This window comes from Rhizobium sp. PP-CC-3G-465, from assembly GCF_004343445.1.
Taxonomy (GTDB): Bacteria; Pseudomonadota; Alphaproteobacteria; order Rhizobiales; family Rhizobiaceae; genus Ferranicluibacter; species Ferranicluibacter rubi.
Genome location: NZ_SLYH01000014.1, coordinates 1 through 51,199, shown reverse-complemented (window position 1 = coordinate 51,199; position 51,199 = coordinate 1). Strand labels below are relative to the sequence as shown.

Here is a 51,199-nt window from a genome sequence, read left to right as displayed (position 1 = left end):
AAGCGAATGCGTTCCTGCAGCTTGCCTTCCCGTTCTGAACGGGCAAGCGAACCGATCAGATCGGCGAGCGTCGTGAAATACACGCTCTTTCCGGCATTGACGGCTTCGACGCCGAGCGCCGTGGCAAGATGACTCTTTCCCGTTCCCGGTGGGCCGAGGAAATGAACCGCTTCGTGACGGTCCACGAACCCGAGCTGGGCCAGGGTGAAAATGCGATCCCGGTCCAGCGAGGGCTGGAAGGTGAAGTCGAAGCCTGCGAGCGTCTTGATCGTTGCAAGTCTGCCCATGCGCAGGGCGGTCTTGATGCGGCTGTTCTCGCGCAGGGTTAGTTCCTCCGACAGGAGGATATCGATGGCCTCAAGGGCCGATAGCTCAGCATGCTCGAGGCGGCGCACGACATGGTCGAGAGCTTCCAATGCGCGCGGCATCTTCAGGCCAACGAGATCATGACGGATACGGTCGATCATCGACGGAATCGGGTCGAGGGTGGCGCTCATCGTCGGTTCTCCTGTGCCAGGACCTTGCCGACGGCATCGGAGAAGGCAAGCGATCGCTGCAGCACGGTGTCGCCGGCGGGTTTGAAGATATGAGTATCCTGCCGTCTCCCCGGCGCATGTTGAGGCTGAATGGGTCGCCGATGATCCGGATGAACCCGGCGCTGTTTACGGCCCTCCAGGACCGGGTGAGTTGCGATCAGCGTGCCGTTCTCGAAGATGCGGACCTCGTCGGCGGGGGAATGGACCTCAACCATTCGGCTTCGCGTGGCATCCGGAACGCTGTAGGTATTGCCACCGACGCTGACCATGCCCTCCCGCGACACGTGGCGCTCCAGCTTCAGAACGGATTTGAACGGTGCCAGCGGTAACGGTCGCAGGTGCGGTCGCTCCTCGGCAAAGGCTTCATTGACGAAGGGCATGGTTGTCGCATGCTTCCTCGGATTGGCGACGGTGTCCAGCCAGTGCCGGAGCTGGGCGTTCAGGTCGTCGAGATTGCGAAACGAGCGGGCCACGAAGAAGTCCTCGCGGATGTACCGGAACGGTCGCTCGACTTTGCCCTTGGTCTTTGCACGATAAGGTTTGCACGCCTTCGGGTGGAAGCCGTAGTGGCGTGCCAGGTCGATGAGTGCGCGATTGTAGATGACACCTTCCGTCGCTCGGATACCGGACCCTAGCCGACTATGCCGAGCCCATCTCCGCAACCGGCTCCAATGCTACGCAATATGGAGCTTTGTGTTTAAATATGACTATCGAAAACATTACGTCACTGACGCCCCACTATTTCCAACGCCTGCCCCTATTTAAGATTTAACCAGAAGTTTTCGAATGGCTTTTAGACAAAACTGCGCGGAAATATAGTTTCCGTACTCATGAAGATCATCAGATTTAGCTTCATCAGCCTTATCAACCACTACTTTAGCGCTAAACGCCCTCGTCCGTTGACCTGAAAGCTCGACCGCCCGATGGAAACCGAAGATTTCCATATCAATTCCCTTAACTTTGCGATGCTGTTCTTTAACAGCCGCTAGACGCTTGGCGCTTGCAATAACTGCCGAGCCACTTGAGAAAATGGCCATTTTTGGATTTGATTTCCTACTAGGACGTATAGAGCCATCGTACTCACTCTCCAGCTTTCGCAAGATATCGGTCTCATCCACGAGCTTCGCCAGTATTACCCTCGTATTTTCATCAACCACAACCTGATAAGGTTCATTCTCCAAACTCTCACCTATCCACTTTCCTGACTGATACTCCCAGCATATTTCTGTAACCAATAGCTGACCTAATGCAGCCTCCCCAATACCAGCACAAATTCCACTCAAAGCTACCACCTGAGGAGCATAGAGCTCTAATACTCGGGCAGTCATAGCAGCAGCATTTACCAGCCCCATACGCGGTAGAACAATAATGGCACCTTGATGCCCTTCTAACTCACAGTCCCAAATATCTAAGCCGTGGCGCTCTACACTCTCAATCTTAAATGTGGAGTCACCAATAAAGCCAGCTCTCTCCTCCTTGAGCGCAGTTAGAATGATGAAATCATATCTCCCTCTATCTCTAGCCTGTGCCAAAAAAATATCTAATGCCTGCGACCAAACCGTGATATTATCAAAATCATAGATTATGCATCCCCTAGCCGCAAAGAGATCACGGAATTCACGTGCATCTTCAGGAAATGCTGTAATTGCAAGTAGTGGAATTCTTTGGCGCCCAGAATAGTCGAGCATCTGTAGAATCTCAGCTCCAGAACTCCTGCGATCACCTCCTTCTACTCCCGGCATCCTGATATCTATAATACAGAGATCAAAGTCTCGTTCGCCGAGCGCCGCAAACTGCGATACGTTCGAAACCCGAAGAACACTACTGCCTTTAACACCACGGCTAATTAGAGCATTATGGATCACTCGGTACTTCTCATCAGTATCTTCAAAGACCACCACGCGCATTGACTACTCCCACTAAAGCGTCAAAAGACGCCTCCCATTTCGGCATATTGAATGAATACAATATACCACCAAGTATTTCTTGTTCGTATCGAGCTGATAAAACCTTTGCAACGTTTTGCAGCTTAACTTTCTGACCATTAACGATAACATCAGGATACTGTGTTACGATAATAATAGCAGATCTCCTACCAAGCGCCTGTAAGGTTCTTAATACTTCAACACCTCCAACAGCTTGCGCTACACTACCACTAGCCTTTGAATGTGTCGGGAGCGCCATATCCAAGACAATTAAATCGAAATTCTGCAACTCCGCTTCAATTACAGCTTCTCTCACTCCTTGTGCAACTGTCAATTGATCTTGCCGAACACCATTCTTATAAAGTCTATTTATAAGATCATTTTGTTTATGCTCTTCATCCTCTACAAGAAGAACTCTCATTCGGTATCCGCCTCCGTAGACTGGGATATTTCAACTGTTAAAACATATGAAATACGGCATTCACTTCCATCTATGTGATAGTCAACAGTTGAACGGCTCTCGCTAGTCTGTGTGATGTACCGAACTTTCTTTATTCCGGTATACCCTTCGCGCACCATGGAAGCGCCGAGATCATCGTCTTTGAAACTTTTTTCAAGCCGCAGTACATGAGCGTTTCTTTCGTCCGTATCTGCCAATGTCGATTTTACCGACACATTGAAACGAGCAAGATTTGATCCTTGCCTCACAATTCCTTCCACAGCTACTCTAACCGGAACATTCTCAGCTCCATATTTAAGAGCGTTCCTTATAAGTACAGAAAGGCAGTCGTACATTCGATGTACCGATAGGCCTTCCATCATAGTTTTTGAATATTCTCCCTCATAGACAATCAGCGGATCCTCAGTAAGCGGTTTGTCGGAAGCTTCAAACAATATGAGGTTACACAACTGTTCTGTATTAGCGCTAACAAACCCACTCTCAGGCTGACGAAACCAGCTAGCTAACCGCGTAAAGCGCTCATATACGGCATTTCTTAATTCGTGCCGCAATTCTCGCTGAGTAAGATTATCATATTGACCCAACCAATGATCCATCGAAGCAATAGCTTTATTTAAAAGTTCAACGCCAATATATTTTGCGGCCGATTTCAGCTGCGGATCAATTTCCACCCAACAGAAACGCATGAGCAGATCGTCGAAAAGATCAATACTTTTAGTGTTTTGTATCATTTTTCTTAATGCTACTAAATTATTTCGTGTCTGGTCATCGTCGAAGTTAAGATCAGATTTAAATATTCCTTTTGGCTTATTCTGCACACGAAATTGCAATATATCTCTTCGCATATCTTCTATCAGGTCTCGATACGAAGATTGCCACTGACGATACGATGCCATAAATTCTTTGTCGTAAGCCAGAAGCTGAAACTGCGATTTGCTTATTATCGACTCTACGCCGCCTCGCATCATACCTGTAAGTGTATTATGGCGGATACGTCTTCCTAAGTACGACTCAATTCCGAAATTCGTATTAGTACAAAATTGATGGAACGCGCTTTTTACAATCTCAAACAAAACATAGTCAAAAGATGCCAGGACTAAGATTTCCGCGACGTGTCCGCTGTTAGGGTTGGTTACTCTCACAGCGGTCAGTGCATCACCGCCGGATTCAATTATTCTTAGGTATTGTTGCGTATAAGCCGTAGGATTCTCCGTTAGCCATCGCTTCATAGCAAATCCATCTACGTACATGCGACTATCATCAAAATATTGCTGCAATTTTGATACCTGTCGCCTGGCCTCTATAGAATCCGCCTCTATAAAATACTCAATTCTTCCGCGGTTCTTTCCGACTTTCCTCAATATGTCCTGTCTTATTATGTCTGCTTGGTCGGGACTGGATACTAACCAGTACATTTTTTGAAGAGTCGATCTATCAAGGATTGCGAGCAAGAAGTTAGCTACTTCAGGCGAGTTTGGGAGAAGCCATTCGAAAAACGACTGAATACTTTTATTGTACTTTTCGTTTATAGTCCTTGATAAGTTTAGTCTAAACTTAAAATCGACATCGTCGCTGTTTGAACGCGATTTGTGCAGCGCGAGTGCTAGAACCGTTATAAGAGGGCGTGACCCTTCGTCGGCAGTCGCATAAAGACGCTCAAGTTCCATCTCGCTCATTAGAACGTCTAATCCGGTGGTGTGCTCAAATATAAAACGAATATCGTGCTGATCTAATGCTCTCATTTCTCGTGATTTTTTTAGAGCAACAAGAAAATATACCGTTCTAAGGAATTTACCACCTGTTTGTATATTATTATAATCTGTAGGTTTCTTGAATCCCAATAGGGCTTTACTGAGATCTTTTCGAGTTGGTATATTTATATCGGCGGTGTATGGCTCTATTGCTTCGGTACGCATTAGAAATCTCGGGCCAAGAACGCGATCTATGAAGCTACGATAGCTCGCGGGGCCAGGAAATTCTAAGAAAGCTATAGAACGCCTATAGAATACGAGGTCGGCCTCGTCTGGTTTAGCGTCGACGTATAAAGTGGTACTGTTGAATTCCGTTTCTTCAAACCTTTTAAATATCTCTATTATTTCCTTTGATGCGGTTTGCTGAATAGATCCGATGACGCTCGGCCATTGTTCGGAGAGATTCATAATTATCATTATTGAGACCACTTCGTCTACCATCGACATCGAATATGACTTTCTTAAGAAGCTACCGACGTCATTGGTGGATATTGGTACCGCTACTATATTGCTTAATGGTAGCAACTGACGAAAATCGTCTCTGATATGTTTTTTTATAAGCTGTACTCTTCCGGCCATTCCGTTAAATAGCGGAAAGTCAAGGTCAATCGCTTCAAGAGCTGAAAAGAAGGGAATTGAGTATTTTTGCTGATTAAGTTTATCTGCAATTCTATTTAGATGGGGAGAGATATTAGCGTCGTCTGCATCACGCGCCGCAATATATGCGATTTTTTTCGCGAGAAAATTAGATGCGCCCCATCGCTCAGCTATTACCTCGAGCGCCGTAAGAGCGTCGTCGCCAGCAGCATCAGTAATGGCAGATAGAAGACGAATTGCGCCGACGATTTCTTTAACTTCACTTGCCCACCCATTGAGGTGACCAATTACGAAGGCTACCTCATTTTCAACTGGGATTTCTTCTAGCGAATGGATTTGGAGCAGGGAGCGGTAAGTCTCACTCTTCCCCTTAAATGGGAAAGCGCCTTGATGGCCTATTAGCATCTCGGTCGCAACTGAAAGATCCTTTCCCGTCGCGGCGCGGCGCAGCAGGTTCATGTTGGTGCTTGAGAGCTCCGTATTTTTCTCAGCAGAGAGAATGCCACGTATCAGGTTTCTTACATCTTTATTTTTTATTTTTTTAAGATATAGAAATGTAAATCTCTGGTCGGCCCGTTTTACTGCATTCCTCTGGAATGGTGCGCGTTTTCGGGTTGTTGGCATTGCTGATACCTTTTGTGTGGGCGCGTATTCGCGTTTTGCATTGGCAGTGTGATTTCACACCTAATGACTATTTAGCTTTCGCAAATTTTGTACCTCATTTTCCTTTAGGTTGCACATGGTACTTTAAGCTAATTCCTGGTGTAGTAGGGAAGAATATCAGGCCCTTCTCTAGACGCTTTGGTGCCTGTATTTCTCACCGTTGACGAAGTTTGGCTGATGAGGCCTATCTCGATGTGACCGAGAACCTCAAGGCTATGCCGATCGCAACCGAGATCGCTCTGGAGATCCGTGCGAAGATCAAGGCGGTGACCGGCCTAAACGCATCCGCCGGTATTTCCTACAACAAGTTCCTTGCGAAGATGGCTTCCGACCTCAACAAGCCCAATGGCCAGGCGGTGATCACGCCAAAGAACGGGGAGGCATTCGTCGAGGGGCTCGCCGTCAAAAAATTCCATGGGATCGGGCCGGCGACCGCCGAGAAGATGCACAAACTGGCGATCGAGACCGGCGCAGACTTGAAAGCACAATCGCTGCAGTTTCTGTCACAGCACTTTGGGAAATCTGGTCCCTATTTCTGTGGCATTGCGCGCGGGATAGATGACCGTCAGGTGCGGCCCGATAGGGTCAGAAAATCCGTCGGCGCCGAGGACACGTTTGTGCAGGACATCGAAGATCTCGATCTTGCCACCTACGAGTTGAAGCCGCTCGCGGAAAAGGTTTGGAGTTACTGCGAGGCCAAAGGTTTCAGCGGCAAGACGATTACCGTCAAAATTAAGTATTCCGATTTTACCCAGGCGACCCGGTCCAGGAGCAACGGCCTTCCTTTTGCCAACTGCAACGACGTTCTTGTAACCGCTGCGGGGCTGCTGGCGACCATCTATCATTTCAACCGCTCCGTACGTTTGCTCGGCGTGACCCTGTCCTCGCTGCCCAGTAAGGATGTTGTCCACGAGGAACAACCGCAGCTTGGACTTGATTAATGATCAGGGATCGTCAGAGAGAACCATAAACCGTGCCAACAGCTCGCATCCTCGTTATTGATCTCGAAACAGCTGGTAATGGCGCAAACGACGTTTGTGAGATCGGCTGGCACAAGGTGGTTCGCGGTGATGACGAACGATGGGCCGTGATCAAGGAGCGCGGCGCGTACTTGGTAAAATTCAGAGCTCATCTGCGAAGAAGCGTGGGACCTGGCCCTCGCCACCACAAGTCCAGCAAAAGTTTTCGCGTCCTTTACAAATGGGGCATCTGACGAATTTGTAATCGTTCGGATCAACCTGATCCGCTTGCCCCCTCTCCATCGAACCCTCCCCTCCGCATGCCCGACAAGGTCGATCATTCCAGTTCCCGGATCCCTTGCAGATGACGCATTTTACGCGTTGATAGGCACGCAGATCGACCGTATCCGCATCTTGGCGTGTCATATGACGATCTCCGCCGCAGGCTCGGCAATCCTCGCCCTGGAATTTCCCGCTGCCTTCACAAAGCGGGCAATCAATAAGCTCATAGTCGCGGACGTCAATGCGATCGGCATCTTGCCGATCCATTCGACCGTCGCCACCACAGGGGTGGCAAGTGTATCCATGCAAACTACCGGTGCCCTCGCATACCGGGCAATCGACCTCCTCCCAGTCCCGTGTGTCGAGCTGGTCAGCGTAACGTTGCTCCATTTCGCCGTCGCCACCGCAGGCAGGACAATCGTCTCCCCGGAAATGCCGTGATCCGTCACATAACGGGCAATCGACTAGAGCATATCGACTGAGATCGATAGATGCGGCCTGCGCCTTCGTGAGCTCAGCTTCGCCCCCACACTCAGGACAATCCATTTGCCGATAGTGGCCGCGCCCTTCGCAAAGCGGGCAATCCACATAGCCGGCTCTCTGCGCATACTCTTCTTTGACCTCTACTGCGAAGGTGAGCGTGGTTTGCAGGTCTTTTGTTTCTGTAGAGCTTCCGGCCAGCGCTTTGAATTTAGGCTTCATGGCCTCGAATGCTGCGTAGCCGGGGTCCTGCTTGGATGTAGGGGCCATCGTCGGTACAGCGACCAAGACTTTCGTCGCCAGTTTCTTGATAGAGGCGCGCTCCTCCGCGCTTGATGCTGCTCCAATCTGCAGGTTGAGGCTTTCACAGGCTTTGAGAATGGTGAAAAGGCTACCTGTCACCTCTGCCTGAAGTTCCCATACGGCGCGGCGGTAATAGGTCAGAACGTGCTTGAACGATTTGACAAAGGCAGCGTTCTCGGCCTTAGGCCCATAACCATGCTTGTCGAATTTGGTATGATGATTAGCGCAAAGCCAAATCAGATTATCAGGATGGTTGTTCTTCGAACTCGCTACAGGATCAATATGGGCGGCTTCGCACGAATTGGCGTTCCCATGGCATATTGCGCACTCACCGTGCGCTTCTTCTTGAATTTCCGATTTGATACCTGAAGGTACGGGCGGGCGATCACCGTTCTTCGAAGGCCATGGCAAGCTCAGCCAATCGTTGAAGCCTTCAAGCTCGGCCCGATCGAAGAAATATCGCTTCTTGTACTTCCTCGCTTTTAGCTTGCGGTTGGAGGCGTGCTTAGGCGCATAGCTTACAAACCACTTCAGCAGCGTTGGCGACATACCCACCAGCGATGCTGCTTGAAACTCGTTCAGTTCATCTATCGCCACTTTGGCGGGAGCGGGAAGCTTCTTCTTCATGACCGGTCGCACTGATTGATAGGCTCTCGAAGAAATTAACCTCGCTGGCCGCGAAGCTTTAGAGAGAGAGTGAGAGAGAGAACGGCGTCTGGACTGTCAAACGGTTGGTGACTACTCGGCAGAAGGCGGGCTTTCCACAGGCAGCTGCGTGCCGACGTCGGCTTCCAGCGGGTGGTGCTTGTCGAGATAGACAGACGCACCGCGCAAGAGCGCATCGTAGAAAAAAGCCCCCTTATTATCGAGGCTGTGCTTGATCCGATACTCTTTCGCCTCTGCATACTTTTTCTCTGAAAGGGTTAGTGTGCAGTTGAACTGATCGGGACCTGCGAAATTTCGCACGACGTGTGTCGAGCTGCTGAGCGCCAGATCGACGAAGTGCTCAAGAACCCTCCCCTTATTATCGTCCCGTCTGATCTTCGCGATCCTTACGGCATCATTGACGCCAGCAGGCACCTTGCAGTTCAACTTCGCCATCTTCTTTTCCTTGGCCATTTGGCGGTGCCGCTTTTCCCATTTTATGAGAAATGCACGCTATCTGAATTTTGGGAAAAATCAAACTCTGCGAATGCTCAGAATTTTTGGGAGAAATTGTAGTCCTCTGACGCAAGTGAAAGCCGGAAAGAGAGGGAAAATTTGCAGGCCCGAGGCTTCAGTGATACCTTGGAGGTAGAGCAGATTGAGAGGTCCCATGAAGACGGAAAAATCAGCGAAGATTGAAACTGAAGAAAGATATCTGACTGATTTTAAACGAGAATTAGGATTGCAACTCACTTCAGCTGACGCTATTATCCGTGACAGCAGCGATCGAAAAGAGCGGTTGCAAGCTGAGCGCGCGAGGATAGATGATGCTGTCCGGAGAAGCAGGAAATTGGTTAGGTGAATACGGGGCCGCATTGGCCGACGGAAGCTGGCGCGCTTGGTTCGCGATTGTATTCGTACCGTTGGCATTCTGGGTGTTGATCACCGCCGTTCGCGCAATTGCTGGCGAGTACATAAAGCGGTTCTGGTTTCAGCAAGTGCACCCGTTCGAAATCGAGCGCCTGCAAGCTAAGCTTAATGAGAGCATACGCGTGAACGCGGCAGAAACCACCGAGCTTTCGAAATTCAGAGACGCAGTCGGAGCTTTGCTCTCCGAGAATAGCCGGCTTCAAGGAGAAGTCATCAGACTTAGGCTTGAGCTCTCAGCTATACAAAAAAACGCCAATGCTCTGGATATAGTTGCGTAAGCAGATTATAACGTGATTATATATTACGGTTTTTGGGGCCTGACTATTACTGCTGGAGTGTATGGCCGGCAATCCCTTCACACCCCTGGGTGGCAAGACTCACACGGAGAGCCGCTTTGGCGGGCTTACGCAAAACTGGTAGGTTCACCTCGTTACCATCCGTAATGCAGCGGGCAGACTATGGCATTTGGTGATGCGCTCGCCGAGAACCTCAACGACCCACCCATGGTGCCGCTCAGGAATGAACATTCTGGCGCCAACCAAACCATTGAAAATCAGATTTCCGACGGCAGCAGTTCCCAGGTCGGAGACAACACGCTCGGAGCAAAGAATGTCAGCCGTCGTGATGATCTGCATGGACGTGAACCGCTCGCCGGCGATCCGCTGCGCTTTGCGCTCGTCGATGACAACGGTATAGCCTAAGACGGCTCCGGATGCGAGCGTAGCCGCTTCACCGTCATCCAAGGTCTTTGCTGCACTTCCGCTAACAAGGCCAGCGAAAAGATGCTCAGCCGATACCCCCGAGCTGAATATGCGAGAGGCAGAAAACGAAGTCGTTCAACTCCTAAAAAAGCACAAACTAGGCACTGCTGAGGGTCATTTGGCTCGGGCAATGTCTGCCTTCTAGAGAGGCGAGTGGTCAGGCGCAAACGGTGAGCTTCGCAACTTTCTTAAAAGCTATTTCAATGAGATTGCCCTCCTAACGAGCTGCGATCCAACGTTTGACGGCCGACAGATGCGAGACTTTCTAGGCGGAGGCGTCACGCGCCGTTTCTCTTGGCAGACTACAACGAGTGGACTCCTGATGGCAAAAAGTCTCCATTCGTCCAAGCACTCCTGAGCCGAATGCATCCGCACGGCGGCCATCCTGGGCTGTCTGAAGAAGAGGACGCGACCTTCAGACTTCAGATAAATTTAGTGACCGCAAGACCGTTTCTTCGTCGCCTGTCTGATCTCCTTGCCGAAGGTTTTTGAAAGTTCGCCGCGTGTTACCGGCTGCAGCGTGGCGATCGCCATCAGGACGGCTGCCTCCTGGCGAGATAGCGTCGCCGCCAGTGACCGCGTCTCAACCGTCGATGCACGATTGGCATCGGCATAGACGCTACGGGTGCGATGCTGCCAGCCGCCAGCTACGGAAACGAGTTCATAGGGCCGCCCGACCAGATCCTCCCGCAGATCGTCGATCAGCAGATCGATGGCGCAGTCCTTGCCAATGACACGGGCCAGCGTCTCGCGCGTGACGGGATCGGCGGACGCAAAGATCACAGCCTTGACCCGCATCATCCATTCCCGCCAACGCAACGCCGGCGGCAGATCCTCAAGTTCCCGGTCAAAGGCAAGACCGTCATCCCGTTTTCGCGCGCGTGGGCGAGACGCTGCTCCTGTGTTCGAGCCTGCCATCGTCAAAGCCCATGGATCCGAAACGTGCTGCGGCCGGAAAGCTCCCGCACAGTACCGGAGGCCTCCAGCCGCTCGAACATGCGCCGGCTAGCCCAGCGCGAAAGGTCAGCGCCCGGAGCGGGACGCCGACACCGCATCCTCCTCCAGCAATCGGTGGATCACACCCTCCCCGCCTTTCGTGCGGAGTTTTGGTGCCGCCGTCACGAGCTGCCGGGTGCGCCGATCGATCTCGCTCACCGACTGCAATGCGGCCCCCGCGCCCTCGACCAGCGCCAGACACACCGCACGCGCAAAACCCGGTTCGCCCGGTCGCACCCGCCCGCGGCCGCAAAACGTGCGGAAGGCGGGTCCGCTGCGCTGCGCCATCAGGAGAAACAAAGACCGCTGCCAGCCGAGCCGTTGCGCCATCAACCAGGTCGACCACGCCGGCCAGGCGATCGTCCCAGCGCAGCGAGAGCAGCGTGGCGAGCTCCTGGAGGAACGCGGTGTTCATAGGACCTTCGCGGGCGCCGAGCTTCCTGTAGGCGGAATAGCCGTTTCCGGCCGGCCCGAGATCACCGGCGTCCGAGGACAACAGCATGGCGTCGCGCAGCTCGGCTTCCCCCTCGGTGCGCCCCGTCAGGCGCACGGCGGCAGCGGCGGATCGAAGGGTCAGACGCGCGCGCCAGCAGCCCGCCCACACCGGCTCGCCGCGAACCAGATCATCCAGCGTTTTCAGGACGATGCCGGCTGAGAAGGCTGCTTCGCTTTCCGTCTCGACAGGCCGCAGTGATACGGACCATGACGGCAGAATGAGGCCGGGGGCAGTGGCAGAAGCGACCGGTATGTTGCGCGAATCCATGAGAGAAGCGTAGCTGATATGTGCGGATGATGCCATCGAAAACCAATCAATCCGCACACACTGTCGCTCTGTAATAACGTCCGATAACGTTGACTTATCGGACGTAATTGCCGTTATAAAGAAATGGCCAAAATCATCGAGCAGAACACCGAAATTCACGTCGAGAAGACCTCAGCGCCGTCTCTCAGCACGGCTGGGCATGATGTTTCAGCGCCGCAGGTATCGGGCGGAAGCCCCCTCCCCTTGTCAGCTGACCGGAATTCGTGAGACTCGGCCGTCATCAAAGCGGTCCTGTGCAACGCCATCCTCCGCAGACGCCCGCCCAGCGTTGCTATGGCTCTGATCTTATTCATTTCTTCGACCTACTGGTGCAGAGAAGCCTGTTGTCGCTCAGTCTCACAATTAACGACTCGGGCGCGTCTCACCAATTCCGTGCAAGGCAAACCAAAGGCGTCCAAATGGAGCATCCCGTTAAATTTTGGCGCCCCTCCCCTGCGCTTCGTGGGCCGGAAAGATGCGGCCCCCTTAATTTCGACCATAGATGACTCAGGGCGAGGCTTGGCATTTTTCCATCCATTGGGTCATCCTTGCCTGCGAAAGCCGCTGTACGGCCATTTGTGGGGGTCGGAAAATCTCGCTTTCTCATCTTTTGGGGTGGTCAGGCCGTCTCTTCCGCTGGTTGATGACCGGCGGTCGATAGTGTTGCGGATTGCCGCCGGCCATTGGTCAACCAACGTCGCTATCTTCGTTCGGGAATGCTCATCGGAAGCTTTCAGCATGCGAGCGATCATTTCAACCGGATCCTTCAAGAAGCGGGCGACGCCGATGGCAAGCGCGTACCGTTCCGCCAATGGCGCAGCCGAAAGCTGGGTGATGTCCGAAGGCAGTTGCTGATCATAGATCGGCACTGCGACCCTGAATTCCGGCACCACGATCGTCAACGCGGGGCGTCGGAAGTGCTTTGATCGGACCAGATGTTCGTGCTGACGCGGCGACGGCAATCTTGCCAACTCCCACGGCGCCGCTGGTGAAGCTTTGCGGACCGGCGACAGCAGCAGTGACAAGGCCAACTCGACGGGCGCCGCGACGATATCCTTCTCCATTGCCCATCGCGTAAGTATCTCCCCTCCCCTGCGCGCTGCCCAAAGATCGGCCAGAGCGCTGACACCGCGGGTGTCGCGGCTGAATAGAGGCTGACGATGTCGCTCGCACCAGAAGGAAAAGGCGAACGACCACGTTCTGAGCCGTGGCGGTCTTTGCATGCCCTGCGAGCAAACAGGGCAAATCTCCCCTCCTTTCCACCGAAGCAGATTGCGATAGCGCGATGGAAAACCATCAAAAGTCATAGCGAACAGGCGCACCACTGAACTGTTTGTTGCGACGGCGATGCGCTCTATGTCTTGCAGCACGGGCTCTCTCTCAAGCTCCAGCGCGGGTCGAGCCCACCCGACATGCGCTTGCAGCTCACCCAAGGACACAAGATAGACATCGGCGATCCGCTCCAACCAGGAGCTTAGCCGCTCATCGGGGAAAGGCGGCGGCACGATAGGCAGTTGCACTCTCCCCTCCCCTCAGGCCTCAGCAAAGGGCGGTGGCGCGGCAACCCGGTGATCGAGGATCGCGGCTGGCGTGATCCGTTCGGTTGAGGTGAGAATGGCCTCCAAGGCCAGGGCGATCACCATCCGGAATATAGAGGCTGTGATGCCGCCATTGACCTCGACCAAGCGTTTTAGCGCGCTGTCGGTCAGCTCGGACGGCAAGCGCAGTGGCAACGACCGTAGAAGGCCGCCGATCAGACCGTGGAAGTCGGTGTCGTGCCGCCAAGGCGGCAGGCCATAGGGCTCGAAACGGCTGTTGAGATGGGCGTCACCCCGGATCGCATCCCGTGCCTCGTGAGAGCCGAGGCAGATCAGCGGAATGCGCAACTCGTTACCGAGGAAGCGCAGCAGATTGAGCATGCGGCGCTGCTCGCGATAAGTGCCGGCAATCAGGTTCTGGACCTCGTCGATGACCAGTATGCGCGGCGCGGTTTCCTGCAGCAGTCGGAGCGCTTGGGTTTCGAGTTGTCCGATCGTCGCGCGCGTAGGCGGCGGAGCGCCGATTACCGAAAGCAGGCGATGATAGAAGCGGCCCTCGTTCGGCGAGGCAACCATCTGCACGGCGATGACAGGTCGGTGGTAGATGCCGCTCGTTTCATCGAAGCTCGGCGGATGGGCGCGGACGAACTTCTCGATGATCATTGTCTTGCCCATGCCCGAGGCGCCGAAAATCAACAAATTGGGCATGCGGGCACGCTTGGGAAACAGAAGAAGGTCCTCAAGTTTGTCGAGTGCCTGCCGGGCACGGGGATAATCGATCCACCGGTCTACTCTCATATGCTCGATGCGCTCGCGATCGGGCAGACCGGCATGGGCCTCAACAGCGGGATCAAGGTGCGGATAGGCCATCATTCCCACACCTCGACTGGAAAGTGCGGCAAGGCGAGCACAGGCTCGTCCAATGGTCCGCTTGGCGGGAGTGCGGGCTTCTCCTGCAGATGAGCACGCCGCGCACGCAGTCTGCGCATTTGCGTGGTTTCCCGGGTCGCTTGGTCGACAAGCGCCCGTTGCGCAGCAATGGTCTGGAAGATCGTCTCCTCGCCGATCTCGCGGCGGCCGAGGGCTCGCTGCACGCGCATCGCCGCCTTCTGCTCCCACAGCGTGATGGCCGGGCGTCCAGGATTACGTGTCGGCGCCATCAGATAATTGCCGCCCAGCTTGACGAAGACCCGATGCAGATCCCGTGGATCATATTTGATCACTACCTTGTCGTCACACCGCCCGATCCAAGGCGCAAAGCCGTCAGACCAATAACAGATATTGTGGATGTGGATCCCGGTTCGCCGCAGAACACGCGGCTCGAACGGCAGGAAATCGATGAGAAAGGCGAGCGGATCATGCACCTGCCGCGCAGGACATACAGATATAGCTTCATTCCAGGCCGCGTCCGGCGGCCGACCGATACCGCGATGAAGGTCGGAATGGTAGGCGATGATCTCCAGCGCCAGCCAGGCCTCGAGCTCACGCATCGTCATCACCGCGCGCGCCTCGGAATCATAGTCACCGCGCTCCAGCACATTGGAGAAGTGCGTACCGGGCAATAGATGCACCGCGCCCATCATCGTGCCGATCAGCCGTTCGATATGCCCACCAAATCGAGGCGTTCCTGGCGGCCGGTAAGAGACGACGATGTTGTGGTCGTCACAGCCCCGCTTGAACGCGCGCGCGTGGAATTCGGCGCCGTTGTCGACATGAATGCATTCTGGCAAGCCGCTTGCGGGCCACTCCAGGGCTATTCCGCGATCCTCCAGCCACCGCGTCTTATCGATGATCGAATGTGTCAGGCAAAGCGCCACCGACGTCACCGAAGGCGCCTCCAGGGACAGGTAGAACCCCAGAACCATTCGGGTGCAGACATCGATGGCAATGGTGAGGATTGGCCGGCCGATCGGCTGCCGTTCGATCGGATCGACCACGGTTACGTCGACCTTCGTGTGATCTATCTGAACCACCTGCAGCGGACGCGCAGCTGAAAACTCGCCAGGTAGCGCCAGGAATTGCGCATCGGCCCGCGCTTTCCCCTCACGGCGGCGTGTCATGGCTTCTACATCCAAAGTCGCGAGATAGCCCTTCAGGCGCCTGATTGACGGTGGCGGCAAATGCTCCGCTCGGCAGTCGGCAGCGATGTGCTTGCGCAGTCGAGTTACCGTCGGGCTTTCCGGAGTGGCATAGAATGTCGTAATGTTGCGATCGACGATCGTCTTCAGAGCGGGATCAAAGGCGTCGATGCCCGCGCGCCGCCCCGGCTTCCGGTGAATAAGCGCCGCGGCACGCTCCTCAGCCCTGAACCGCTTCAGCCAGCGGAATAGCGTTGCGCGGCTGACTGCAAGCTCCGCCATTGCGTCGGCGACGTCGCCGGCCGTGGGACGCAGCGGTACCCGCCGCAGAACATCTGCATGCCGGAGGAAGTCCTGCCATTCGTCTTCAGTGAGCTGTTCACGCCGCATAGCCTTCACGGGCCTGGTATATCGAGGTAATCTCACCATATCTGAATCGCGTGACAGTTCAGTCTCAACGAAACCGAAACGGTCTCACGAAATCTGAATCGGCTAACCCATTGGTAACAAATGAATTCCAGTCTCGCGAAAAGCGGTCAGCTGACAGGCGGAAGCCCCCTCCTCTCTCCCGCCGGCGACGATCAGACGCCAACCCATCTCGCCAACCTTGCCGATCGTGCCCGGGGCTACGTCGCAGCGGCCAGCTCCGCGAATACACGAAAAGCCTACGCAGCCGACTGGAAGCATTTTTCCGCGTGGTGCCGTCGGTCCAATCTGGCTCCCCTCCCCCCGCATCCACAAACCGTCGGTCTCTACATCACGGCCTGCGCGTCGGGCGTGGCGACGCGCGGCGTGAAGTCGAACGCGGTATCGACGATCGAGCGACGTCTGGCGTCCTTGTCCTGGAACTATGCCCAGCGCGGCCTCTCGCTCGATCGCAAGGATCGTCATATCGCAACCGTCATGTCCGGCATCCGCAAGAGCCATGCCAAACCTCCGGTTCAGAAAGAAGCGGTGCTGGCGGAAGACATCATCGCCATGATCGAGACGCTTGATCGCGGCACGCTGCGCGGCCTGCGTGATCGCGCCATGCTGCTGATCGGCTATGCTGGCGGCCTGCGCCGCTCCGAGATCGTCGGTCTCGATCTGAAAGCCGAGCAGACGGAAGACGGGCGCGGGTGGATCGAGATCCTTGATCAGGGTATGCTCGTTACGCTACGGGGCAAGACCGGATGGCGCGAGGTCGAGGTGGGGCGTGGATCATCGGACACCACCTGCCCCGTTGTGGCGGTGGAGACCTGGATCCGATTTGCAAAGCTGATCCACGGGCCCCTGTTCCGCAGGGTAACCGGAGAAGGCAAGGCCGTCGGGCCGGATCGTCTCAACGACCGGGAGGTGGCGCGACTGGTGAAGCGCGCGGCGATGGCCGCCGGTGTCCGTGGAGATCTCAGCGAGATCGAGCGGACGCTGAAATTCTCCGGCCACTCGCTGCGCGCGGGTCTTGCGTCCTCGGCCGAAGTCGATGAGCGCTATGTTCAGAAACAGCTTGGGCATGCCTCCGCTGAGATGACGCGTCGCTATCAGCGCAGGCGGGATCGGTTCCGGGTGAACCTGACGAAGGCTGCAGGTCTATAGCACTCGATTATGGGGTAGTGTGACCGCTACCAGCCCCTAATCGGTCTCTGCGATAGCCAACCTCATGCCGACACGGTGCAAGGAAATCAACACCCGCAGCTTCTTGCCCCGGGCTCCGACCCTCTTGGTAGGATTATCGTGCGCTATCGACGATTGATCCGCCGTCAGTTGCCGCGATTCCTCCGAACGAAGGGGAGCCACTCAACGAGCGCGATCTTAGTCTGTTCGGTGACATTCTCGTAGTAGGTTGACGGGGCAATAGGTAATAGTCTGCAGATCGGCTCGACCCAGAATACGCCACGGTGTTCCTATGAACGAGATAATCGTTTGAAGGGGCGGTCGAGCTCCGCCTGGTCGAAATATGCAGACGCCTTGCGCAATATCCCATTGGCTTGACGAAACTCGCGGTTCTCACGCTCCAGAGCCTTTATCTTCTCGGCAACATCGCACGACAGGCCTGCTCGCTTGCCGCTGTAGACCTAACAACGTCGCATCAGGTGTTTAAGCCGCGGACAATGCTGCCTCATCCTGAACATCGAACATTCGTTCGAGGTTGAGAAAGCAGATCATGCCTTCGGGTTGAGCAATGATCCCGTCCGCATAGTCTGTACCGCTCGTAACGCTGATTTCGGGGACTGGCTGCAACTGGTTCGTGGCGACTGTGAGTATGTCCGAAACGCGATCGACCAGAAGTCCCATCACCATGCCATGGACTTCAGCGACCACGATGGCGCTGCGCTCGTTTGGCACTGTGCTCGGCATGCCCAGCTTGTTAGCAAGATCGATGACCGGGATGACCGTGCCGCGAAGGTTCATCACGCCGAGCACGTCGGACGGCGCATGGGGGATCGGCGTCGCCGGGCCCCATCCGCGAATTTCGCGGATGGAGATAGTGCGCACGCAGAACTCTTGATCGTGCAGGCGGAACGCGATGATCTCGAACGTGTCGCCTAAGATCGCGTGGGCGTTCGGGCTCATCAGAATTCCTCCCAGCTTTCCTTGACGGCAGCGTTGCCGGAGAAAGATCTTGTCACTTTTCCCGCGATCTTCCGCGCAGGCGACGCCACATGCCGATGTGCGGAGCCAGCCGCCATGACGGCCGCTGTCTGTCGCAAGGTATGTCCGACCTGAAACTGCCCGATGAGATCGCGAAGGCGCTCGGCCTCGGAAACCAGTGCGGCACTGGCGGCATTGCTTTCTTCCACCATGGCCGCATTCTGCTGCGTCACTTGGTCCATCTGGTTGACAGCCGTGTTGACCTCGGCGAGACCGACGGACTGCTCGCGTGCCGACGTTGCGATCGCATCCATATGCTGGTTGATCGTTATGACGTAGCCTTCGATCGTGCGAAGGGAGTCACCCGTTTCGCTCACCAGTTGGACGCCGCTCTTCACCTCGACGGAGGAGTTGCGGATCAGCTCCTTGATCTCCTTGGCGGCTTTAGCGGAGCGCTGGGCCAGTTCGCGCACCTCTTGGGCTACGACGGCAAAACCCTTGCCGGCCTCTCCGGCACGAGCGGCTTCCACGCCTGCGTTCAGCGCGAGCAGGTTGGTCTGAAAGGCGATCTCGTCGATGACGCCGATGATGTTGGCAACCTGATCGGAAGACTGTTCGATCTTCTGCATGGCATCGACCGCGTTGGCGACAACCTTGCCGGACTGGACGGCACTGGCATTCGCCTGCACGGCTACCGAACGCGCCTCGTCGGCGCGCTTTGAGGAGTTAGAGACGTTCGCCGTGATCTGGTCGAGAGCGGCTGCGGTCTCCTCCAGTGAGGCGGCCTGCTGCTCCGTCCGTTTAGACAGGTCGTCGCTGCTCTGGCTGATCTCACGGGAGCCGTTGTCGATCTGCACAGTTGCCTGAGCAACCGAACGCAGGGTTTCCGCCAGCTGCGAGACGGCGCCATTCAGATCGTGACGAAGAGCATCAAAATCGGGAGAAAAGGGATCGTTGAGCTGGAAGCTCAGATCGCCGGACGCCAGACGGCGAAGACCTGTGGCAAGACCCGAGGTTGCTTCCTGAAGGCGAGCCTGAGCTGCAGCTTCGGCTTCGGCTGTCAGGCGAACGCGATCTGCCTCCCCCTGAAGACGGGCTTTTTCGGCTTCTTCTTCCAGACGCTTGTTGGCGATCGCCGCCTGACGGAAGACTTCGACAGCACCTGCCATCTCGCCGATTTCATCAGCGCGGCCACCATAGGGGACCAAGGTTGCGGTGTCGCCGCCGGCCAGTTTCGTCATGGCGCTGGTGATGGTGCGGATGGGTTTTGCAATGCCGGTCACGGCAAACACGATGGCGCCAAGGATGAAGGCTGCAAGGAAACTGATGGCCACGATCGTCATGGTCAGCGTGGTGCTGAACACCGCCTGGCTAGCTTCATAGCTTTCTTTGGCGCCTTTTTCATTAATCTGCACGAGCTTGGTGAGGTTTTCGCGGATGCGCGTACCAAACGGGCCCATTGCTTCCTGGAGTACGGCCCGCGCTTCCATATCCTTACCTGCCGTTGACAACACCATAAGCTTGTCGCCTTCGGCCACGTAACCAGCGAAATCTTGCCGAACCACTTTCATGAGCTCGAGCTCAATCGGGAAAGTGTAAATCGCTTCATATTTAGAGGCTATTTCAGGAAATGCAGCTGCCAACGTCTTGACCTTCACTTCCATAGCTCGGGTCGCCGCGTCGTCTGGCGCTAGAATATGGTCACGATAGGCGATGCGAAGCTCAGCCTGCTGCTGGAACATGTCTTTGGCAATGGCCAAACCAGGCATCCAAGTTGTCGAAAGGCTGGTAACGAACTGATTGGTCGTCTGAAGCCTATTGATGGAGTAGGCGGCGAAACCGCCCACGATCATGCCAATGGCAACGAACATGCCGATGAGTGCCATCTTAATACTGGGTCTGGACATTTTGGTCCCTGAAGCCGGTCCATCAGCAGCCTCATATCGCCTTGGGATCATTTAGCATAGACTTCATGTCCCGCAATGATGCAAACATACAACCAAATTATTAAGGCTTTTGGAGCGCGGAAACTTTTTTAGAACGCCCTGTACGCGAATTGAATTCCTTCCCGTTCGCTCTGCGGGCCATGCACTTGGAGCAACGCCAATCGTTCATGTATAAGAACGGGGGGGCGATTCCTCGCATTCCGCGCATGCCAAGACTGCTGATTCAGGCCCACTGCTTTTGTTGAAAAACTGTCCGGTATCAAATCGGTATGGCGCCCGGTTTTCGGTCCGAACGCCGTGTTTTAAATCACCGGAATTTACAGGTAGATGGCTTCCGTCCATCCAGCGGGATCAATAGAATAGGGCGCACTCCCTCTTGCGAATAAAACCATAAACTCATAATCAGAGCCAACAATTTCCGTTTAGCGCTTCAATTGAAAATGAGATCTGAAAAGCGACACCCACATTGCTGAATCGTTCCGCAAATCACCGCTAGCAAAGGCTCGTCCTGTGGAAGATCGCGTCCGTTTCGCCTTGAAAAGTTGCTGAACATCGCCCATCAGGATACGGGCCAGGGAAAGTGAGTGGCCAACTTCCTGCTGGCCTGGTGGAACGCCGAGGTGCATGGCGGCTTCGATCTCACTGACCTCGCCAATGTCGATCGTGACGTTGCGGACGACATGGCCACGATCTTCACTTGGCTCGCCCGTGAAGACGACCTTGCCTATCCCACCGATTATCGCAGGGAGGTCGAGCAGATCATCGCACATTGGCGCCCGAAAACTGGGACGGCCTGATGCCAAGCACCCGCAAACAACCGACCCTGCATGGTTGTGAACGACGGTCCAGCAAGATCGATACGCTCGCCTCGGTGCTGCCGTTCGGACGCCAGGACGAGCTGGCAAAGCTCTTCACCGACAACGAAGGACCGGCGCGAGTGGGGGACTAGCGGCCATTCGTGACTCGTCTCTTGGCATCCCTGACGTGAATTGAGTGCGGCAGCTTGGCCATTCTCTCAAAAAATTATCTGCATTTGAGAGTGTACACGCATCCTTTCCTGCAGCCTATAAGCACAACCGCGACGGAAACAGCTTCAAAACCTTGATCCATTCGAGCTTGCGGCTCTGGTCGCGCGCTCTCTCTAGCCGTCCTGAAACTGATTAATCTGCGACGATGGAGCGGCGACAGAGCATTTCGGTTGATGATGGTCACCCCTTTCCAGTTCACCGGCCGGCGAACGTGGCCGTCATGTTGCCGCCCAGCCGCGTATCTTGCAACGGGCGCAGTTGCACGCGTTTTGCGGCTGCTATGCCGGTGCACCGCACTGTCCAGCAATATGGCTCGAGCCAGGCAAGTTTGGATTTCTTCTCCTCAGGGTCAACCGGCACTTGCCTGGTGCCAGTCTTCGCCGCGAAAGGGCGAGGGTCGTCGTAGGCGGTAACGGCGCGTTCCACCGCGCGGTGCAGGGCGTCGTGGCCCTCCCCCGCTAGATCCACATTGTTGGCCTTGCCGAACGCGGCCATCATTGCCGCCGGCGTCACGGCATAGACCTGGTAGTCTGCCGCGCGCGTCTGTCGCTTCAGTTCGTTGGGCAAGAAGCCGTCGGCATCCACTTGCTCGGCAAAGATTGCATACATGTCCTTTGCCCAGTCAAATTGATCGCGGCGATTGGTGACGATGCTCGTGGCCATCACGCTCCAGGCTGCCCAGTAATAGTGATTGTTGATCTTCTCGCGCGCGTCATCCTTGTCCCATTCACGGGTGACGTGATCGGCGATCGTCCCGAGCCAGTCATCGATCTCAGCAGCTTTCGAGGCGTAAACGAGAAGCGGCTGCGAGCGCGAAAACTTGAGGCGTAGCCATGCACCACTCAGGCTCGCGAGGGCCCATTTGCGTTCCGACTTTCCGGTGTGATTGACCGCCGGGCCGAGAAGCGCCTTTGCGTTGGCCCATGCACCGTACCATGCAACGACACATTGCAGCGTCCGCGTCGAACCGCTGTCTAAATATTGATCGACAAGTTTGACGGCCCCCTTCTCCATGTCACGGATGGGTTTGGTAAGCGCCTTGTACCTCTCGCTGGACTCTTGATTGAGAATGTTGCGCGATTTGCCCGAACCTTGGTACTTGCTCGGGAAGTCCAGTGCTTCCGTGAACGGCACAGGTGACGGCGTACACGGTCCCACCAAACGGCTGCTGTGACGCACCTCACCGTAATAGCCGGGCGGTGGCACCAAATCATTCGCCAATGCAGGCCTTGCCATACCGCTCGATGTGAGGACCAAGGCAATCACAGCGGCGACAGGCGTATGTAGATGTCTGCACATCTTGCGATTCTAGCTAAATAGACGAAGGGTGGAAAGCGTCGTCACCCCTCAATGTCGATGACAGATCCACCGAGGCGCGAGAGCACGAAAAGTTTGATCCCGGATATCAAGCGGCTCCAGACGAGGTGCGCCTTGAGAATGAAGAACGCGAACCCTGTTCCCGTCCCAGAAGGATGATAGCGCCGGGGACATACAGATATCTGGGGAGGAGATAGACCAAGACAGCTTCGCAGATTTTTGCCGGACCCAGGAATATCACGACCGTCGGGACTCTCAGCTTAATGCGGCAGATCGTTCAACCTAGATCCAAGGTCGGAGGAGGCGGCCATCCCGCATTAGCTGAACGATCGAGAATTTGAGCCTCTGTGCAAGCGAGTGTGGTAGCCGCAGACATTCGCGGATTCTACAGCGAGACCGATCAGGCGGAGTACCTCTCCGTACACTCGCCAACAGGACTTTGCTTTGCCAACGGAACTGGATAGGCGTTCCATGCGGAAGCAGTTTGACAATGCATAGACCGTCGTGCCCGTTCGCTTTGAGCAATGGCGCGGCCCTATTTTTCTTCCTCGGGAGAAGGTTCAAGAAATATAACCTATGGCAAAAACAGCATCAGGAAACTTGGAAAAATCCTGATTGAAAAATATCCTTTCTTTTCATGTAGTTAAACGTGTAGGCAGCTGCCAACTACTAACCTGCCTTCAAACCTTCCTGACCGTTGGCATTCAGCAAAGCCATAATCATGGGCCCGAGTGAAAACTCACCTCGCTCAGTTCGGCGCGTCAGATCGCGGAGATAAGCGCCGGGTGAGTTTATGAAATTCGCTCGTTCGAGAATGCAAGCCATGGTCGCCGCGGCATTCTCCGCTCCCATAACGTCGCAGGCGTCCTGATACGCTGACGGGCTAACACCAAGCATTGATCGAACCACGACAGCCGCGGACATCAGATCCCGCCAACTGTCGACGCGACCACCTCGCCCGTAATCCGTGATTGAGGGGCAAGCCTTCAGGACAACGGAAAGCGGAAATGCCTTCACTGGGTGCTTGTCGCGCAGTCGAAGATCGCTCGCTTTCGCCTCTGGCTGTTTTCTTAAGCCAGGTTCAAGTTCATTTAGGGAGTCTGTATTTGAATTCTGTATGTGCTGCTCATTATGGGCAGCATTGGCGCTCGTAAAATCACAAAAATGACGTGCTTCCAAGCGATTGACGACTTCTTCCTGCAGCATCTGCATTTCCTCCAGAATGGCTTCGATTTCAGCAAGGCTTGGAGCACGAGGGATTCTTCCCACCAACGCAACATACATGCCCTCCGCATCCGCCCAGTCACCCTCAGCACCTTCTTCCACAGCCGCTGAAATTAACTTGCGAACATCTCGCCGGCAAATCGTCAAACTCTCCTTTGCTCGTCTCAAGTTTGCTCGGTCTGCTATGACCTGTTGTGCTAAGCCTGCCAGTTCCTCACAGCGGGCGAGCAGAGGAGAAAGGTCAAAGCCGAACGCGCTTTGGACAGCTCCTGCACTGTCTTTTCGGGCATAACGTTTGCCGTTGGCACTATCTTTGCGAACGATCAATCCCGCGTCGACCAGCACTCCAAGATGTCTGCGCAGCGTGGCTCCTGCCATGCCATGTGCACGAAGGGCCAGTTGCGCATTGGATGGAAATACGATCATCTGCGCGCCTTGGCGCAGCTCGTTTTCCGGATAGAAGCTCAAGAGGGCATCAAGGACGGCAAGGCTGTTCGACTGGATACCTAGCGGCACCATTGCCGCAGATGCATCCCGGAATATCTTCCACTTGTCGGCTGCTTTGCCCGCCGCGATCTCGGTCGTCTGCCGTCGCACAAGTGCGAGCGTCATCGGCCGCCGCCCGAAGGGCGTCGTTACACTTCCCGTTTGCATCATCTTCTACCTTTCAGAAGGCAAAATGAAACGGCTCACCAAAACGGTGCCAAAAGCTCTTGACGAGGATTCGAGGAAATGCGATTCTGTAGCTGCTAGACTTACAGATCGGGTTCCACGACGGCGACGTTGTGGGGCCTTTTCTTTTGCTGCTTAAGCTCCCTGTTTTTGTTTTGCTGCCCTGTGCGCTTCATAAAGCGCCGGAAGGTGTTCCACGATGAAGGCCGCAAAGTCCGGCGTTGCCTTCTTATCGATCGTGATTTCCATCTTGATCTTGTTCTGTTTCATCTGAGCCAACCGTTCTCCACCGGATGTTACCAGAACGTCCGGTGCGCCGCGCTGCGGGCGCGCTGGCTTGAGGTGAGCAACGACAAGCTTGAACCTTTCATCGGAAGGCGTTGCCTGCACGGCATCCGACTGAGCGTAGGAGGTCGCATCTTTGGATGATGACACCTTCTCCATAAGCTCCGCCAACTGTTGCCAGCTCGGCCGACCGATGCTTGGCGCGGGACCGATCGCCTCTATCAAGTCAAGAGGTAGGGCATCCACGAGCATCAACATTTTCGAGAGTGTGCTTTTGTCGACCGATAGCGACGACACGATCACGTCGCGCGGAAAACGATGTCTCAACGTCGCGGCAAACCTTGCCTTCTCAATGAAGCTCAGGTCCTGCCGCTCATTGTTCTCCTGGCCTTGAGCTATCACAAGTTGCTCATCCGTCAAATCACGAACGATCGCTTTGACCGCAAGACCCAATTCCTTCAACGCGCGGTGTCTGCGGTGTCCGAAGGCAACCTGATAGCGGCCCGGCATCTCGGGATGGGGGCGCACGAGGATAGGTACTTGCTGGCCTTGCTCGACTATCGATGCTTTCAAACCGTCAATACCGCCCGGCATGCGATCCTGCGCAAACGACGCATCGATTTCCGATGCGTCGAGGTCGACCACCACCTGCCCTTCGGCGAGCCGCTTCTCGATCTCGTCGGCTCTGCGCGTTCGATCATTCAAGTTACCGATCGATTCGCTCACGGCTGCCATTGATTTCGGCTTCATGAGCGGCTTTGTCGGCAGAGACAGCCCATCATCCGCATCACTAAGATGGTCGAATATTCCTTTCCGGCTCATGATCTTCCCCAAACCTGCTTGATCAAACCTTCGATTTCGGCGTTGACGTTATTCATGGACTCCAAAGCTCGGTCATAGGTCGTCCGGGTGAACTGGTTCCGTTCAACCTCGAACAGAGTCTGGTTGGTGAGGCCGGCGTCTGAAATTGCCGTGCTCTTCAACATTGAGTTGACCATCACATCATCGTTGAACATGCTCCGGAGCAACGCTACCATCTGATTTTGCGGACCATCGGTGGGTTCGAAACGTGTGATGAGAAACCTCATCCAGTTGTTTCGATCGTCCGCGCCGACGCTGGCAATTTCGTCGAGCAGATCGCTTGTCATCGCGAGAAACTGGTTCATGGACATCACATCCAACATTTGTGGATGGACGGTGATCAGGACCGAGGTCGCTGCAGTCAGGGCAGACATCGTGAGGAAGCCGAGTTGAGGAGGGCAATCGATAACGACAACGTCGTAGTCGTCTCCGACCTCTTCGATGACGGTCTGGATCCGCGCGAAGAAAATTGGCTCATTCGGTCGTTTCTGCATCAGCGCCTTGGGCGTGGTATGTTCGAACTCCATCAACTCGATATTTCCTGGAATGAGGTCCAGCCCAGGTATGTACGTCTTCCGAATTACGTCCCGCATCGACCGACGCTCGTCATCGTAGCGAATTGCGCCGTATATTGTTTCGTTCTCACCAACATCGACCTCTGGCTGGGTGCCAAACAGCGCTGACAGACTGGCCTGCGGATCAAGGTCGATCGCCAACACGCGATATCCCCGTAGGCCAAGATACTGCGCGAGATGAGCGGCAGTTGTCGTTTTTCCCGATCCGCCCTTGAAATTCATCACCGCAATGACTTGCAGGTCCTCGCCCTCGGTTCGGTTCTGGACATAGCGTCGGGGGACCCGTGCTCCACGGGTCGTTTCATCGAGCAGCTTTCGCAACTTCGCGACATCATCCACGCTGTAGACACGGCGGTTGCCTGGTCCGGTCACCGGCTTAAAGTCGTTGTCATCACGAGCTTCAAGATCAGCAACGACTGTCCGCAGATACCCTTCAGCGAGCCCAAAAAACTTGGCCACTTCTGCAGGCGTGAAGTTTCTAATGGTCTTCCTTGCAAGCGGCGGGAAGATCTTCGTTTGATGGGCCTGTAGCTGTTTCGATAATGTATTCGAATGACGTCGAACGACTTCCCGCAATGGGGAGGCCTTTAGTGCTGGTGCTTGCTTGCTCTTCGCCATTTTCTGCGCCTGTTGAGATGACCTGCGGTATAATGCGGGCTCACCCCAAAAACTCCGCAGGTCCAATAAGACGCGAACAGCTACGAGTCTGCAAGAGCTTTATCGTTAACAAGTCGTTAATGTCGCTACACTCTACAAAGCTCGGAATGATCGTATGATGAGATTAAGTTCATTAGATTCAATGATATGGACCGATGCCGTCGGTTTGATGGTTCCTGGATTGTTCTAGGGTAAATCCTACAAGCCGAGCTCCTCGAAATTGGGGAGAACCTACTGCAAGCACTAACGCGGCGTGTTCGCAAGCTGCGACTCACCGCTTTGGTCTATGTAGGATTCTACAACTGCACCTCAATTCCGATCTGTGCTCATTTCCTGTCGAACACAACGATGGAGAAATCGATGCAGGTTCTGGCTTTCTCAACACCACAAGATGTTCACGAGGCACGCGTTCTTCACAGCCATCACGAACTCCGAGCGCGCGTCTTCTCCAACCGCTTGGGCTGGGAGGTCGATGTCATTGACGGGTGCGAATCGGATGGTTTCGACAGGCTGAAACCGACCTATCTTTTTGCTCTCTCGAGCGCTGATACGGTCGCGGGCTGCGCTCGTCTTCTTCCCGCGCTCGGCCCGACGATGGTCGTAGACGTCTTCCCATCTCTTCTTCCCTCCGGACAGCTTGATGCGCACGAGGCCATGATCGAGAGCTCGCGTTTCTGCGTGGATACGACGCTCAGCGAGGGCAGGGGAGAGGGCTCGGTACACGAGGCGACACTAACCATGTTCGCCGGGATCATCGAATGGTCGATGGTAAACGGCTTCACGGATATCGTGACCGTCACCGATCTCGGGTTCGAGCGCATTTTGTCTCGCGTTGGCTGGCCGCTGAGGCGCTTGGGCGAACCGAAAAAGATCGGCGTCACGATGGCGGTGGCCGGAACCTTGCCGGCCAATGCAGAGATGTTTCAGAAACTCCGGCCAGCGGACTATCGCTCCAAATTCAACGATTCACTCGACCGAGCTGCGTGAGGGAGAACCCGTGACACAGCTCCTTTCCCATCCTCGGCTCGTCCGCAAACTCCAGGAGGCACTCGGCGATCAGCTCTGTGCCGCACTGGACGACGTAAGCGTCGTAGAGATCATGTTGAACCCAGATGGAAAGCTTTTCATCGAACGGCTCGGCCACGGTGTTTCCCCCGCCGGAGCCATGTCGTCCGCCGCCGCGGAAATGGTGATCGGTACGGTCGCCCATGCTCTTCAGACAGAGGTCGATGCGGATCAGCCCATCATTTCTGGTGAATTGCCGATCGGTGGGCATCGATTTGAGGGGTTGTTACCTCCGATCGTCGCCAAGCCAGCCTTCACGATCCGGCGCCGTGCATCGCGGCTGATACCGCTCGATGACTACGTCCGCATCGGCGTCATGACGAACTGCCAAGCCACAACGATCCGGAGCGCGATCGCGTCGCGTTTGAACATCATCATTTCCGGCGGTACAGGTTCAGGCAAGACCACACTCGCAAACGCCGTCATCGCCGAAATCGTGACGTCCGCGCCCGCCGACCGGATCGTCATCCTGGAGGATACCGCCGAGATCCAATGCGCCGCCGAGAATGCCGTCCTTCTGCACACCAGCGACATGGCGGATATGCACCGTCTGCTTAAAAGCACCATGCGCCTGCGGCCTGACCGCATTATTGTCGGCGAGGTCCGTGATGGGGCCGCCCTCACACTTTTGAAGGCCTGGAACACCGGTCATCCCGGCGGCGTGGCGACCATTCATTCCAACACCGCCATGTCGGCGCTTCGCCGATTGGAACAGTTGACTGACGAAGCCAGCCACCAGCCAATGCACGAGGTCATCGGCGAGGCCGTCGATCTGATCATTTCCATCGAAAGAACGCCTCGTGGACGGCGGGTGCGTGATGTCATCCATGTCGAGCGCTTCGTCAACGGCCGATACGAGATCCAGTCCGACCAGCCTACCGAAGAACAGGAGGCACGCCATGTCGCTTAGAGGCACCGCGATCGCGATTGCACGTTGTGCAGTCCCCATCTTTTTCCTATCGGTGATACCGGCTCTCGCCAGCTCGGGTGGCAGCCTTCCATGGGAGGGTCCGCTCGAACAAATCCAGGAATCGATCACCGGTCCGGTCGCCGGATACATTGCGCTTGCCGCGGTGGCGATCGCCGGCGGCATGCTGATTTTCGGCGGGGAGCTCAACGATTTCGCGCGGCGTCTGGTCTATGTGATGCTGGTTGCCGGCATCCTTTTGGGCGCCACGACAATCGTCGGCCTGTTCGGTGCGACCGGCGCCTCCATCGGCGCGACCGACACTTCGGCCACGACCTCTGGATCGGTGAGAGAAGGGGAGGGGGCTCATGGCTGAGCCCATGTCTGGCCTCCGTCGTCACCGCGTCCACCGCGCGCTCTCCCGTCCGAACCTGCTGATGGGCGCTGACCGGGAGCTTGTGCTGATCACCGGGCTTGCGTCCGTGATCCTGATCTTCGTTGTGTTGACCGTCTACTCGGCCATTTTTGGTGTTGCGGTCTGGATCGTCATCGTCGGGGCGCTGCGCATGATGGCGAAATCCGACCCAATGATGCGGCAGGTCTACCTCCGCCATATTTCCTACAAGCCCACCTATAGGCCGACGACCTCGCCGTGGCGCAAATTCTGAGGAGGCAAGGATGGCCGCTCTCAAACAGTTCAGGACCACTGGTCCGTCCTTCGCTGATCTCGTCCCTTATGCCGGCTTGGTGGACAATGGCATTCTCCTGCTGAAGGACGGCAGCTTGATGGCCGGCTGGTACTTCGCAGGGCCTGATGCCGAAAGCGCCACTGATCTAGAACGCAACGAGTTGTCGCGACAGATCAACGCCATTCTGTCGCGGCTTGGCAGCGGATGGATGATTCAGGTCGAAGCAATTCGGGTTCCGACGATCGACTATCCCTCCGAGGACCGCTGCCATTTTCCGGATTCTGTCACGCGCGCGATCGATGCCGAGCGCCGGGCGCAGTTTCGGCGCGAACAGGCGCATTTCGAAAGCCGGCATACCATCATCCTGACGCACCGGCCCCTCGAGTCGAAGAAGAGCCGCCTCAGCAAATACATCTATTCCGACAAGGAGAGCCGCAAGAAGACCTACGCGGACACCGTGCTCGTCATCTTCAAGAATGCCGTCCGCGAGATCGAACAGTATCTGGCCAGCACCCTGTCGATCCGGCGCATGGAAACTTGGGAGACAACCGAGCGGGGAGGGGAACGCGTTGTTCGGTACGACGAGCTTCTCCAGTTCATCCGGTTCTGCATCACGGGCGAAAACCATCCCGTCCGTCTGCCCGATCTGCCGATGTATCTCGACTGGCTGGCAACCGCCGAGCTTCAGCACGGTCTGACGCCGAAAATCGAGAGCCGCTTTCTCGGCGTGGTCGCCATTGATGGGCTGCCGGCGGAAAGCTGGCCGGGGATCCTCGGCAGCCTCGATCTTATGCCCCTGGCCTATCGCTGGTCGTCGCGTTTCATCTTTCTTGACGCGGAAGAGGCGCGGCAAAAGCTCGAGCGCACGCGCAAGAAATGGCAGCAGAAGGTGCGGCCGTTCTTCGATCAGCTTTTCCAAACGCAGAGCCGATCCGTCGACCAGGACGCCATGACCATGGTGGCCGAGACCGAGGATGCGATCGCGCAGGCGTCGTCGCAGCTTGTCGCCTATGGCTATTATACGCCGGTTGTCATTCTCTTCGATGAGGACCGCGAAGTGCTGCAGGAGAAGGCGGAGGCCATCCGCCGTTTGCTCCAGGCCGAAGGTTTCGGCGCGAGAATCGAGACCTTGAATGCGACCGATGCCTATCTCGGAAGCCTACCGGGGAACTGGTACTGCAATATTCGCGAGCCGCTGATCAACACCAGCAATCTCGCCGATCTCGTGCCCCTGAATTCCGTGTGGTCGGGTTCGCCCGTAGCACCTTGCCCGTTCTATCCTCGGAACTCGCCGCCATTGATGCAGGTCGCGAGCGGCTCGACGCCCTTCCGGCTCAATCTCCATGTCGATGACGTTGGACACACGCTGATTTTTGGCCCGACCGGCTCGGGCAAGTCCACACTTCTGGCGCTGATTGCCGCTCAGTTTCGCCGATACGAGCATGCGCAGATCTTCGCCTTCGACAAGGGGAATTCCCTGCTGCCCCTGACCCTGGCTGCCGGCGGCAATCACTATGACATCGGCGGCGATCAGGAAACGGGAGAGAGACGATTGTCGTTCTGCCCGCTCTGGGACCTTTCCACGGACGGCGATCGGGCTTGGGCGACCGAATGGATCGAGACGCTGGTCGCGGTGCAGGGAATCACCATCACGCCCGATCATCGCAACGCCATATCGCGCCAGGTGGCGCTCATGGGCGCTGCGCAAGGGCGATCGCTGTCGGATTTCGTCAGCGGCGTTCAGATGCGCGAGATCAAGGATGCCCTGCATCACTACACCGTCGATGGACCGATGGGACAGCTCCTCGATGCGGAGGAGGATGGACTAACGCTGCGCGCCTTTCAGTGCTTCGAGATCGAAGAGCTGATGAACCTCGGCGAACGCAGCCTGGTGCCCGTCCTCACCTATCTGTTTCGCCGGATCGAGAAGCGCCTCGACGGATCGCCAAGCCTGATCATACTCGACGAGGCCTGGCTCATGCTCGGCCATTCTGTCTTTCGCGCCAAGATCCGAGAATGGCTGAAGGTGCTGCGCAAGGCAAATTGCGCCGTCGTTCTCGCAACGCAGTCGATTTCCGATGCCGAACGCTCGGGCATCATCGACGTTCTGAAGGAATCCTGCCCGACAAAAATCTGCCTTCCGAATGGTGCCGCCCGCGAGGCGGGAACCCGCGAATTCTACGAGCGGATCGGCTTCAACGAACGCCAAATCGAGATCGTCTCAAACGCCATCCCGAAGCGCGAATATTATGTCGCGACCCCGGAGGGCAGAAGGCTGTTCGACATGTCGATTGGACCTGTCGCGCTCAGTTTCGTCGGCGCCTCCGGAACGGACGATCTCAAACGCATCCGCGCTCTGAAGCAAGAACATGGCCATGACTGGCCGATCCACTGGCTTGAATCGAGAGGAGTCCACGATGCTCGACCGCACCTCAACGACACATAAGTGGTTTGCCGTCCTGACCATCGGCGCCACAATAGTGAGCTCATCCAACCTTGCACGGGCGGGAACTGCGACCGGCGCTGCGACCGAGTGGACGCAGCTCGCCAACAATGCGCAGCTGATCGACCTCATGAAGAGTTCAGGCCTGCAGGTGGACAATCAGCTCACGCAGATCAGTCAACTGGCGGAGCAGATCCAGAACCAGCTCAGAATCTACCAGAACATGCTGCAGAACACCGCACAGCTGCCGAACCACATCTGGGGAGAGGTCGAGGCGGATCTCAACCAGCTTCGCAGCATTGTCGATCAGGGTCAGAGCATTGCGTTCTCCATGGGCAATGCCGACGATGTCCTGAAGCAGCGCTTCAAAAGCTACGCGGACCTGAAGACCAGCCTGCCGAATGCGGAGAGCTTTTCCATCACCTACCAGAGTTGGTCGGACACCAATCGCGACACGATCGGCAGCACGCTGAAAGCGGCAAGCCTGACTGCCGATCAGTTCGACAGCGAAGAGAGCACCATGAGCGCCCTTCGAAGCATGTCGGACTCGGCCAATGGCCAGGTCAAGGCGCTCCAGGTCGGTCACGAGATTGCCGCCCAGCAAGTCACACAGATGCAGAAGTTGCGAGGCCTTGTCTCGCAGCAGATGACGATGATGGGAACCTGGCTTCAGAGCGAACAGACCGACAAGGATCTGGCGCAGACGCGACGGGAGAAGTTCTTCAATGCCGACGTGACGACGATCCCAAGCGGCCAGAAGATGGAACCCCGCTGGTGAGCCGTCCCGCCATCCTGATCATTGCGCTGCTCGTGATGGCTGTGGGTGCGTCTGTTACGACACTGTTGGTCGTCAGGGCAACACAGCCCGAAAACACTCAACTGAGCGACGAGCAGCAGCTCACGCGCCAAAAAGTCTTTGGCTTCAGCTATGAGCTTCCGCCGATCGAAAAGGGGCAGGAGATGCGACCACGATGGTAAGAAGCGATCTCGATCGGATGCTATTGCTTACGGGACTTTTGTGCCTCCTGATTGCAACCCCGGCCTTCGCCCAGCAGGGACAGGTTCTGACCGAGCTGGAAAACCAGGTTTCCACAGCCGCGAAAGGCTGGGAAGGCACCATCACGGATGCGGCCCGGTCTCTGTTCTGGATCCTCGCCGGGATCGAAATTGGCATTGCCGCCGTATGGCTGGCGCTTCAGGCGGCCTCGCTCGACAGCTGGTTTGCCGAACTCGTTCGCCGCGTCATGTTCATCGGCTTTTTCGCTTTCGTCTTGAATCAGGGGCCAACGTTCGCACGGACGGTCGTCGATAGCTTGTATCAGATTGGCGCCAACGGTGGATCGGCCTCCCCGGCCGAGGTCTTCGACGCCGGCATCCGCGTTGCCTCGCAAATGTCCCAGCAAGCCAAGTTCGGCGTGTTCGAGGACAACGCTCTCGCGATCGCGGCGGTTCTGGCGATGGGCGTGGTGGTGATCTGCTTCTCGCTCGTCGCGGCAATGTTCGTGGCTGTCATGGTCGAGATGTATGTCGGTCTGCTGGCCGGCATGATCATGCTTGGTCTCGGCGGCTCGTCGTCCACCAAGGACTTTGCCATCCGCTACCTGGTCTACGCCTTTGGCGTCGGCATGAAGCTGATGGCGCTGGTGATGATCGCAAAGATCGGGTCGGAAGTCCTGCTCGGTCTCGCACAGGCCCCGACGGCCGAATCCGACCAGTTCATCACGACGCTCGCCATCGCCGGCATCTCCGTCGTCGTCTTCATTATCGCTATGTACGTGCCGAACATCATACAGGGCGTCGTGCAAGGAGCTTCCGTATCTGGCGGTATGGAGGCCATCCGCCATGGCGGGCAATCTGCTTCTTTTGCTGCAGGCGGAGCATTTCTTGCCGCAGGTGCGGCTGGCGCCGGCCTAGCCGCAGCTCAGGCGGCGCGTAACGGTGGCTCATCCGTCGCTGGAGCAGCTTTGCGCGGCATGGGGTCTGGAATTGGCTCAGCCGGCAAAGCTGCCGGGGTCGCCGTTAAGGAAAAGGCGATCGGATCTCCTGGCGCCTATGCCGGCTCCATTCTGGGACTGGCGAACACAAAACTGGACGAGAGCCGTAGCGGTTCCATTGGGCCAAAACCGTCTCCCGAACGAACTGACAGATCCTAAGCAGAGAGGGAGCCACGTGATGACATCACATCACAGCACGGAAAGTCCTTACCTCGCCGCCCGACAGGAATGGACGGAGCGGTACGGCTCCTACATCCAGGCGGCGCGCGTGTGGCGGATCGTCGGGATTCTCGGGCTCTCGATGGCCGTAATCGGCTTCAGCTATGCAATCTATCTTAGCACTCAGGTCAAGCTGGTGCCCTACATCGTCGAAGTTGATAAACTCGGCAATTCCGTCACGGTCGGCTTCCCGCAGCAGATCGATTATGCCGATCCCCGCGTCGTGCGCGCGACGCTCGGCAATTTTGTCACGAGTTTCCGCTCGATTACGCCGGATGCCGTGGTGCAGAAGCAGTATATCGACCGGACCTATGCGCTGTTGCGAACCTCTGATCCGTCAACCCAGAAGGTCAACGCCTGGTTTCGAGGAAATTCACCGTTCGAAAAGGCGAAGACATCGACGGTTTCTATCGAGGTCAGCAACATTGTGGCGCTTTCCAACCAGACCTACCAGATCGACTGGACCGAGTATGAGCGCGACCGGAAGGGGAAGGAGACCGGCACGCGCCGGTTCCGCGGGATCGCGACGGTGACACTGACCGCACCACAGGACGAGGCCATCATCCGGCTCAATCCGATCGGTCTCTACGTCCAGGATTTCGATTGGACCGCACAGCTTTAAGCGCAGGGGAGTTTCATGCAACGAACAGGAATGATCGCGGCCGTCGGCTGCATGGCCGGACTTTTAGCTGCGTGCAGCGCATCTGCGCAATCCTTAACATCGAACGAGGTCAAGGGAACCAAGATCTCCAGCAAGTGGCGGGGAACACCTGGCCTGGTCACAACCGGTCCCGATGGCAAGGTCATCTTCCTATTCGGAGAAACCCAGCCATCCGTCGTGTGCTCGCCGCTCCAGGTGTGTGACATCGAATTGCAGGGTGGAGAGATAGTCCGCGACGTTCTGGTCGGCGACACCGTGCGTTGGAAGGTGGAGCCTGCGACCTCTGGCGCGACCGGAGGCCAGGCGATCCATCTGATCGTCAAACCATCCGAGGCCGGGCTTGTTACATCGATGGTCGTAACGACGTCTCGGCGGACCTACCACATCCAGCTCAAGTCCCATCCAAGCCAGTACATGGCCCGTGTCGGCTTCGAATATCCTGAAGATGTCTCGACCAAGCTCGCCGACATCAACGCCCGAATCGAGGCGGTTGGCATCCCTGGTGCTGCTCCTGACAAACTCAACTTCTCCTACTCGGTCAGCGGAAGTGCTGCCTGGAAGCCGAAGCGCATCTACTCGGACGGGGACAAGACCTACATCCAGTTTCCGAAATCGATCTCGGGGCAGGACGCGCCCGTCCTCTTTGTGGTCAGCGGCGGCCAGAACCGGATCGTCAACTATCGCATGAAGAACGACATGATGATCGTCGACTATGCGGTCGATAAGGCGATCCTTGTTTCGGGCGTCGGATGGCGGCAACAAAAAATTACCATTCGGCGGGGAGGGTAAGTCATGCACAGGCTCCTCATTCCCCTTTTCACGGCACTGTCTCTCGCCGGCTGCCAAACTGCCGACGAGACGCTCACCACAAACTCAGATCCTATCACTATCACCGGAGCAACTGCCGGCGCGATCGCTGGTGATATGGCAAGCAGGCTCGCCGAGCAGATTGGTCTAGCCGGCTCAACGGTCATCAAGATGGACAAAGACACCTCAGAATACGCCGCAGCGCTCGAGGGGGCGTTAAAAGGGTGGGGCTACACCGTGATCGTCGACGGAAAGACCGCCGAGAATCATAAGCCGGTGGAGCTCGCCTGGTCGGTCGACAGCTTCGACGGCCAGGTTCTGGCGCGTCTGACAACGCCATCGATCGCGCTTGCCCGCGCTTATGCGCCGTCCGCCGCTGGTGCCACACCCGCAAGTCCGTTGTCGATCATTCACAGAGACTGAGAGGCGATCGTGGTTCAATCTTTACAGCTGGGTAGCGCCGGCAATTCCGACGATCAGCAGGGTATGCGCCGGCTCAACCGGCTCCCAATCATCGTCACGATTGGCATGACCCTGCTTTTCCTGGGCGTCGTGGTCGTCGGTCTCTCGTGGCGCGGCCTATCCTTCCATCGGAGCGGTGCGTTGGAGAGCGCATCGAATTCGCCGGCGACCACATTCGGGGACCAGTTGAAGCGGGGTATTTCGGATGGGATCATTGGGGAACCTGAACACCAGGAGATCTTTCAGCCTACGCCTGTCGTTGTCGAAAAGGAGCGAATTAGCGACCCGGTCGTAGAGCGGCAACCAGAGATCAGAAACGACCGTCGGAAGAGCCGCGAGTCCGAAGAAGACTGGAAGGCACGGCTAAAGCGGGAGCAGGACGAGCAGTCGATCCGGGAAGCGCAGCGCCAGAGGATGGCGCGGCTGCAGGCACGCGCAACGGCACTGGACTCTCCGCTGAAAGTCGATGTGTCCGATCTTGAGAAAGCAAAAGAAAGCACGGACAACAGGCACCAGCCCTCGACCAATTCGGCGAACAGCGCTTCTGACCTGTATGCTGCCGCCCTGAAATCCGGTGTCATGGGTCAGAATGCCGATCAGAACGGGCAGACCACCAAAGAAGAATTCTTCAATCAGGACATCAAAGATCTCGGATACCTGCCCAACAAGGTGGTGCCGCAAATATCACCGTTTGAACTAAAACGCGGCTCCGTCATCCCGGCGACACTGATCACTGGACTGAACTCCGACCTGCCCGGCAGGATCACCGCACAGATCAGTCATAATGTCTATGACAGCGCCACGGGGTATCGTCTGCTGATCCCGCAAGGCGCAAAACTGTTCGGCCGCTATGACTCCAAGGTTGCCTTCGGCCAAGAGCGTGTTCTCGTCGTCTGGACCGACCTGATCTTTCCGAACGGTGCGACGCTCCAGATCGGCGGCATGGCCGGCACGGACGCGGAAGGCTATGGCGGCCTCAGGGACAACGTCGATCGGCATTTCTGGCGCACGTTCGGCTCAGCCGCACTCGTTGCGCTCTTTGGCACGGGCATCGACATGTCGATGCCGGAAAGCTCGACGCTCGTAACTCAGGATAGGGCATCGGATGCCGCACGCCGGAACTTTGCAGAAAGCTTCGGTCGGGTTGCCGAGCAGACAATATCCAAGAACCTGAATGTCCAGCCGACGATCAATATCCGGCCCGGATACATGTTTAATGTGCTCGTCGATCAGGATATTGTATTTCCATCGGCATATCGCGAAAACTGACCTGCCGTGTGCACGGCCTTTGCTGACATTTTCGTGGCGAGACGGCACGGTTTAAGAGCGTCATTGGAAAGCCATTCTCCTGCAATCTGATATTTTAGATTGAGGAGACTTGAACCTTCCCTCGACCGGGATATTGCTGACCCTATGGATTCCGGGCTGGTCTTGCGCAGCGAAGATACCTGCGACAGCCGTTTCTGAACAGACAACCGCAAGATTCGCGTTGTCATCCGATGTCCAATCGTCTGCTGGCTTCTATGAGGCCATGGCGCAAAGGTCTTGCAAGTTGACTTGCCGGCATTCCCGAACAGCCGGGCCAGAAGATAGGAGAACAGTCCTTGGACGGAACCGTTCGCTCACTCATTGACATGCTGGAAGCAGCCCAAGACGAGGACATGATCAAGGCTGCGCTCAAAAGTTTTGCGCAGGCTTACGGTTACGATCGTTTCGCTTACCTTCAAACGGAGGGTCCGGAAATTCGGACATTCAACAGCTACCCTGAGCCTTGGGAGGGCATTTACCTCACGAGCCATTATTCCCGCATCGACCCTGTCGTGACGGAAGCAAAGCGCAGACGGGATATCTTCTCCTGGACCGCAGACAACTGGCCGGCCCGTGGCGCCTCGGATCTTCGTCGCTTCCGCGACGAGGCTGTTGAACACGGCATTTGCTCCGGGGTCACCATTCCCGTCGAAGGCAGTTTCGGCTCCACCATGATGCTGACTTTTGCATCGTCCGAGCGAACGTTGGATGTGCCGCCCGCCCTCGACTCCAAAACTGCTCTTCAGGTCGTCTTGGCTGTCCACTATCGCCTGAAGATGATCGCGGCATCGACGGCAATCTCGCCAAAGCGCATGCTGTCGCCGCGGGAGACGCTCTGCGTATTGTGGGCTACGAAAGGAAAGGGCGCGCATGAGACGGCCGTTCTCACCGGGATAAACGCAAGGACGGTTCAGCATTATCTCGATAGAGCACGCGAAAAGTTTGATGCGAGAACGATCCCCCAGTTGGTGTTCATGGCGAAAGAGCGCGGGCTACTCTGACTTTGCGCCGTCGTCACCGATCGGCACCTCGGGAACGTAGCCGAGAGCGTCAATGATCTCGGAGAGTTCCTGCTGCTGCGCCTCTGATGTCTTCTGCCGTGCGAGGTATTCGGCTTGAAGAGACTGCAGCACGGAGGCGGTCACTGTAGGGTCGTCATTCGCGCGCGTCCACTCCTCGTAGACGACTTCGTCTGCCGCAAGAAGGCGGCGATGCTCTTGAATCGCAGCGATTGCAAGCGGCTCCAGTTCCGACGTCCGCATCGAACGATACTGGGGTGTCATCTTGTGTTTGTCGGTATCGAAGGGCCCACTCAAAGTCATTCCTCCACTTAGCCGTCATCCCACAGCCTGTGGGCGCCTTACATGATTTACGCCGTCACTGCACGACCTTCGTTGACGCGCGACCGTTTCCTCGGATCCGCGCCGTCGTAAACGATTTTATGCGTATGCTGATATCATGTGCTGCAACGAATCGGAACGATCGTTCCTAGAGCTATTGTTCCGATTCTGGCTCCGCTACGTCATGGATCTCAAGGAGACCATGGCGATCAATCTGCGCCGGATCCGTCATGAGATGAACCTGACGCAGGAAGAATTGGCAGACCTCGCAGGGCTAAGCGCTCGCCATATCGGGGCGATCGAACGCGCCGATAAATCAGCCACCGTTACCGTGCTCGGGCAAATCTCCAGTGCGCTCGGTGTTGAGCCCGCCGAGCTCCTGACCAAACCGAGCTGACGCCGCAGCATTCGTCTTTGTGTTTCAGAAACGGCTTCTATCACGGACGGACGTCGAGACACTTTACGGCACGGACGATGTGGGTTATATGTTCTCTCCAAGGAGAACAATTATGGTTGGTACCGCGCGCGCGTACACCCCGGCTGAAGCAGCAGCTGTCAGCGAAGTTGCGGTCAAGTCGGTGCACAACGCCATCGACAAACGCATCATTGCCACGCCTCCTGTCGGCCGTGACGGTCGAACGCTTAACGATCAGGATTTGCTACAGTTGAAGCTATGGTATGGCGTCGGATCAATTCTCTCTGCCGAGCGGCGCAAACGTCTGTTCGATACGATCGATCAGAATCCCGAGGCTGATACTGTTAGGGCGGACGATTTTCTGATTATCGACGTTGCGCGGGCAAGAGAGCAACTGGCGGCCCGCGCTGAAGCGCTCAGAGAAGCCGAGCAGATGATACAGAGTGTCAAGGGCGTGATGGGTGGTGAGCCTGTCTTCAACAAGACGCGGGTCCCCGTTCGAACGATCGCTGCCATGAAAGCCCAAGGCGCCAGCACGCTGGAAATCGTCGAAGGTTATCCCTCGCTCACGGCCCGTATGATCGATCTTGCGGAAATCTGGGCTGCGGCGCACCCAGCCCGAGGACGGCCGCGCAAGCTTTCCGAGTTGGGTTTGAAGGTTAAATCCACGACGCGTTTGCCTCTTCGTCAGGTAAAAGCCACCGAACCCTCCGGCGCAAATTCGTGAAATTTCTGATCGATGAATGCCTTCATACGTCGCTCGTGGCGGTGGCAGGCGAATACGGCCACGATTGTTTCCATGTCAACTGGCTTGGATTGAGCGGAGAAGCGGACTGGGATCTTATGCCTCGGATCGTTGAGGAGGACTTTACGTTCGTCACGAACAATGCCCGTGATTTCCGCAAGCTCTACGCCAAGGAACACCTGCATGCAGGTCTTGTCATCATCGTGCCGCAGGTTCTTCCAGAACTTCAACGGCAGCTATTCGCCCTCACATTGCAGGATCTGGTTGAGCACGGGGAAATCGTCAATGAAGTGATTGAAGTCAGCCTCGATGGAAACGAGGCTGTCCTCACCCGCTACTCTCTCCCCGGCGAATGAGTCTTTGGCGCTTCACTCTCCGCCAATCCTCGAGAGGTCTATGCGCATTCCGGCTGCTCCCAATCTGATATCCTTTAAGGGTTCTGCATCCGCTTGCGATGGCGCCTCCGCGTCCACCTTCTTAATGGCATCGTGTTCAAACGGCACGACTTGATTTGCGATCGCCCCACCGGGGTCTTCTGCTTGAAACACCCCAACGCCCTCGAACTCCCCGGTTTTCCAGGCATAGACGGCGTCCTCGAAGATCTGCGGAAGAACCTCATCACTTTTGGGATTTCCGTACCACTTGGCGACAAGACCGAGGACCTTGGCAAACATGCGGGTCCCGATGCGGAGGTTCTCGCAGGGATCGACGAGATCGGCCTTTAGCTCGGAGGCATCATTGACGCCGACACCTGCCGGAAACTGTGTCAGGCCGACCCGGACCACGGCCCGGCCGACATTCTCGCGGATAATAACCAGCGCCTCGTCCGCAGTTTTCGGCACAGGGACCAGAAACGCGCGACTGCCGGATTTGACGGTAACAGTCAGCGGATCAGGTGCGCCGGCCGCGTCGATGAACTGCTCCACGACCGCAGGTTTTAACGAGGGGTCTGCGCATTCTTGGATCAGGGCAGCGTCCAACATAGAGGCTCCGGAAATCTACGTGTTGAAGGAAACGACGAGGGGTTTGGCAAAAAGGCGTGCCCAAGCCGCGACGCTCGCGCGCTGGATATCGACGATGGATGTACCCGCCGTCCACCAGCCATTGCCCACGGCCAGAATGATGTCGGGGTCGTGCAGCATCGATTGCAGCACCGGCCAGACGATCAGTTGCTCGTAGCAGATCAGTGGGGCAACCCGTCTTTCACCCAGTTCGACGATGGGATTGGCAAAAAAGTCGGCCCGAGCTCCACCGCTCTGGCCGAGCCATGCCCGCCACGGCTGCCACATGGATCCGGGCACCGGCATGCGCTGCCGATAGAGGACCTTGCCGCCCCAATCGGAGATCGCGACCAGGACGTTGTCGTAACCGTCCTCGGTGATCACGGTGGCCCCGACGATTGCAGTTGCCGGTGTGCCGTTCAGACCCTGAACCCACTGCCGCTCGACCGTCGGCGTCCAAACGCCCAGCGCACTTTCCGGGAGGGCCACGAAGGTTGCTTCGTCGGAAGCGGCGCCCCGTACGATCTGGATCAGGTCTCGATGACGTTGAAGCCCGGTTTCGCGCCCAAGCGATGAACCCAGATGAAGATCGACACCGCGCCATCGGCCCAGTAGAGTTGGATCGGTCCAGGTCGCGGCGGACCAAAGCCAGACGCTCACAAGCGCCATGGCGAAAGCTGGCCATACTCGGGTTACGAGGCAGATCAGGCCGGCTGTCATCGCCGCGATCCCCCACCATCCCCATCCGGAGAAGAGAATCCCCGCAGCCGTGACCGGATGCGCCCAGCCGGTAATCCCGAACGGTGGCACTGCCAAGAGCAAGATTGCTGCGAGATAGCAAAATGGTTGTACCCGCGCACAGGCGGTCCACAAGATCGTATGCACCACAACGAAGCTCAACGATGCGCAGAGCCAGAGCAGTAGTCCGGGCCAGAGATCGGACTGGTAGAAGGCGGCGACGCCCTGCGGCAAGCCTCTCGATGCCGCAAGGAAGTATCCGGCTGCAATCAGTGCTGCGATCTTTCTGCTTGTGGCCATCGACCACAAAACCGGAAACAGGAGCGAAACCGGAAGAAGCAAAACGACACCGCTCCATGCGATCCATCCGGTTGCGACGGACAGGCCGACAAGCACCGCCGGCCGGGCGCGTTCATGGCGCATAGGTCCATACCTCCTGGGCCTGTCCGAGAATACCGGACGTGGGGATCGGACCGAAGTACCGAGAATCGAACGAACCGATGAACGTCGAATGGACAAAGACATGCCCAGTCTGGATGACGCCGCCGTTGAAGCGCGCCAAGGGACGACCCTTGCCATCGACCATCGAGACGCTGGACCGTGGCACGGCGTGGCGCGCGATCCAGACATCGGCACCAACCTCGACGTCCTGTCCTGCGACGCCGGCGATCGTCTTGATGAGAGGTGCATAGCCAGCCGGGCAACGACCGCGTCGCAGATATCCACGCTCGCGCGCCTCGCGCATTGTCGCAGTCACCGGTGGGCAGATGAAGACCACATCACCGACCACGGCGGGCCGATCCAGCGGAACGATATGCCAGAGACCGAGCGGCTCGCTCGGTGTGAGATTGATGCGAAATCCGCCGATCCATCCCAATGTAAAAGCCGAGAGCGCACAGATGCCGGCAGTCACGACAATGGCCGCCGCCTTTAGCCGGTGGGATCGATTTCCCGTTCGATTCCAACCTTGGTCGCTCATTTCAGAGACAGCCCTTTGGTTTGGCTCTGGCGGAGGACTTGTCCCTGGCTGATGCTCTCCGTCGCACGCTCATGCGCCGAAAGCTGCTGTATGGTCCGCATCGCGTTCCACGACGACTGCACCTCAGATTTCTGGCCCGCCGACATTCCCGATGTGATGGATTTGAACGCTTCTCCGTTCGGTTCCTTGGCGGCAACGCCGAGGAAGGTTCTTTCGCCAAACCGGTCGCTCACGGCCTTGGCGAACCCTTCGAGTTCCGCCTTCACCATTTTATCGGAAAGCGCAAATTCGAGACCGGCGGGAAGGTCGTTGCGGTCGATCGCATCCCGGACCCGCTCGAGGGTGTGTTTGGCGGATGCAGAGAGTGCCGGAATGTTGACCGACACCTTGAGACGGACCGCGCGTTCCTCGGTCTCGTGCTTGCGTTCCGCTTCCGCCCGTGTTTGCAGGAAACGCTCGATATTTCGGGAAAGGGCTGGCGCGTTGACCAGCGCCGTATCGCGCTCCTGCTTCTCCGCACGCCCGGCGAGGAGACCGGTCTTACCCTTCAGCGCGCCAAAGCTCTTCGGTCGACTGGTAATCCTAGCCAGCGTCGATGTCGCAGCGTTTTTGTCTCTCAGCATGGCCTCGACATTGATCGCCTTGAAAGCACTCTCCGGATTTGCATAGACGAGATGGAACCGGGTCGTGACGTCCTGCCATTGCTTCTTCAGACCGGGATCAGCGGCAAGCCGGTCATCGACGGTCTGCTCCAGCGATTTCTGGAATGTGGTGATGCCCGATACCATCGGTTTCGTCTCCATCATGGGGTTGGGGGTCGCGGGTTTGGTGGTGTGCTTGAACCCGATCTTCGCGCCGACCGCGGTGAGACGACTTGCAAGATCGAAGAGCTTTTGCTTCTGCCGGATGGTCCACTCCAGACGATCACGAACGATCGTGCGGGCGACATTGACGAGGTGGAGACCCCGCACGTCGGCGAACCGAAGGGCAGCGCGATAGAAGGCGCCCTTCTCGTAGTCGAGCGTCGTTTCCTTCGAATTTTTACGCGACAGAAGCGCGGTCAGCCCACCCGCCTTGGCGAAAGATCTGGCGCCGTAATAGACGGCGAGATCTTCGCGGTGCCGGGTCATCGCCACATAGGTCAGGTGCCGATCGAGCGACAGGGAAGCCAGCACCTTGACCCGGTCGACGGTTGCACCCTGACTCTTGTGGATGGTGGTGGCATAGCCGTGATCGACATTGTTATAGAACCGCTGTTCGACCGTGATCTGACGGCTCTGATCGCCATGGCCGATCTCGGCAACAATGCGACCAGGCACTGCCTCGACGACCTTGGCCAGCATGCCGTTCTTGACGCCGAGCGAACCCTCGTTCTTGAGGAAGACGATCTGGTCACCGGCAGCGAAATGACGATGGCCGTCTTCCGCCCTGAAGGCGTGACCATCCTCGATGATCCCCCGCTCGACCAGTTTCGCACGGGCGAGCGTGTTCAACATCCGGACGTCGCGGCGAAGATGCGCCAGTATCAATGACGTCCTCGCCGGATCGTAATCCCGGTTCCAGTCCGAGATGAGGTGGTCGACGGCTTCGGCCTTCAGGGTCGACCCCATCATCCGGCCATTGGCAGTGTACGAGGCAACCGCTTTGGCAATATTGCCACGAGCGAGATCGAGCGAGGCATCGCGCATCCACTGCGCGTTCTGGCGGTAGATGGTTTCGAGCTCAGCATAGCCGATACGATCGGCGATGGCCCGGAAGGCGGCCCCGGCCGCGATCGGCTGAAGTTGCTCGGGATCGCCGACCAGGACGAGCTTGGCGCCGCTGATCGTCACCGCCTCCACGAGAAGCGCCATCTGCTTCGACGACACCATGCCGGCCTCGTCCAACACGAAGATCGTCTTGTCATCAAGCTGGTTGCGGCCCTGGCTCCAGCGGAGTTCCCAAGAGGACAAAGTGCGGGAAACGATGCCGGCTTCCTTCTCCAAACCTTCAGCGGCTTTGCCCGCCAAGGCGCCACCGACGACGCGGAGGCCGGCTGCTTCCCAGGCTTCGCGCGCCGCCTTCATCATCGTCGTCTTGCCAGCACCTGCGCGGCCGATCACGGCGGCGATCCGCGCATCTCCCGCGACATGACGGATCGCAACTTTCTGCTCGTCCGACAGGCGGGCGTGGCGTGCGAAGGTCGCCTCGAGCACAGCGTCGCGAACACCGTGCGATGACCTGCTGTCGAGCCAGATCGCCCGGTTCGCCATCTCGGCCTCGAGCCGGATCATCCCGCGCGTCGTATACCGCGCCGGCACCCACATGCCGGTTGCGAAATCGAGCCGCTCCCTGTCGAGCCGCAAGACGTCCGGGTCCTGCATGATGCGGGCCATCACGCTCTGGAACAGGCCCGCATCGTCGATATATCGATGCAGGACCTTGGCAACGTCCCTTGTGTCGAAGACGCTCTTGTCCCGCGTGATGAGGTCGAGCACGATCGACGGCTTGCGCTGGATCCGCCGCGCATTTTCCGCGCGCCGCTCTTCCTGCAGTTCGATCCGCTCCAGCGTTGGCGACGGCATCAATGACGAATCGGAAGCCTGAGCAGTCTTGCGGTCGATCGCCGTTGCTCCGACACCGACATGGATGGTGGGTGTGAGTTCGATACCCTGCTTTTCAAAGGATCGCCCGTCGATGCGGATGTCGAGCCCGGCAAGAGCAAGATGCTTGTTCTGAACGGCAAACCAGCCGTCGCGGAGCGCGTTGAAATCGTCTGCACTCCCTGCCCAGAGCTCATAGACGATCTTCCCGGTGTCATTGCGCAGAGGCTTCCCGTCGGGGCCGAGGACGGCGACCTTCTTGGCCCCGAAACCGTCCTTGGTCAGCGGCCGCAGCGTCGTCATCAGATGGACATGCGGATTGCCGGGCGCGTCATGATAGACCCAGTCGGCAACCATCCCCCTGGACGTTATGTGCTCGGCGATAAAGTCGCGCATCAGCGCGATGTTCTGGGCGGCCGAGAGTTCGAGCGGCAGGGCGATGGTGACGTCCTTGGCGAGCTGCGCGTCCGAGCGCTTCTCGAAATTCTCGACCCTGTTCCAGAAGGCCTCAGACGCGCCGGCAACGGACCGGTCAGCAATCATGGAGCGCAGCCAGTCCGGCGCATCGTCCGGTATAACGAACTCCTCGTGGAGGAGCCCCTGCTTCCGGCTGTAGTCGATCGAGCGCGCCTCCCGCTCGAACTCCATCTTGGCGCAATGCCGGTAGGCCACCGACAGCACGGCGCTGCGGCCGGAGCCGCGGGTGACGATGCTGACTGAGAAATGCGGGACGGCCACGGCGGAATTCTTTCTAGGTGCGAATGAAATCAACAGCTTGTTCGCAAGGTCGGCCCCGCCAGGGCACTGAAAGCAGGGCGTCGCGACAGCGACGTATAATTGCGCCCTTGGAAGCCGTCCTTGCGAACGGCTGGGATCATTCACCAAAGCATCGCCCTTTGCGATTGTAGGATTCACAGTAGTGCGTTCCGCACTTCGCTCTGGGATTGTTGCCTCGAAAGCCACGCTTTCTCGGCAAGGAGACGATCGGAAATGAAGAAACCATCCTCGAAAATCCGCGAAGAAATCGCCAGGCTGCAGGATCAGTTGAAGCATGCGGAGACACGGGAAGCTGAGCGGATCGGACGCATCGCGCTCAAAGCAGGTCTTGGCGATTTCGACATCGACGAGACGGAGCTGCAGGCAGCCTTCGAGGACATGGCCAAAAGGTTTCGACAGAACCAGGGATCGGACAAGAACAGATCGACCGGGAAGGAGAGGGGAGGCGCAAGCACCCCTCCCGCGGAAACGGCGCCCGTCTCGGCTGGTGCGGCTCAAAGCAGCGGTAGCGAGGCTTGAGCGCATGAGCCGGAACGTCACATCGGAATCACGCAAGAAGGACACGCGCGAGAAGATCGCGCTCGGCGGTCTGATCGTCAAAGCTGGGCTTCGCTACGAAAAGCGTGCGCTGTTGCTGGGCGCGCTCATCGACCTTGATCACCGCCTCAAGTCTGACGACAACGAGCGGGCACGTCTGACGTCTATCGGCGCGAAGGCCTTTGGCAATGACGGGCAGTAGGATCGTACTCGTCATCGTGCCAATCGTGCTGATGCTCGTCGTCACCATAAGCCTGACTGGTATGGAAACCTGGCTTGCGGGCTTCGGCAAGACGGAAGCGGCGAAGCTTACTTTGGGCCGGGCCGGCATCGCGGGGCCGTATGTCGCCGCTGCGGCTATCGGGGTCGTGTTCCTGTTTGCCTGCGCCGGATCGATGAACATCAGTTTTGCCGGGTGGGGCGTCGTTGCCGGCTGTGTCGTGGTGATGCTGATCGCCGCGCTGCGTGAGGGAGCCCGACTTGCAGCGTTCGCCGGAAACCTGCCATCAGGCAAATCCGTGACCGCCTACCTCGATCCGGCCACAATGATCGGCGCTGCCGCCGCCCTGATCGTCGGCTGCTTTGCAATGTACGTTGGTCTCATCGGCAACGCCGCCTTCTCACGATCGGAGCCGAAGCGTATCCGGGGCAAACGCGCCATGCATGGCGAAGCCGACTGGATGAAACTGACCGATGCAGCAAAGCTGTTTTCCGACACCGCCGGCATCGTCATCGGCGAGCGCTATCGCGTCGATCGGGACAGCACCGCGGCCGTGTCGTTTCGCGCCGACAGGGTGGAGACCTGGGGGACAGGTGGCAAGTCACCGCTGCTGTGTTTCGATGGCTCGTTCGGCTCCTCGCATGGGATCGTCTTTGCGGGATCCGGCGGTTTTAAGACGACGTCGGTGACGATCCCGACCGCGCTCAAATGGGGAGGATCGCTCATCGTCCTCGATCCGTCGAACGAGGTCGCACCGATGGTCGCGGATCATCGCGGCAAGGCCGGACGGGATGTCCAGATCCTCGATCCCAAAGTTCCTGGAACGGGTCTGAATGTGCTTGACTGGATCGGCCGGCACGGTGGCACCAAGGAGGAAGATATCGCCGCTGTCGCGTCCTGGATCATGAGCGACAGCGGCCGGGCAACCGGCGTGCGAGACGACTTCTTTCGGGCATCAGGCCTGCAGTTGCTCACCGCTATGATCGCCGATGTCTGCCTTTCCGGACATACGGAAGAAGAAGACCAGACGTTGCGTCAGGTCCGCCAAAACCTTGCAGAGCCGGAGCCAAAATTGCGCGAGCGGCTGGAGAAGATCTACGCCAATTCGAAGTCGGACTTCGTGAAGGAAAACGTCGCGGCCTTCGTCAACATGACGCCCGAAACCTTCTCAGGCGTCTATGCCAACGCCGTGAAGGAAACTCATTGGCTGTCTTATCCAAACTACGCAGCACTCGTGTCGGGAGCAAGTTTCTCGACCGAGGATCTCGCCAGCGGAACGGTCGACGTGTTCATCAACATCGACCTGAAGACGCTGGAGACCCATTCGGGGTTGGCGCGCGTCATTATCGGCTCATTTCTGAACGCGATCTACAACCGGGATGGAGCCATGAACGGGCGAGCGCTGTTCCTGCTCGATGAGGTCGCGCGGCTCGGTTACATGCGGATCCTCGAGACCGCGCGGGACGCCGGTCGCAAATACGGCATCACTCTGACGCTGATCTTCCAGTCGATCGGGCAGATGCGCGAAACCTATGGCGGCCGCGATGCGTCAAGCAAGTGGTTCGAAAGCGTCAGCTGGATCAGCTTCTCGGCCATCAACGATCCCGAGACTGCCGACTACATCTCAAAGCGTTGCGGCATGACCACGGTCGAGATCGACCAGGTCAGCCGCAGTTTCCATTCGAAGGGGTCGTCCCGAACGCGGTCAAAGTTGCTGGCGAGCCGGCCGTTGATCCAGCCGCATGAAGTCCTTCGCATGCGCGCCGACGAACAGATCGTCTTCACCGCAGGTAACGCGCCGCTCAGATGCGGCCGTGCTATCTGGTTTCGCCGTGACGACATGAAAAGCTGCGTCGGTCAGAACCGCTTCCATCCAAACGCGGCTTCGCCGTCAACGAGAACAAAATGAAATGGAGAATGACGTGGCACTTTGGACCGGACGGCGCGCAGGTGCGAAGAATACTGGTGTGGCGATGTTGGTCGCAATCGTCACCGGTGCGGCATTTACAGGGTTGAGCCTCTGTCTTGGTGTTCCTGCTTCGAATGCGATGGCGTCGCCGCTGTCGCCCGACAGGCTATCGGCCGAGTTTTCTATCTGCGGGGAAAGCCGTCGGGTAAACTGCGTTGTCGATGGCGATACGTTCTGGTTTCAACGCCGAAAGATCCGGATCGCCGATATCGACGCGCCCGAACTCAGCCCGCCTCGGTGCGAGGACGAGCGCGCGAAAGGGGAGGCTGCAAAGCGGCGGTTGCTTGATCTTCTCAACGGCGGAAGGTTCTCCATTACTGCTAAAGGCAGGGACGAGGACCGGTACCGTCGCGAGCTGCGAGTTGTCACCAGGAATGGCCGCTCGATCGGTGACCTTCTCGTTGAGGACAACCTCGCGCGCCGATGGGATGGTCGACGGCGACCATGGTGCGGATGACGCGAGCGGCAACTCTATCGCATCGCCTGTGATGGACGGCAGAGGTGGGAACATAGCACCTGTCCGCTGTGCAGTGCGCTGCGCCTTGCTCAACCAACTCCAGCAGTCGTGGTTTGGCTGACTTCCTGCTGCGAGAGGATCGTTCCCGACTAGCCGAAATCGCTAGGCGGATTCGGAGAGCGTGGCGATTAGAGCCGTGCGGAGAAGCCGTCTCGCCCGAGCACAATCACAGGGCTTGGACTTTTCATCACAACAATGAATCGATTGGGCTGGACTGATTCAAAACTCTGGTTGGACGAGAAATGCTGGATCGGCGAATCTGTCGGCATGCTCAAACAGCCCTACCATATCTATACAGAACGGACCGACCCGACGCAGAACATGGCTCGTTTCTATGCCATGGAAATTTCCATGACCTTGTTCGGAGAACCCTGCCTCACCCGGCGCTGGGGCCGCATCGGAGCGTCCGGGCAAAGCATGGTCCATCATTTCGAAAACGAGCACGATGCCGTGAGGCTCTTTCTGGAAATCGTACGGTGCAAGAGGGCACGTGGCTACCGTCCTAGAATTCGCGGGCCGCAGCATGTGCTTACCTCGGAGCGCGTCAATAGCGCCAAGCGGCGCTCTTCTGTTGTGGAACGATTTGGCAACGAACGTAGGCCCTCGAAGGCTGCCAACAATCCCCACGCGGCCTTCCCTTGTTGGCGGCTTGGGGCTTGTTTGCTACAGACCTTCCATGAACATTCGACCTGAAAATTCACACGACATCCCGGAAATTCGAGCGATGATAACTGCGGCGTTCGAAGGGGCTCCCCATAGCGATGGAACGGAAGACGCGATCGTTGACGCTTTGAGAGCAGGAGGCGCGTTAACGGTTTCCCTGATCGCGGAACGAGACGATGAGATCGTCGGCTATGTCGCCTTTTCTCGCGTCGAAATCAACGGCGTGGTGGTCGATTGGTATGGCCTTGGACCCATAGCAGTACGGACTGACCAGCAGCGGCAAGGCATCGGTATCAGGCCCATACAGGCTGGACTTGACCAGATCAAAGCGCTCGGTGCGGCTGGTTGTGTCGTTTTCGGCGATCCTCGCTACTACGCGCGTTTTGGCTTCAGTGCTGACCCCGCTCTACAGTTTCCTGACGTTCCTCCGGAATATTTCCAGCGGCTCGATTTCGGTCATGACGCACGGCACGGGGTGGTCGTTTATCATGCAGCTTTTTACGGAGCGTAATCCGCATCCAGCTTGGAAACGCCAGAACGCCATATGGGAATTGGCATTCTACGTCGAATTTAAAAGTCGTCTTTCTTTCCTGGGCCTATGACTTCACGTCCAGATTGGCGAAGAACAATCGTCTTCAGTCCCTGCAATGATGCTGATGGGCTTCTCGACCGGTGATTCCCGCCCTCAGTAGGGCGGCTCGGCATCAACGCTTCCGTCCTGCTCTGCCCTGATGATTGCCAACGCGGCTTGAGCCAGGTCCAGCTCGGTCTGGATCTCACGGCGCTCCGCAGCGTCGTATGCGTTCTTCAACTCGGCCCGCAGTTCTTCGATGTGTTGTTCGATCGTCATCGTCTCATCTCCTTGAGTGTGTGAAAGACGATTTCGCAGGGCGGGATGGGACGGCGGGGTCAGGGATCGCGGATGCGACCGCCAGCGGCGGTGAGTGGGGCAGCCGATTTTGTTGCGTCGCGGCAAAATTGGGGGAACCACTCGTCCTTGACGCCGTCATTCCGTGCCGGCACCCTCACCCGATCTGAGCAGCTATCCCCGTTTCCGTATGCCACCAAAAAGCCGAAGGCGGGCTCGACGACCGTCTTCGGCTTCAAAATCTGGAGGGATAGGCCCCGCCGGTTAAGCGGCGCCTCGATGTCTCAGTCGCGGCTCTGGCGCGACCAGATCAGCTGGTAGCCGTCCTCGCCTTCGACTTCGATGAGGGTTGCGTAGATCGGGGCCGGGAAGCTCGGGTCGGTGCGACGTGAAGTCGCCTGAATAATTGTTCGAAAGAGAAAGGAGAAGGCATGAGAAGAACCTGACGTTC

General features: G+C 57.2%; 48 protein-coding genes, 6 pseudogenes and 1 other annotated feature. Of the genes and pseudogenes, 28 read left to right on the top strand and 26 right to left on the bottom strand.

Annotated features, from left to right (window positions below; genetic code table 11):
* From istB to C8J33_RS23815, 5 genes and pseudogenes are all read right to left on the bottom strand, one after another.
* Positions 1-497, bottom strand: a pseudogene (gene istB / locus C8J33_RS23835) (IS21-like element ISRel3 family helper ATPase IstB); the annotation flags it as partial.
* Positions 494-1,150: pseudogene (locus C8J33_RS23830) on the bottom strand (Mu transposase domain-containing protein); the annotation flags it as partial. The pseudogenes C8J33_RS23830 and istB, both read right to left, overlap by 4 nt.
* 147 nt (positions 1,151-1,297) lie before the next feature.
* Positions 1,298-2,443 (bottom strand): response regulator, encoded by a 1,146-nt coding sequence (locus C8J33_RS23825; protein ID WP_132665583.1) that lies wholly within the window; start codon positions 2,441-2,443, stop codon positions 1,298-1,300.
* Positions 2,424-2,882, bottom strand: a complete 459-nt coding sequence (locus C8J33_RS23820) for a response regulator (RefSeq protein ID WP_132665582.1) — start codon at positions 2,880-2,882, stop codon at positions 2,424-2,426. The genes C8J33_RS23825 and C8J33_RS23820 overlap by 20 nt, the downstream gene beginning before the upstream one ends.
* The gene (locus tag C8J33_RS23815) at positions 2,879-5,893 is read right to left on the bottom strand and encodes a hypothetical protein (RefSeq protein WP_132665581.1); all 3,015 of its coding nucleotides are present in this window, start codon (positions 5,891-5,893) and stop codon (positions 2,879-2,881) included. The genes C8J33_RS23820 and C8J33_RS23815 overlap by 4 nt, the downstream gene beginning before the upstream one ends.
* Positions 5,894-6,108: 215 nt before the next feature.
* Between C8J33_RS23815 and dinB the strand changes: the two are divergent.
* A pseudogene (gene dinB / locus C8J33_RS23810) lies at positions 6,109-6,873 on the top strand (DNA polymerase IV); the annotation flags it as partial.
* A gap of 180 nt (positions 6,874-7,053) precedes the next feature.
* Here dinB and C8J33_RS23805 read toward each other — a convergent pair.
* Together C8J33_RS23805 and C8J33_RS23800 are read right to left on the bottom strand one after the other, a co-directional pair.
* Entirely contained in the window at positions 7,054-8,583 is a 1,530-nt protein-coding gene (locus C8J33_RS23805) for an HNH endonuclease (protein ID WP_132665580.1), read from the bottom strand.
* Between the two features lie 111 nt (positions 8,584-8,694).
* Positions 8,695-9,057 (bottom strand): hypothetical protein, encoded by a 363-nt coding sequence (locus C8J33_RS23800; RefSeq protein ID WP_132665579.1) that lies wholly within the window; start codon positions 9,055-9,057, stop codon positions 8,695-8,697.
* 368 nt (positions 9,058-9,425) lie between these two features.
* Between C8J33_RS23800 and C8J33_RS23795 the strand changes: the two genes are divergently transcribed.
* Positions 9,426-9,809 carry a hypothetical protein gene (locus tag C8J33_RS23795; protein ID WP_132665578.1) on the top strand — a complete coding sequence of 128 codons (384 nt, stop codon included), beginning with the start codon at positions 9,426-9,428 and terminating at the stop codon, positions 9,807-9,809.
* 180 nt (positions 9,810-9,989) lie between these two features.
* Positions 9,990-10,232 carry a hypothetical protein gene (locus tag C8J33_RS27170; RefSeq protein WP_165929872.1) on the top strand — a complete coding sequence of 81 codons (243 nt, stop codon included), beginning with the start codon at positions 9,990-9,992 and terminating at the stop codon, positions 10,230-10,232.
* 516 nt (positions 10,233-10,748) lie between these two features.
* On the opposite strand, the pseudogene scpB reads toward C8J33_RS27170, so the two are convergent.
* From scpB to C8J33_RS23755, 5 genes and pseudogenes are all read right to left on the bottom strand, one after another.
* Positions 10,749-11,210 (bottom strand): annotated as a pseudogene (gene scpB, locus C8J33_RS23780) (SMC-Scp complex subunit ScpB); the annotation flags it as partial.
* On the bottom strand, positions 11,155-12,210 hold the full coding sequence (locus C8J33_RS23775; protein WP_422039001.1) for a DUF1403 family protein: 1,056 nt from the start codon (positions 12,208-12,210) through the stop codon (positions 11,155-11,157). The gene C8J33_RS23775 and the pseudogene scpB, both read right to left, overlap by 56 nt.
* A 422-nt stretch (positions 12,211-12,632) precedes the next feature.
* Positions 12,633-13,610, bottom strand: coding sequence for a TniQ family protein (locus tag C8J33_RS23765; protein ID WP_132665576.1), 978 nt, complete (start codon positions 13,608-13,610; stop codon positions 12,633-12,635).
* 12 nt (positions 13,611-13,622) lie between these two features.
* The gene (locus C8J33_RS23760) at positions 13,623-14,426 is read right to left on the bottom strand and encodes a TniB family NTP-binding protein (protein ID WP_245507271.1); all 804 of its coding nucleotides are present in this window, start codon (positions 14,424-14,426) and stop codon (positions 13,623-13,625) included.
* Between the two features lie 71 nt (positions 14,427-14,497).
* The gene (locus tag C8J33_RS23755) at positions 14,498-16,096 is read right to left on the bottom strand and encodes a Mu transposase C-terminal domain-containing protein (protein ID WP_132665574.1); all 1,599 of its coding nucleotides are present in this window, start codon (positions 16,094-16,096) and stop codon (positions 14,498-14,500) included.
* A 120-nt stretch (positions 16,097-16,216) separates the two neighbouring features.
* Here C8J33_RS23755 and C8J33_RS23750 point away from each other — a divergent pair, with 120 nt between their 5' ends.
* The gene (locus tag C8J33_RS23750) at positions 16,217-17,281 is read left to right on the top strand and encodes a site-specific integrase (RefSeq protein ID WP_132665573.1); all 1,065 of its coding nucleotides are present in this window, start codon (positions 16,217-16,219) and stop codon (positions 17,279-17,281) included.
* 221 nt (positions 17,282-17,502) lie between these two features.
* Here the strand turns inward: C8J33_RS23750 and C8J33_RS27675 are convergent.
* From C8J33_RS27675 to C8J33_RS23740, 3 genes and pseudogenes are all read right to left on the bottom strand, one after another.
* A pseudogene (locus C8J33_RS27675) lies at positions 17,503-17,754 on the bottom strand (IS3 family transposase); the annotation flags it as partial.
* Positions 17,533-17,647: a sequence feature (AL1L pseudoknot), on the bottom strand. It overlaps the preceding pseudogene by 115 nt.
* A 28-nt stretch (positions 17,755-17,782) precedes the next feature.
* Positions 17,783-18,259, bottom strand: coding sequence for a chemotaxis protein CheW (locus tag C8J33_RS23745; RefSeq protein ID WP_132665572.1), 477 nt, complete (start codon positions 18,257-18,259; stop codon positions 17,783-17,785).
* The gene (locus C8J33_RS23740) at positions 18,259-20,184 is read right to left on the bottom strand and encodes a HAMP domain-containing methyl-accepting chemotaxis protein (protein ID WP_132665571.1); all 1,926 of its coding nucleotides are present in this window, start codon (positions 20,182-20,184) and stop codon (positions 18,259-18,261) included. The genes C8J33_RS23745 and C8J33_RS23740 overlap by 1 nt, the downstream gene beginning before the upstream one ends.
* Before the next feature lie 623 nt (positions 20,185-20,807).
* Between C8J33_RS23740 and C8J33_RS23735 the strand changes: the two genes are divergently transcribed.
* Entirely contained in the window at positions 20,808-21,020 is a 213-nt protein-coding gene (locus C8J33_RS23735) for a DUF7673 family protein (protein WP_422038997.1), read from the top strand.
* On the top strand, positions 21,020-21,172 hold the full coding sequence (locus tag C8J33_RS27160) for a hypothetical protein (protein WP_165910826.1): 153 nt from the start codon (positions 21,020-21,022) through the stop codon (positions 21,170-21,172). The genes C8J33_RS23735 and C8J33_RS27160 overlap by 1 nt, the downstream gene beginning before the upstream one ends.
* 274 nt (positions 21,173-21,446) lie before the next feature.
* Here C8J33_RS27160 and C8J33_RS23730 read toward each other — a convergent pair whose 3' ends face one another.
* The 4 genes from C8J33_RS23730 to repA form a co-directional block, all read right to left on the bottom strand.
* Entirely contained in the window at positions 21,447-22,472 is a 1,026-nt protein-coding gene (locus tag C8J33_RS23730) for an alginate lyase family protein (protein ID WP_165929871.1), read from the bottom strand.
* A gap of 765 nt (positions 22,473-23,237) precedes the next feature.
* Positions 23,238-24,446: a plasmid replication protein RepC gene (gene repC / locus C8J33_RS23725; RefSeq protein WP_132665588.1), complete on the bottom strand. Its 1,209-nt coding sequence runs from the start codon at positions 24,444-24,446 to the stop codon at positions 23,238-23,240.
* A 153-nt stretch (positions 24,447-24,599) separates the two neighbouring features.
* Complete coding sequence (repB, locus tag C8J33_RS23720; protein WP_165929870.1) at positions 24,600-25,571, bottom strand: plasmid partitioning protein RepB; 972 nt, start codon at positions 25,569-25,571, stop codon at positions 24,600-24,602.
* A complete protein-coding gene (gene repA, locus C8J33_RS23715) occupies positions 25,568-26,803 on the bottom strand; it encodes a plasmid partitioning protein RepA (RefSeq protein ID WP_132665569.1) in 1,236 nt (411 codons plus the stop codon). The genes repB and repA overlap by 4 nt, the downstream gene beginning before the upstream one ends.
* A 399-nt stretch (positions 26,804-27,202) precedes the next feature.
* Between repA and C8J33_RS23710 the strand changes: the two genes are divergently transcribed.
* The 13 genes from C8J33_RS23710 to C8J33_RS23650 all read left to right on the top strand — a co-directional run bounded on the left by C8J33_RS23710 (position 27,203) and on the right by C8J33_RS23650 (position 38,398).
* Positions 27,203-27,829 (top strand): acyl-homoserine-lactone synthase, encoded by a 627-nt coding sequence (locus C8J33_RS23710; RefSeq protein WP_132665568.1) that lies wholly within the window; start codon positions 27,203-27,205, stop codon positions 27,827-27,829.
* A 10-nt stretch (positions 27,830-27,839) separates the two neighbouring features.
* Positions 27,840-28,817 carry a P-type conjugative transfer ATPase TrbB gene (gene trbB / locus C8J33_RS23705; RefSeq protein ID WP_132665567.1) on the top strand — a complete coding sequence of 326 codons (978 nt, stop codon included), beginning with the start codon at positions 27,840-27,842 and terminating at the stop codon, positions 28,815-28,817.
* Positions 28,807-29,190 (top strand): TrbC/VirB2 family protein, encoded by a 384-nt coding sequence (locus C8J33_RS23700; protein WP_132665566.1) that lies wholly within the window; start codon positions 28,807-28,809, stop codon positions 29,188-29,190. The genes trbB and C8J33_RS23700 overlap by 11 nt, the downstream gene beginning before the upstream one ends.
* A complete protein-coding gene (locus C8J33_RS23695) occupies positions 29,183-29,482 on the top strand; it encodes a conjugal transfer protein TrbD (protein ID WP_165910823.1) in 300 nt (99 codons plus the stop codon). The genes C8J33_RS23700 and C8J33_RS23695 overlap by 8 nt, the downstream gene beginning before the upstream one ends.
* A gap of 10 nt (positions 29,483-29,492) precedes the next feature.
* Positions 29,493-31,949, top strand: coding sequence for a conjugal transfer protein TrbE (locus C8J33_RS23690; protein ID WP_132665565.1), 2,457 nt, complete (start codon positions 29,493-29,495; stop codon positions 31,947-31,949).
* Positions 31,921-32,724 carry a P-type conjugative transfer protein TrbJ gene (gene trbJ, locus C8J33_RS23685; protein WP_132665564.1) on the top strand — a complete coding sequence of 268 codons (804 nt, stop codon included), beginning with the start codon at positions 31,921-31,923 and terminating at the stop codon, positions 32,722-32,724. Before C8J33_RS23690 ends, trbJ begins: the two co-directional genes overlap by 29 nt.
* Positions 32,721-32,924, top strand: a complete 204-nt coding sequence (gene trbK, locus C8J33_RS23680; protein ID WP_245507269.1) for an entry exclusion protein TrbK — start codon at positions 32,721-32,723, stop codon at positions 32,922-32,924. The genes trbJ and trbK overlap by 4 nt, the downstream gene beginning before the upstream one ends.
* Positions 32,918-34,099, top strand: a complete 1,182-nt coding sequence (gene trbL / locus C8J33_RS23675) for a P-type conjugative transfer protein TrbL (protein WP_132665563.1) — start codon at positions 32,918-32,920, stop codon at positions 34,097-34,099. Before trbK ends, trbL begins: the two co-directional genes overlap by 7 nt.
* 19 nt (positions 34,100-34,118) lie before the next feature.
* Complete coding sequence (locus C8J33_RS23670) at positions 34,119-34,781, top strand: conjugal transfer protein TrbF (RefSeq protein ID WP_132665562.1); 663 nt, start codon at positions 34,119-34,121, stop codon at positions 34,779-34,781.
* Between the two features lie 15 nt (positions 34,782-34,796).
* Positions 34,797-35,609, top strand: a complete 813-nt coding sequence (gene trbG, locus C8J33_RS23665) for a P-type conjugative transfer protein TrbG (protein ID WP_132665561.1) — start codon at positions 34,797-34,799, stop codon at positions 35,607-35,609.
* Between the two features lie 3 nt (positions 35,610-35,612).
* Entirely contained in the window at positions 35,613-36,050 is a 438-nt protein-coding gene (trbH, locus tag C8J33_RS23660; protein ID WP_132665560.1) for a conjugal transfer protein TrbH, read from the top strand.
* Positions 36,051-36,059: 9 nt separating this feature from the next.
* Entirely contained in the window at positions 36,060-37,358 is a 1,299-nt protein-coding gene (gene trbI, locus C8J33_RS23655; RefSeq protein WP_132665559.1) for an IncP-type conjugal transfer protein TrbI, read from the top strand.
* Positions 37,359-37,693: 335 nt separating this feature from the next.
* On the top strand, positions 37,694-38,398 hold the full coding sequence (locus C8J33_RS23650; RefSeq protein ID WP_165910822.1) for an autoinducer binding domain-containing protein: 705 nt from the start codon (positions 37,694-37,696) through the stop codon (positions 38,396-38,398).
* On the opposite strand, the gene C8J33_RS23645 is transcribed toward C8J33_RS23650, so the two are convergent.
* A complete protein-coding gene (locus C8J33_RS23645; RefSeq protein WP_132665558.1) occupies positions 38,390-38,719 on the bottom strand; it encodes a transcriptional repressor TraM in 330 nt (109 codons plus the stop codon). The two genes, C8J33_RS23650 and C8J33_RS23645, sit on opposite strands and share 9 nt — an antisense overlap.
* A gap of 202 nt (positions 38,720-38,921) precedes the next feature.
* On the opposite strand from C8J33_RS23645, the gene C8J33_RS23640 reads away from it, so the two are divergent.
* From C8J33_RS23640 to C8J33_RS23630, 3 genes are all read left to right on the top strand, one after another.
* Positions 38,922-39,134: a helix-turn-helix domain-containing protein gene (locus C8J33_RS23640; RefSeq protein WP_110731019.1), complete on the top strand. Its 213-nt coding sequence runs from the start codon at positions 38,922-38,924 to the stop codon at positions 39,132-39,134.
* A 112-nt stretch (positions 39,135-39,246) separates the two neighbouring features.
* Positions 39,247-39,879, top strand: a complete 633-nt coding sequence (locus C8J33_RS23635; RefSeq protein WP_110808296.1) for a DUF433 domain-containing protein — start codon at positions 39,247-39,249, stop codon at positions 39,877-39,879.
* The gene (locus tag C8J33_RS23630; protein ID WP_132665557.1) at positions 39,876-40,253 is read left to right on the top strand and encodes a DUF5615 family PIN-like protein; all 378 of its coding nucleotides are present in this window, start codon (positions 39,876-39,878) and stop codon (positions 40,251-40,253) included. Before C8J33_RS23635 ends, C8J33_RS23630 begins: the two co-directional genes overlap by 4 nt.
* A gap of 12 nt (positions 40,254-40,265) precedes the next feature.
* On the opposite strand, the gene C8J33_RS23625 is transcribed toward C8J33_RS23630, so the two are convergent.
* From C8J33_RS23625 to traA, 4 genes are all read right to left on the bottom strand, one after another.
* A complete protein-coding gene (locus C8J33_RS23625) occupies positions 40,266-40,880 on the bottom strand; it encodes a TraH family protein (protein ID WP_132665556.1) in 615 nt (204 codons plus the stop codon).
* Positions 40,881-40,895: 15 nt separating this feature from the next.
* Positions 40,896-42,059, bottom strand: coding sequence for a conjugal transfer protein TraB (locus C8J33_RS23620; protein ID WP_132665555.1), 1,164 nt, complete (start codon positions 42,057-42,059; stop codon positions 40,896-40,898).
* The gene (traF, locus tag C8J33_RS23615) at positions 42,049-42,549 is read right to left on the bottom strand and encodes a conjugative transfer signal peptidase TraF (RefSeq protein WP_245507268.1); all 501 of its coding nucleotides are present in this window, start codon (positions 42,547-42,549) and stop codon (positions 42,049-42,051) included. The genes C8J33_RS23620 and traF overlap by 11 nt, the downstream gene beginning before the upstream one ends.
* Before the next feature lie 62 nt (positions 42,550-42,611).
* Positions 42,612-45,935: a Ti-type conjugative transfer relaxase TraA gene (traA, locus tag C8J33_RS23610; RefSeq protein ID WP_132665553.1), complete on the bottom strand. Its 3,324-nt coding sequence runs from the start codon at positions 45,933-45,935 to the stop codon at positions 42,612-42,614.
* A 252-nt stretch (positions 45,936-46,187) separates the two neighbouring features.
* Here traA and traC point away from each other — a divergent pair, with 252 nt between their 5' ends.
* The 6 genes from traC to C8J33_RS23580 all read left to right on the top strand — a co-directional run bounded on the left by traC (position 46,188) and on the right by C8J33_RS23580 (position 50,391).
* Entirely contained in the window at positions 46,188-46,493 is a 306-nt protein-coding gene (gene traC, locus C8J33_RS23605) for a conjugal transfer protein TraC (RefSeq protein WP_132665552.1), read from the top strand.
* 4 nt (positions 46,494-46,497) lie between these two features.
* Positions 46,498-46,713, top strand: a complete 216-nt coding sequence (traD, locus tag C8J33_RS23600) for a type IV conjugative transfer system coupling protein TraD (protein ID WP_132665551.1) — start codon at positions 46,498-46,500, stop codon at positions 46,711-46,713.
* Positions 46,700-48,640, top strand: a complete 1,941-nt coding sequence (gene traG / locus C8J33_RS23595; RefSeq protein WP_132665550.1) for a Ti-type conjugative transfer system protein TraG — start codon at positions 46,700-46,702, stop codon at positions 48,638-48,640. The genes traD and traG overlap by 14 nt, the downstream gene beginning before the upstream one ends.
* 13 nt (positions 48,641-48,653) lie before the next feature.
* Positions 48,654-49,157, top strand: coding sequence for a thermonuclease family protein (locus tag C8J33_RS23590; protein ID WP_245507267.1), 504 nt, complete (start codon positions 48,654-48,656; stop codon positions 49,155-49,157).
* A gap of 255 nt (positions 49,158-49,412) precedes the next feature.
* Positions 49,413-49,910: a WGR domain-containing protein gene (locus C8J33_RS27960; protein ID WP_422038985.1), complete on the top strand. Its 498-nt coding sequence runs from the start codon at positions 49,413-49,415 to the stop codon at positions 49,908-49,910.
* Positions 49,894-50,391 carry a GNAT family N-acetyltransferase gene (locus C8J33_RS23580; protein ID WP_132665548.1) on the top strand — a complete coding sequence of 166 codons (498 nt, stop codon included), beginning with the start codon at positions 49,894-49,896 and terminating at the stop codon, positions 50,389-50,391. Before C8J33_RS27960 ends, C8J33_RS23580 begins: the two co-directional genes overlap by 17 nt.
* Before the next feature lie 174 nt (positions 50,392-50,565).
* Here the strand turns inward: C8J33_RS23580 and C8J33_RS27155 are convergent, their stop codons facing one another.
* Positions 50,566-50,730, bottom strand: coding sequence for a hypothetical protein (locus C8J33_RS27155; RefSeq protein ID WP_165910821.1), 165 nt, complete (start codon positions 50,728-50,730; stop codon positions 50,566-50,568).
* 302 nt (positions 50,731-51,032) lie between these two features.
* Positions 51,033-51,128 (bottom strand): annotated as a pseudogene (locus C8J33_RS23575) (DUF736 family protein); the annotation flags it as partial.
* Positions 51,129-51,199: the final 71 nt, after the last annotated feature.

What these genes read in the sequence shown, in the direction of transcription:
- traG (WP_132665550.1), top strand. Translation starts at nt 46,700, where the DNA reads ATGACGGGCAGTAGGATCGTACTCGTCATCGTGCCAATCGTGCTGATG.
- repB (WP_165929870.1), bottom strand. Translation starts at nt 25,571, where the DNA reads ATGAGCCGGAAAGGAATATTCGACCATCTTAGTGATGCGGATGATGGG.
- C8J33_RS23815 (WP_132665581.1), bottom strand. Translation starts at nt 5,893, where the DNA reads ATGCCAACAACCCGAAAACGCGCACCATTCCAGAGGAATGCAGTAAAA.
- C8J33_RS23825 (WP_132665583.1), bottom strand. Translation starts at nt 2,443, where the DNA reads ATGCGCGTGGTGGTCTTTGAAGATACTGATGAGAAGTACCGAGTGATC.
- C8J33_RS23795 (WP_132665578.1), top strand. Translation starts at nt 9,426, where the DNA reads ATGATGCTGTCCGGAGAAGCAGGAAATTGGTTAGGTGAATACGGGGCC.
- trbL (WP_132665563.1), top strand. Translation starts at nt 32,918, where the DNA reads ATGGTAAGAAGCGATCTCGATCGGATGCTATTGCTTACGGGACTTTTG.
- C8J33_RS23700 (WP_132665566.1), top strand. Translation starts at nt 28,807, where the DNA reads ATGTCGCTTAGAGGCACCGCGATCGCGATTGCACGTTGTGCAGTCCCC.
- C8J33_RS23670 (WP_132665562.1), top strand. Translation starts at nt 34,119, where the DNA reads ATGACATCACATCACAGCACGGAAAGTCCTTACCTCGCCGCCCGACAG.
- C8J33_RS27155 (WP_165910821.1), bottom strand. Translation starts at nt 50,730, where the DNA reads ATGACGATCGAACAACACATCGAAGAACTGCGGGCCGAGTTGAAGAAC.
- C8J33_RS23635 (WP_110808296.1), top strand. Translation starts at nt 39,247, where the DNA reads ATGGTTGGTACCGCGCGCGCGTACACCCCGGCTGAAGCAGCAGCTGTC.
- C8J33_RS23740 (WP_132665571.1), bottom strand. Translation starts at nt 20,184, where the DNA reads ATGTCCAGACCCAGTATTAAGATGGCACTCATCGGCATGTTCGTTGCC.
- C8J33_RS27160 (WP_165910826.1), top strand. Translation starts at nt 21,020, where the DNA reads ATGCCAAGCACCCGCAAACAACCGACCCTGCATGGTTGTGAACGACGG.
- C8J33_RS23690 (WP_132665565.1), top strand. Translation starts at nt 29,493, where the DNA reads ATGGCCGCTCTCAAACAGTTCAGGACCACTGGTCCGTCCTTCGCTGAT.
- C8J33_RS23580 (WP_132665548.1), top strand. Translation starts at nt 49,894, where the DNA reads ATGAACATTCGACCTGAAAATTCACACGACATCCCGGAAATTCGAGCG.
- trbJ (WP_132665564.1), top strand. Translation starts at nt 31,921, where the DNA reads ATGCTCGACCGCACCTCAACGACACATAAGTGGTTTGCCGTCCTGACC.
- C8J33_RS23745 (WP_132665572.1), bottom strand. Translation starts at nt 18,259, where the DNA reads ATGAGCCCGAACGCCCACGCGATCTTAGGCGACACGTTCGAGATCATC.
- C8J33_RS23695 (WP_165910823.1), top strand. Translation starts at nt 29,183, where the DNA reads ATGGCTGAGCCCATGTCTGGCCTCCGTCGTCACCGCGTCCACCGCGCG.
- C8J33_RS27960 (WP_422038985.1), top strand. Translation starts at nt 49,413, where the DNA reads ATGAATCGATTGGGCTGGACTGATTCAAAACTCTGGTTGGACGAGAAA.
- C8J33_RS23750 (WP_132665573.1), top strand. Translation starts at nt 16,217, where the DNA reads ATGAATTCCAGTCTCGCGAAAAGCGGTCAGCTGACAGGCGGAAGCCCC.
- C8J33_RS23820 (WP_132665582.1), bottom strand. Translation starts at nt 2,882, where the DNA reads ATGAGAGTTCTTCTTGTAGAGGATGAAGAGCATAAACAAAATGATCTT.
- C8J33_RS23625 (WP_132665556.1), bottom strand. Translation starts at nt 40,880, where the DNA reads ATGTTGGACGCTGCCCTGATCCAAGAATGCGCAGACCCCTCGTTAAAA.
- trbG (WP_132665561.1), top strand. Translation starts at nt 34,797, where the DNA reads ATGCAACGAACAGGAATGATCGCGGCCGTCGGCTGCATGGCCGGACTT.
- C8J33_RS23800 (WP_132665579.1), bottom strand. Translation starts at nt 9,057, where the DNA reads ATGGCGAAGTTGAACTGCAAGGTGCCTGCTGGCGTCAATGATGCCGTA.
- C8J33_RS23620 (WP_132665555.1), bottom strand. Translation starts at nt 42,059, where the DNA reads ATGCGCCATGAACGCGCCCGGCCGGCGGTGCTTGTCGGCCTGTCCGTC.
- trbH (WP_132665560.1), top strand. Translation starts at nt 35,613, where the DNA reads ATGCACAGGCTCCTCATTCCCCTTTTCACGGCACTGTCTCTCGCCGGC.
- C8J33_RS23755 (WP_132665574.1), bottom strand. Translation starts at nt 16,096, where the DNA reads ATGCGGCGTGAACAGCTCACTGAAGACGAATGGCAGGACTTCCTCCGG.
- repA (WP_132665569.1), bottom strand. Translation starts at nt 26,803, where the DNA reads ATGGCGAAGAGCAAGCAAGCACCAGCACTAAAGGCCTCCCCATTGCGG.
- traD (WP_132665551.1), top strand. Translation starts at nt 46,498, where the DNA reads ATGAGCCGGAACGTCACATCGGAATCACGCAAGAAGGACACGCGCGAG.
- C8J33_RS23645 (WP_132665558.1), bottom strand. Translation starts at nt 38,719, where the DNA reads ATGACTTTGAGTGGGCCCTTCGATACCGACAAACACAAGATGACACCC.
- C8J33_RS23710 (WP_132665568.1), top strand. Translation starts at nt 27,203, where the DNA reads ATGCAGGTTCTGGCTTTCTCAACACCACAAGATGTTCACGAGGCACGC.
- C8J33_RS23640 (WP_110731019.1), top strand. Translation starts at nt 38,922, where the DNA reads ATGGATCTCAAGGAGACCATGGCGATCAATCTGCGCCGGATCCGTCAT.
- C8J33_RS23760 (WP_245507271.1), bottom strand. Translation starts at nt 14,426, where the DNA reads ATGAGAGTAGACCGGTGGATCGATTATCCCCGTGCCCGGCAGGCACTC.
- C8J33_RS23805 (WP_132665580.1), bottom strand. Translation starts at nt 8,583, where the DNA reads ATGAAGAAGAAGCTTCCCGCTCCCGCCAAAGTGGCGATAGATGAACTG.
- traC (WP_132665552.1), top strand. Translation starts at nt 46,188, where the DNA reads ATGAAGAAACCATCCTCGAAAATCCGCGAAGAAATCGCCAGGCTGCAG.
- C8J33_RS27170 (WP_165929872.1), top strand. Translation starts at nt 9,990, where the DNA reads ATGGCATTTGGTGATGCGCTCGCCGAGAACCTCAACGACCCACCCATG.
- repC (WP_132665588.1), bottom strand. Translation starts at nt 24,446, where the DNA reads ATGCAAACGGGAAGTGTAACGACGCCCTTCGGGCGGCGGCCGATGACG.